The organism is Alloyangia pacifica (assembly GCF_900116195.1).
In the GTDB taxonomy this organism is placed as follows: Bacteria; Pseudomonadota; Alphaproteobacteria; order Rhodobacterales; family Rhodobacteraceae; genus Salipiger; species Salipiger pacificus.
Genome location: NZ_FOZW01000007.1, coordinates 282,050 through 336,840, shown reverse-complemented (window position 1 = coordinate 336,840; position 54,791 = coordinate 282,050). Strand labels below are relative to the sequence as shown.

55 protein-coding genes (2 of these 55 running past the window's edge) are annotated in these 54,791 nt (G+C 67.1%); 26 read left to right on the top strand and 29 right to left on the bottom strand.

Annotated features, from left to right (window positions below; translation table 11 throughout):
- Both BM397_RS16725 and BM397_RS16720 read right to left on the bottom strand, forming a co-directional pair.
- A protein-coding gene (locus BM397_RS16725) for a KpsE/RkpR family capsule polysaccharide export protein (RefSeq protein ID WP_092426170.1) crosses the window boundary here: on the bottom strand, positions 1-1,430 show its 5' portion. The gene continues 217 nt to the left of window position 1, outside the view; the window shows 1,430 of its 1,647 coding nt (coding positions 1-1,430); the start codon lies at positions 1,428-1,430; the stop codon falls past the left edge of the window.
- On the bottom strand, positions 1,408-2,067 hold the full coding sequence (locus BM397_RS16720; RefSeq protein WP_092426167.1) for an ABC transporter ATP-binding protein: 660 nt from the start codon (positions 2,065-2,067) through the stop codon (positions 1,408-1,410). Before BM397_RS16720 ends, BM397_RS16725 begins: the two co-directional genes overlap by 23 nt.
- A gap of 204 nt (positions 2,068-2,271) precedes the next feature.
- Here BM397_RS16720 and BM397_RS16715 point away from each other — a divergent pair, with 204 nt between their 5' ends.
- Positions 2,272-2,868: a uracil-DNA glycosylase family protein gene (locus BM397_RS16715; protein WP_092426165.1), complete on the top strand. Its 597-nt coding sequence runs from the start codon at positions 2,272-2,274 to the stop codon at positions 2,866-2,868.
- Positions 2,865-3,653 (top strand): SseB family protein, encoded by a 789-nt coding sequence (locus tag BM397_RS16710; RefSeq protein ID WP_092426163.1) that lies wholly within the window; start codon positions 2,865-2,867, stop codon positions 3,651-3,653. The genes BM397_RS16715 and BM397_RS16710 overlap by 4 nt, the downstream gene beginning before the upstream one ends.
- A gap of 10 nt (positions 3,654-3,663) precedes the next feature.
- Here the strand turns inward: BM397_RS16710 and BM397_RS16705 are convergent, their stop codons facing one another.
- The 7 genes from BM397_RS16705 to BM397_RS16675 all read right to left on the bottom strand — a co-directional run bounded on the left by BM397_RS16705 (position 3,664) and on the right by BM397_RS16675 (position 11,000).
- Positions 3,664-4,668 carry a P1 family peptidase gene (locus BM397_RS16705; RefSeq protein WP_092426160.1) on the bottom strand — a complete coding sequence of 335 codons (1,005 nt, stop codon included), beginning with the start codon at positions 4,666-4,668 and terminating at the stop codon, positions 3,664-3,666.
- A gap of 200 nt (positions 4,669-4,868) precedes the next feature.
- Positions 4,869-5,609 carry an SDR family oxidoreductase gene (locus BM397_RS16700; protein ID WP_092426158.1) on the bottom strand — a complete coding sequence of 247 codons (741 nt, stop codon included), beginning with the start codon at positions 5,607-5,609 and terminating at the stop codon, positions 4,869-4,871.
- 60 nt (positions 5,610-5,669) lie between these two features.
- The gene (locus BM397_RS16695; RefSeq protein WP_092426156.1) at positions 5,670-7,115 is read right to left on the bottom strand and encodes an aldehyde dehydrogenase family protein; all 1,446 of its coding nucleotides are present in this window, start codon (positions 7,113-7,115) and stop codon (positions 5,670-5,672) included.
- Positions 7,093-8,763: a dipeptide ABC transporter ATP-binding protein gene (locus tag BM397_RS16690; protein ID WP_092426154.1), complete on the bottom strand. Its 1,671-nt coding sequence runs from the start codon at positions 8,761-8,763 to the stop codon at positions 7,093-7,095. The genes BM397_RS16695 and BM397_RS16690 overlap by 23 nt, the downstream gene beginning before the upstream one ends.
- Positions 8,760-9,575, bottom strand: coding sequence for an ABC transporter permease (locus BM397_RS16685; protein WP_092426152.1), 816 nt, complete (start codon positions 9,573-9,575; stop codon positions 8,760-8,762). Before BM397_RS16685 ends, BM397_RS16690 begins: the two co-directional genes overlap by 4 nt.
- The gene (locus BM397_RS16680) at positions 9,572-10,516 is read right to left on the bottom strand and encodes an ABC transporter permease (protein WP_092426150.1); all 945 of its coding nucleotides are present in this window, start codon (positions 10,514-10,516) and stop codon (positions 9,572-9,574) included. Before BM397_RS16680 ends, BM397_RS16685 begins: the two co-directional genes overlap by 4 nt.
- A gap of 40 nt (positions 10,517-10,556) precedes the next feature.
- A complete protein-coding gene (locus BM397_RS16675) occupies positions 10,557-11,000 on the bottom strand; it encodes an NUDIX domain-containing protein (protein WP_092426148.1) in 444 nt (147 codons plus the stop codon).
- Positions 11,001-11,110: 110 nt separating this feature from the next.
- On the opposite strand from BM397_RS16675, the gene BM397_RS16670 reads away from it, so the two are divergent.
- Positions 11,111-12,250, top strand: a complete 1,140-nt coding sequence (locus BM397_RS16670; RefSeq protein ID WP_092426145.1) for an alpha-D-ribose 1-methylphosphonate 5-triphosphate diphosphatase — start codon at positions 11,111-11,113, stop codon at positions 12,248-12,250.
- A gap of 18 nt (positions 12,251-12,268) precedes the next feature.
- On the opposite strand, the gene BM397_RS16665 is transcribed toward BM397_RS16670, so the two are convergent.
- Both BM397_RS16665 and purE read right to left on the bottom strand, forming a co-directional pair.
- A complete protein-coding gene (locus tag BM397_RS16665; protein WP_092426143.1) occupies positions 12,269-13,342 on the bottom strand; it encodes a 5-(carboxyamino)imidazole ribonucleotide synthase in 1,074 nt (357 codons plus the stop codon).
- A 165-nt stretch (positions 13,343-13,507) separates the two neighbouring features.
- Positions 13,508-13,999 carry a 5-(carboxyamino)imidazole ribonucleotide mutase gene (purE, locus tag BM397_RS16660; RefSeq protein WP_092426141.1) on the bottom strand — a complete coding sequence of 164 codons (492 nt, stop codon included), beginning with the start codon at positions 13,997-13,999 and terminating at the stop codon, positions 13,508-13,510.
- Positions 14,000-14,221: 222 nt separating this feature from the next.
- Between purE and BM397_RS16655 the strand changes: the two genes are divergently transcribed.
- Entirely contained in the window at positions 14,222-15,151 is a 930-nt protein-coding gene (locus BM397_RS16655) for an L-lactate dehydrogenase (protein WP_092426138.1), read from the top strand.
- Positions 15,152-15,202: 51 nt separating this feature from the next.
- Here BM397_RS16655 and BM397_RS16650 read toward each other — a convergent pair whose 3' ends face one another.
- The 3 genes from BM397_RS16650 to BM397_RS16640 all read right to left on the bottom strand — a co-directional run bounded on the left by BM397_RS16650 (position 15,203) and on the right by BM397_RS16640 (position 18,276).
- Positions 15,203-15,703, bottom strand: coding sequence for a type III secretion system chaperone family protein (locus BM397_RS16650; protein WP_092426136.1), 501 nt, complete (start codon positions 15,701-15,703; stop codon positions 15,203-15,205).
- A 441-nt stretch (positions 15,704-16,144) separates the two neighbouring features.
- Positions 16,145-16,678, bottom strand: coding sequence for a DUF3859 domain-containing protein (locus BM397_RS16645; protein ID WP_092426134.1), 534 nt, complete (start codon positions 16,676-16,678; stop codon positions 16,145-16,147).
- On the bottom strand, positions 16,678-18,276 hold the full coding sequence (locus BM397_RS16640) for a phosphoenolpyruvate carboxykinase (RefSeq protein ID WP_092426132.1): 1,599 nt from the start codon (positions 18,274-18,276) through the stop codon (positions 16,678-16,680). The genes BM397_RS16645 and BM397_RS16640 overlap by 1 nt, the downstream gene beginning before the upstream one ends.
- Positions 18,277-18,658: 382 nt before the next feature.
- On the opposite strand from BM397_RS16640, the gene BM397_RS16635 reads away from it, so the two are divergent.
- The 7 genes from BM397_RS16635 to BM397_RS16605 are packed head-to-tail and all read left to right on the top strand — an operon-like array spanning position 18,659 to position 24,092.
- Complete coding sequence (locus tag BM397_RS16635; RefSeq protein ID WP_092426129.1) at positions 18,659-19,360, top strand: response regulator transcription factor; 702 nt, start codon at positions 18,659-18,661, stop codon at positions 19,358-19,360.
- A 3-nt stretch (positions 19,361-19,363) separates the two neighbouring features.
- Complete coding sequence (locus BM397_RS16630; RefSeq protein ID WP_092426127.1) at positions 19,364-21,082, top strand: sensor histidine kinase; 1,719 nt, start codon at positions 19,364-19,366, stop codon at positions 21,080-21,082.
- A 4-nt stretch (positions 21,083-21,086) separates the two neighbouring features.
- Positions 21,087-21,527 (top strand): HPr kinase/phosphorylase, encoded by a 441-nt coding sequence (locus BM397_RS16625; RefSeq protein WP_092426125.1) that lies wholly within the window; start codon positions 21,087-21,089, stop codon positions 21,525-21,527.
- On the top strand, positions 21,520-22,443 hold the full coding sequence (gene rapZ / locus BM397_RS16620) for an RNase adapter RapZ (RefSeq protein WP_092426123.1): 924 nt from the start codon (positions 21,520-21,522) through the stop codon (positions 22,441-22,443). Before BM397_RS16625 ends, rapZ begins: the two co-directional genes overlap by 8 nt.
- Positions 22,440-22,838, top strand: coding sequence for a PTS sugar transporter subunit IIA (locus tag BM397_RS16615; protein ID WP_092426120.1), 399 nt, complete (start codon positions 22,440-22,442; stop codon positions 22,836-22,838). Before rapZ ends, BM397_RS16615 begins: the two co-directional genes overlap by 4 nt.
- A 47-nt stretch (positions 22,839-22,885) precedes the next feature.
- Complete coding sequence (locus BM397_RS16610; protein ID WP_092426118.1) at positions 22,886-23,167, top strand: HPr family phosphocarrier protein; 282 nt, start codon at positions 22,886-22,888, stop codon at positions 23,165-23,167.
- A 49-nt stretch (positions 23,168-23,216) separates the two neighbouring features.
- The gene (locus BM397_RS16605) at positions 23,217-24,092 is read left to right on the top strand and encodes a lysophospholipid acyltransferase family protein (protein WP_092426116.1); all 876 of its coding nucleotides are present in this window, start codon (positions 23,217-23,219) and stop codon (positions 24,090-24,092) included.
- Between the two features lie 117 nt (positions 24,093-24,209).
- Here BM397_RS16605 and BM397_RS16600 read toward each other — a convergent pair whose 3' ends face one another.
- Positions 24,210-25,085 carry a 3-hydroxybutyryl-CoA dehydrogenase gene (locus BM397_RS16600; protein ID WP_092426114.1) on the bottom strand — a complete coding sequence of 292 codons (876 nt, stop codon included), beginning with the start codon at positions 25,083-25,085 and terminating at the stop codon, positions 24,210-24,212.
- 161 nt (positions 25,086-25,246) lie between these two features.
- Here BM397_RS16600 and BM397_RS16595 point away from each other — a divergent pair, with 161 nt between their 5' ends.
- The gene (locus BM397_RS16595; RefSeq protein ID WP_092426112.1) at positions 25,247-26,113 is read left to right on the top strand and encodes a DUF6473 family protein; all 867 of its coding nucleotides are present in this window, start codon (positions 25,247-25,249) and stop codon (positions 26,111-26,113) included.
- A gap of 75 nt (positions 26,114-26,188) precedes the next feature.
- Here the strand turns inward: BM397_RS16595 and BM397_RS29730 are convergent, their stop codons facing one another.
- From BM397_RS29730 to BM397_RS16555, 7 genes are all read right to left on the bottom strand, one after another.
- A complete protein-coding gene (locus BM397_RS29730) occupies positions 26,189-26,890 on the bottom strand; it encodes a phasin family protein (RefSeq protein WP_245696106.1) in 702 nt (233 codons plus the stop codon).
- Between the two features lie 94 nt (positions 26,891-26,984).
- Positions 26,985-28,349 carry an aminotransferase class III-fold pyridoxal phosphate-dependent enzyme gene (locus tag BM397_RS16580; protein ID WP_092426110.1) on the bottom strand — a complete coding sequence of 455 codons (1,365 nt, stop codon included), beginning with the start codon at positions 28,347-28,349 and terminating at the stop codon, positions 26,985-26,987.
- Between the two features lie 3 nt (positions 28,350-28,352).
- On the bottom strand, positions 28,353-29,114 hold the full coding sequence (locus BM397_RS16575; RefSeq protein WP_092426108.1) for a carbon-nitrogen hydrolase family protein: 762 nt from the start codon (positions 29,112-29,114) through the stop codon (positions 28,353-28,355).
- 17 nt (positions 29,115-29,131) lie between these two features.
- Complete coding sequence (locus tag BM397_RS16570; protein WP_092426106.1) at positions 29,132-30,157, bottom strand: extracellular solute-binding protein; 1,026 nt, start codon at positions 30,155-30,157, stop codon at positions 29,132-29,134.
- A gap of 44 nt (positions 30,158-30,201) precedes the next feature.
- Positions 30,202-31,011 carry an ABC transporter permease gene (locus BM397_RS16565; protein WP_092426104.1) on the bottom strand — a complete coding sequence of 270 codons (810 nt, stop codon included), beginning with the start codon at positions 31,009-31,011 and terminating at the stop codon, positions 30,202-30,204.
- Positions 31,011-31,928: an ABC transporter permease gene (locus BM397_RS16560; protein ID WP_092426101.1), complete on the bottom strand. Its 918-nt coding sequence runs from the start codon at positions 31,926-31,928 to the stop codon at positions 31,011-31,013. The genes BM397_RS16565 and BM397_RS16560 overlap by 1 nt, the downstream gene beginning before the upstream one ends.
- A complete protein-coding gene (locus BM397_RS16555; protein ID WP_092426099.1) occupies positions 31,928-33,013 on the bottom strand; it encodes an ABC transporter ATP-binding protein in 1,086 nt (361 codons plus the stop codon). The genes BM397_RS16560 and BM397_RS16555 overlap by 1 nt, the downstream gene beginning before the upstream one ends.
- A gap of 87 nt (positions 33,014-33,100) precedes the next feature.
- On the opposite strand from BM397_RS16555, the gene BM397_RS16550 reads away from it, so the two are divergent.
- Positions 33,101-33,892 carry a helix-turn-helix transcriptional regulator gene (locus BM397_RS16550; protein ID WP_092426097.1) on the top strand — a complete coding sequence of 264 codons (792 nt, stop codon included), beginning with the start codon at positions 33,101-33,103 and terminating at the stop codon, positions 33,890-33,892.
- A gap of 16 nt (positions 33,893-33,908) precedes the next feature.
- Here BM397_RS16550 and BM397_RS16545 read toward each other — a convergent pair whose 3' ends face one another.
- A complete protein-coding gene (locus BM397_RS16545; protein WP_092426095.1) occupies positions 33,909-34,526 on the bottom strand; it encodes a glutathione S-transferase family protein in 618 nt (205 codons plus the stop codon).
- Between the two features lie 210 nt (positions 34,527-34,736).
- Here BM397_RS16545 and BM397_RS16540 point away from each other — a divergent pair, with 210 nt between their 5' ends.
- Positions 34,737-35,891 (top strand): SRPBCC family protein, encoded by a 1,155-nt coding sequence (locus BM397_RS16540; RefSeq protein WP_092426093.1) that lies wholly within the window; start codon positions 34,737-34,739, stop codon positions 35,889-35,891.
- Positions 35,892-35,967: 76 nt separating this feature from the next.
- On the opposite strand, the gene BM397_RS16535 is transcribed toward BM397_RS16540, so the two are convergent.
- Together BM397_RS16535 and BM397_RS16530 are read right to left on the bottom strand one after the other, a co-directional pair.
- The gene (locus BM397_RS16535; RefSeq protein ID WP_092426090.1) at positions 35,968-36,279 is read right to left on the bottom strand and encodes a DUF1244 domain-containing protein; all 312 of its coding nucleotides are present in this window, start codon (positions 36,277-36,279) and stop codon (positions 35,968-35,970) included.
- A gap of 13 nt (positions 36,280-36,292) precedes the next feature.
- Positions 36,293-37,030 (bottom strand): N-formylglutamate amidohydrolase, encoded by a 738-nt coding sequence (locus tag BM397_RS16530; RefSeq protein WP_092426088.1) that lies wholly within the window; start codon positions 37,028-37,030, stop codon positions 36,293-36,295.
- 215 nt (positions 37,031-37,245) lie between these two features.
- Here BM397_RS16530 and pyk point away from each other — a divergent pair, with 215 nt between their 5' ends.
- The 6 genes from pyk to BM397_RS16500 all read left to right on the top strand — a co-directional run bounded on the left by pyk (position 37,246) and on the right by BM397_RS16500 (position 42,616).
- Complete coding sequence (pyk, locus tag BM397_RS16525) at positions 37,246-38,691, top strand: pyruvate kinase (protein WP_092426086.1); 1,446 nt, start codon at positions 37,246-37,248, stop codon at positions 38,689-38,691.
- Between the two features lie 92 nt (positions 38,692-38,783).
- Complete coding sequence (locus BM397_RS16520; RefSeq protein ID WP_176806705.1) at positions 38,784-40,103, top strand: methyl-accepting chemotaxis protein; 1,320 nt, start codon at positions 38,784-38,786, stop codon at positions 40,101-40,103.
- A gap of 273 nt (positions 40,104-40,376) precedes the next feature.
- Positions 40,377-40,577: a 50S ribosomal protein L35 gene (rpmI, locus tag BM397_RS16515; RefSeq protein ID WP_092426082.1), complete on the top strand. Its 201-nt coding sequence runs from the start codon at positions 40,377-40,379 to the stop codon at positions 40,575-40,577.
- A gap of 17 nt (positions 40,578-40,594) precedes the next feature.
- Positions 40,595-40,960 carry a 50S ribosomal protein L20 gene (gene rplT / locus BM397_RS16510; protein ID WP_066102884.1) on the top strand — a complete coding sequence of 122 codons (366 nt, stop codon included), beginning with the start codon at positions 40,595-40,597 and terminating at the stop codon, positions 40,958-40,960.
- Positions 40,961-41,175: 215 nt separating this feature from the next.
- Positions 41,176-42,246, top strand: a complete 1,071-nt coding sequence (gene pheS / locus BM397_RS16505; RefSeq protein WP_092426080.1) for a phenylalanine--tRNA ligase subunit alpha — start codon at positions 41,176-41,178, stop codon at positions 42,244-42,246.
- 82 nt (positions 42,247-42,328) lie between these two features.
- Entirely contained in the window at positions 42,329-42,616 is a 288-nt protein-coding gene (locus BM397_RS16500; RefSeq protein WP_092426247.1) for a YrhK family protein, read from the top strand.
- A 4-nt stretch (positions 42,617-42,620) separates the two neighbouring features.
- Here the strand turns inward: BM397_RS16500 and holA are convergent, their stop codons facing one another.
- From holA to leuS, 3 genes are read right to left on the bottom strand one after another with little or no spacing between them, the layout of a single operon-like run.
- Positions 42,621-43,649, bottom strand: coding sequence for a DNA polymerase III subunit delta (gene holA / locus BM397_RS16495; RefSeq protein ID WP_092426078.1), 1,029 nt, complete (start codon positions 43,647-43,649; stop codon positions 42,621-42,623).
- A 10-nt stretch (positions 43,650-43,659) separates the two neighbouring features.
- The gene (gene lptE, locus BM397_RS16490; RefSeq protein ID WP_092426076.1) at positions 43,660-44,157 is read right to left on the bottom strand and encodes an LPS assembly lipoprotein LptE; all 498 of its coding nucleotides are present in this window, start codon (positions 44,155-44,157) and stop codon (positions 43,660-43,662) included.
- Positions 44,144-46,714 carry a leucine--tRNA ligase gene (leuS, locus tag BM397_RS16485; RefSeq protein WP_092426073.1) on the bottom strand — a complete coding sequence of 857 codons (2,571 nt, stop codon included), beginning with the start codon at positions 46,712-46,714 and terminating at the stop codon, positions 44,144-44,146. Before leuS ends, lptE begins: the two co-directional genes overlap by 14 nt.
- A gap of 223 nt (positions 46,715-46,937) precedes the next feature.
- Here leuS and BM397_RS16480 point away from each other — a divergent pair, with 223 nt between their 5' ends.
- Positions 46,938-48,197, top strand: a complete 1,260-nt coding sequence (locus BM397_RS16480) for a glycosyltransferase family 4 protein (protein WP_092426070.1) — start codon at positions 46,938-46,940, stop codon at positions 48,195-48,197.
- Positions 48,198-48,292: 95 nt separating this feature from the next.
- Here the strand turns inward: BM397_RS16480 and BM397_RS16475 are convergent, their stop codons facing one another.
- Entirely contained in the window at positions 48,293-48,790 is a 498-nt protein-coding gene (locus BM397_RS16475; protein WP_092426068.1) for a DUF3576 domain-containing protein, read from the bottom strand.
- A gap of 290 nt (positions 48,791-49,080) precedes the next feature.
- On the opposite strand from BM397_RS16475, the gene BM397_RS16470 reads away from it, so the two are divergent.
- The 5 genes from BM397_RS16470 to BM397_RS16450 form a co-directional block, all read left to right on the top strand.
- The gene (locus tag BM397_RS16470; protein WP_092426065.1) at positions 49,081-50,085 is read left to right on the top strand and encodes a porin; all 1,005 of its coding nucleotides are present in this window, start codon (positions 49,081-49,083) and stop codon (positions 50,083-50,085) included.
- 109 nt (positions 50,086-50,194) lie between these two features.
- On the top strand, positions 50,195-51,661 hold the full coding sequence (locus BM397_RS16465; protein WP_092426063.1) for a sulfotransferase family protein: 1,467 nt from the start codon (positions 50,195-50,197) through the stop codon (positions 51,659-51,661).
- Entirely contained in the window at positions 51,652-52,305 is a 654-nt protein-coding gene (locus BM397_RS16460; RefSeq protein WP_092426061.1) for a YggS family pyridoxal phosphate-dependent enzyme, read from the top strand. The genes BM397_RS16465 and BM397_RS16460 overlap by 10 nt, the downstream gene beginning before the upstream one ends.
- Before the next feature lie 202 nt (positions 52,306-52,507).
- A complete protein-coding gene (gene pdxR, locus BM397_RS16455) occupies positions 52,508-53,977 on the top strand; it encodes a MocR-like pyridoxine biosynthesis transcription factor PdxR (protein ID WP_092426058.1) in 1,470 nt (489 codons plus the stop codon).
- Between the two features lie 11 nt (positions 53,978-53,988).
- Positions 53,989-54,791 carry the 5' portion of a bifunctional riboflavin kinase/FAD synthetase gene (locus BM397_RS16450; RefSeq protein WP_092426056.1) on the top strand. Its footprint extends 130 nt past the window's final position, so only the first 803 of its 933 coding nucleotides appear in the window; it begins with the start codon at positions 53,989-53,991; its stop codon lies off the right edge, out of view.

The following is a 54,791-nucleotide window of genomic DNA, read 5'->3' as shown; positions in this document are numbered from 1 at the left end:
AGGTCGCGGGTGGCGAGATCCGCCTGTGCGAGCTGGATCTGCACCGCCTTCTCGGCAAGGGAATCCTCTCCGGTGGTGGCGCTGGTCATCTCGGCGTTCAGGTCCTCCAGAAGCGCCTCGAGCCGCCGCACGTCGCCGCGCGCGCCCTCGACCCGGCTGCTGTTGGGCCGGGCGTTGTCGAGCAGCGCCTGCAGGGTCAGGCGCTTTTCCTGCAGCTGCACCTCGACGTTGCTGACCTGGGTGCGCAGCGAGGCGATGCGGCCCTCGGGGTCGATCACCGAGCCCTGCTGCTGCAGACGCACCAGCTTCTCCTGTGCGTTCTGACGCTCGACCTCCGCCTCTTCGAGGCCCACTTCGGCATCCGTCACCGCGTTCGAACGCTTGCGCAGCGACAGGTTGTCGACCCGTGTCTCGGCATAGCCGATCAGCGCCCGGCTGAAGCGCGCGGCGGTCTCGGGGTCGGCGGCCTGCACCTCCATCTTCACCACGCCCTCGGTGGGGTCGTAGCCGATCTCGATGTTGCGCTTGTAGATACCGTAGGCTTCTTCGTTCGAGGCACCCACGTCGAGCCTCTGCAGGGGGTCGATCCAATCCTGCTGGTAATGCGCCTTGAAGCCCTCGTCGCGGTCGAGCCGCAGCATCGCGTCCTTCGACATCAGGTAGCTCTGCACTGCGATCGCATCCTGATTGGTGGCGAACTGCGTGCCCGAGAACAGGCTGCCCATGGAGGAGGCGGAGTTCTCTGCCTTGAGGATCAGGAACTCGGACTTGGTGGCGTACATCGGCGTGGCCACCACGTAGAAATAGTAGCCCGCGAGGATCGTCGGCAGCATCACGAAGAAGGCCAGCCGGGTCAGCAGCATCATCTGCTTCTTGCGGCGGCGCTTGGCCAGCTCCTGCTGGATCCGGGTGATCTCCGCGGCGCGGCGCTCGGCCGGGCTGACGGTCTGGGTCGAGGGCAGCTGGGTCCTCGGCGCCACCGGCTGCGGCAGGCCCTTGCCCTCGGAATGCGGCACGGGCAGCCCGGCCTCGGGACCCTTCCCACCGCCATCGCCGGATCCACCCGCGCCGCTGGCGGTCTCGGGCACCACCAGCTCAAGCATCGAGCTGCGCTGGAACGGATCGATTCCCTGCGCCCGCAGCATGCGCACCGCGTCGTAATCAGAGGCCGGCTCGAAGCCGTGCTTCTGCGCCACCCGGCGGGCCAGCCGAAGCTGGCGACCGGTGAGCCCCTCGGCACGAATGGCGTCGAGATCGGTGCTCCCGGCTTTCGGGCTGGCGGCGGCTTCGGCGGCGGGCGGGGACGTGGGCGCTTCAACCGCGGCAGGGGCGGCGCGCAGCGGCACCTCCGCCTGCGGCGATGCGGGCGGGACCTGCCCCGGCTCAGGGCGGCGGATACGGAACTTCTTAGCCTTGGGTTTCGTAATCATAGAGCCGTTTCGCTTCTTCCAAGGTATCAAACTGGTGCAGCTTTCCGTCCATCAGGACCGCTGCCTTACTCGCAAACTTTTCCAGGATCGCCGGCTGGTGGGAGACGATCACGATCGTGGTGGTACGCAGTCGCTCGGCAAGGATTTCTCCGGCCTTGCGATTGAACTCGACGTCGGTCGAACTCGGCATCCCCTCGTCGATGAGGTAGATGTCGAAATCCAGTGCCAGCATCAGCGAGAAGGTGAACCGCGCCTTCATCCCCGACGAATAGGTGCCGATCGGCTGGTCGAAGTATTCGCCCAGCCCGCAGAGCCAGCGGCAGAAGGCCTCGACGTACTCGGGATCGAGGCCGTACATCCGCGCGATGAACCGGGCATTCTCCCGCGCGGAAATCTTCGACACCACGCCGCCCATGAAGCCCAGCGGGAAAGACACGCGCGAAGTCCGGCGAATTTCGCCCTCGTCGGGTTTTTCCAGCCCCGCCATCATGCGGATCAGGGTTGTCTTGCCGGTGCCGTTCGGGGCCAGGATGCCAATGCTCTCGCCGACCGTGACCTGGAAGGACACGCGATCAAGGATCACCTTACGGCGCTCCCCAGTCCAGAAGGACTTGCTGACCATATCGAACTCAATCATCACCCAACCCCCATACACAGGGCCAACATACTCCGGCCCCCGGGTTACGTGACGGTTATTTGGCGAATTAGGTTAGAATGTGACCAAAACTTGAAGAGAACCCCTTTTCATCGCCACACTTTACATTGCCAGAGGAAAGTCACTCCACGGCGAACCCGAATCTTTGAATGGCGGATCGATGCCCAAAGACCTAAGTCCCGTGCCATGTCCGAGCGTCTGACCACTCTCAAGGAAGAGATCACCGCCTGCCGCCTCTGCGCGGAGCGTTTCGCCGCCACCGCCACCCGGCACAGCCCGCGCCCGGTGGCGTGGTTCCGGCCCGGCGCGCGGCTGCTGATCGCCGGGCAGGCCCCGGGGATGCGGGTGCACAAGTCCGGCCGCCCCTTCGACGATCCTTCGGGCGACCGGCTGCGCGACTGGCTGGGCCTCTCCGAAGCCGAATTCTGGGACCAGAGCCGCGTCGCCATCGTGCCCATGGCCTTCTGCTTCCCGGGCTATGACGCCAAGGGGTCGGACCTGCCGCCGCCCCCTGTCTGCCGCGCAACCTGGCATGATCCGCTGTTCGCAGCGCTCGGCCCGCTGCCACTGCGGATCTACGTCGGCGGCCATGCGCATCGCTATCACCTCGGAACAAGGGCCGGCGTGACAGAAACCGTCGCCGCCTGGCGCGACCACCTTCCCCACGCTCTGCCCTTGCCCCACCCGTCCTGGCGCAATACGGGTTGGCTCAAACGCAATCCGTGGTTCGAGGCCGAGCTCCTGCCCGTCCTGCGCGCCCGTGTCCGCGAGGTCCTGACATGACGACAACACCGCTCGACGCCGCGCTCCGCGCGATGGAGGCCGCCCCCGAGGATGACAACGCCCGGCTGCGCTTCTACGAGCGTCTCGCCGATGGCGAGCTGTTCCTGCTGCTCACCCGCGAGATCGACGGCGACCAGATCGAGCCCGAACTCTTCGACCTTGGCGATGCCCGCTTCGTGCTGGTCTTCGACCGCGAGGAGCGGCTGTCGCAATTCGTTGGCCGCGCCGCACCCTATGCCGCGCTCTCGGGCCGCGCCGTGGCCAACATGCTGGCCGGACAAGGCATCGGCCTCGCGGTGAACATCGAGGTCTCCGAGGCCTCCACCCTGCTGCCCGCCGAGGCGGTGGACTGGCTGGCGGAAACCCTCGGTCACGGCCCTTCCGAAGGCGAGGCGCGCATCGAGGAAGTCACCAGGCCCGGTGGCCTGCCCGAGGCGCTGCTTTCGGCGCTGGACACCAAGCTCGCCACCGCCGCAGGCTTCGCCCGCTGCGCCTGGCTGGCTGGGGCCTCCTACGAGGGTGGCGGGCGCGGGCACATACTCGCCTTCGCTGGGGCCGTGCCGGGGGCCGAGGACGCGCTGGCCCGTGCCGTGAACGAGGCGTTGGTCTTCTCGGGTATCGAGGCGGGCGCGCTCGACGTGCTTTTCCTGCGTGACAGCGACCCGCTGGCGGCCTCGCTCACCCGCGTCGGCCTGCGCTTCGACCTGCCGGAGATCGAGGAACCCACGCGGGTCGAGCGCATCGCCCCCGGGTCCGACCCCGACAGCCCGCCGATCCTGCGCTGAGCGTGCGGCGCTAGCGCCCCAGCTCCTCGCGCAGAGTCGGCAGCGTGTCGTCCGGCGCGGGGGTTGCCTCCCAGACGCCGCGCGCGATGGCGCGCGCAAGGCAGAGGCTCGCCGCATGGCCAATCTGAGCCAGCTGCAGCTGCGGAGCGACAAGCGCCTTGCGGCCCGTCGAGCAAGCGAACACGAGGTCGCCGTCCATCGGCGAATGCGCCGGATGGATGGCCCGCCCGATCCCGTCTTGCGCCGCCACCGCAACGCGATGTGCCTGCGCCTTGTCGAGCTGCGCATCGGTGGCGACGATGGCGATCGTCGTGTTCCCAAGTGCCGCCATCGCCCCGGCCTTGCGGCTCTGCGGCATCTCGTGGAAGCCCGGCACCGGCTCCGGCCCGAGCCCGCCGAACTCCTCGCCAATCTCGAAGGGGGCCGACCAGAAGTGCCGCCCCGAGGGCGTGGTGACGCTGCCCATCGGGTTCACCGCCACCAGCGCGCCGACGGTGATGCCGCCCTCGAGCACCAGCGAGGCTGAGCCCAGCCCGCCCTTGTGCTGCGCCGTCTGCGCGCCGCAGCCCGCCCCGCGCGAGCCCAGCCTGAAGCTGCTCCCGGCATTGGCCAGCGCCTGTCGACCGAGCGCCGGATAGGGATTCACCCCCCAATGCTTGTCGCCGCCGTTGAGCAGGTCGAAGAGAATTGCCGCCGGAACGATGGGAACGCGGGCCGAGAAGACCTCGAAGCCCCGCCCTGCCTCATGCAGAGCGTCCATCACCCCCTGCGCCGCCGCCAGCCCGAAGGCGCTGCCGCCGGAAAGAACCAGCGCGTCCACTCCGGGTGCGGATTTGTCTGGGGCCAGCAGGTCGGTCTCGCGCGTGCCGGGCGCGCCACCCATCACCGAAACGGACGCCACCATCGGCGCGTCGGAGGTCACCACCGAAGCGCCGGACTTGAGCAGGGCGTCCTCGGCGTTGCCGACCCGCAGGCCGGGCACGTCGGTGATCAGGTTCAGGGGTCCGGGTCGCATGAATCCACTCCTTGCAGCCACTGGTAAACAATTTGCTGCACTGCGGCGAAAGAACAAGGGCGCCTGCTGTCGCAGGCGCCTTTGCGTATTTGACGAGCAATGAAAGGCGTGATGCCGCCGTCCTCAAGGCAAAAATCCGCGCGTGTCTCGCCGCTGAGACATATGTCTCGGAAAGGTCGCGTCTGTCTCGCCAGCCGGCCTCAGATGCAGCGCCCGCCGTCGACCTCCATGCACACGCCGGTGACCAGAGAGGCTTCGTCCGAACAGAGATAAAGCGCCGCGTTTGCCAGGTCCTCGGGGGTCGAGAAGCGGCCCATGGGAATGGTCGAGAGGAACTTGGCGCGCATCTCGGGCGTGTCCTCGCCCATGAAGCTCTTGAGCAGCGGCGTGTCCCCCGCCACCGGGTTGAGCGCGTTGACCCGCACGCCAAAGGGCGCCAGCTCGATCGCCATCGCCCGCGTCGCGGTGATCATCCAGCCCTTGGAGGCGTTGTACCAGTTCAGCTTCGGCCGCGGCGAGACCCCCGCCGTGGAGGCGACGTTGAGGATCGCCCCCGCGCCGCGCTCTTTCATGCCCGCAACCAGCGCACGGGCCGTTAGATAGACCGACTTGCAGTTGACCGCCCAGACCTTGTCGAAATCCGCTTCGCTGATGTCTTCCATGAAACCCGGCAGATGGGTGACCCCGGCGTTGTTCACCAGGATGTCGACCCGGCCCAGCTCGGCCCCGGCGCGCAGCGCCATCTCCTCGACCGAGGCGCCATCGGCGACGTTCACCTCATGCGCCACGCCGCCAAACTCGGACGCCACCTCCATGGCGCCCTCGATGTTGATGTCGGCGACCATCACCCGCGCGCCCTCTGCCGCGAAGCGCCGCGCGATGCCCGCACCAAAGCCCGAGCCCGCGCCGGTCACGATGGCGGTTTTCCCGTCCAGTCTCATTCCTGTCTCCTCCCTCAAATCCTCTGATGCGGCGCTCAGCCCTGTCCTACAACCGCAGCCTCAGCCGTGATGCGCCGCCACCGTCTTCAGCACCGAGAAGCCGTAGAGCGCCTCGAAGCCCTTCTCGCGTCCGTGGCCGGACTTGCCGACCCCGCCGAAGGGCAGCTCCACCCCACCCCCGGCGCCGTAGTTGTTCAGGAACACCTGCCCCGCCTTCAGCTTCTTCGCGAGCCGCATCTGCCGTGCGCCGTCGCGGGTCCAGACGCTGGCGACGAGCCCGTAGTCGGTGCCATTGGCGATGCGCAGCGCCTCGGCCTCATCCTCGAAGGGGATGACCACCTGCACCGGGCCGAAGATCTCGTCCTGCGCCAGCGCATGCTCCGCCGGGACCGGCCCGTAGAGGCAAGGGGCAACGTAATGCCCGCCCTCGGGCAGCCCCTCGGCAAGCCGCGCCCGCGCCAGCACCGGCAGGTCGGCGCCCTGCTCAAGGAAGCCTTCGACGCGGCGCTTCTGGGTGGCATTGATCAGCGGGCCGATGTCGTGATCCGCCATGGCAGGGCCGACGAGCTTGGCCTCGTAGGCGGCGGCCATGCGGGCCATTACCTCGTCCAGCACCTGCCGCTGCACCAGGATGCGCGAGGAGGCCGAGCAGGTCTGCCCGGCGTTCTGCAGACCGGCATTCACCAGGAACGGCAGCGCGGCGTCGAGATCGGCATCGGCGAAGACCAGCTGCGGAGATTTCCCGCCCAGCTCCAAGGTCACCGGGATGACGTTGTCCGCGGCGGCGCGCTGCACGGCGGCGCCGGTGGCGACCGAGCCGGTGAAGCTCATGTGCTGCACGCCGGGATGCGACGAGAGCGCCGCCCCCGCCTCGGACCCCAGCCCCGGCACCACGTTGAGCGCCCCCGCCGGGAGCCCCGCCTGCTGCGCCAGGTCGGCGAAATGCAGCGCCGTCAGGCAAGCATCCTCGGCCGGCTTCAACACGCAGGCATTGCCCATGGCGAGCGCCGCGCCGACCGAGCGGCCGATGATCTGCATCGGGTAGTTCCACGGCACGATATGGCCGGTGACCCCGTGCGGCTCGCGCAGGGTGTAGACGGTGTAGCCATCGAGGTAGGGAATGGTCTCGCCGTGAATCTTGTCGGCCGCGCCGCCGTAGAACTCGCAATAGCGCGCCAGAGCCACCGCATCGGCCCGCGCCTGAGTCAGCGGCTTGCCCACGTCCTGCGCCTCGATCCGGGCAAGCAGGTCGACGTTTTCCAGAACAAGCTGCCCGATCCGGGTGAGGATGCGCCCGCGTTCAAGCGCGGTCATCGCCCCCCACTCCCCATCAAGCGCCGCCTGCGCCGCGGCCACCGCCTCGTCGATCTCGGCCTTGCCACCGCGGGCGATGCGCCCGATCTCCTCGCCCGTGGACGGATCGCTCAGCGGCAGTGTGTCCGCAGTCTCGCACCATGTGCCGCCAATGAGCACGCGGGCGCTGTCAAAGGGGCTTCCCTCCGGCATCGTCATCTCCTCCCATCGCCAGCGCCGGAAGTTTCGGCGCCGCCTCCATGAGAGATTTGGTATACCAGTGCCGGGGATTGTCAAACACGTCGCTTGTGTCGCCGCGCTCGACGATTTCGCCGTCGCGCATCACCAGCAGCCGATCGGTGATGGAGCGTACCACCGAAAGATCGTGGCTGACGAAGAGGTAACTGAGGCCGCGCGTGCGCGACAACTCGGCCACCAGATCGAGGATCTGCGCCCGCACCCGCACGTCGAGCGCCGAGACCGCCTCGTCGAAGATCACCAGCTCCGGCTCGATGATCAGCGCGCGGGCGATGGCGATGCGCTGGCGCTGCCCGCCCGAGAAGGCGTGGATCGGGGCTTCCGCGTGCTCGGGCTTCAGCCCTACGGCGCTGAGCGCTCCGGCGATGGCGGCCTGCCGCGCGGCGCCCTTGGGCGGGTCCGGCAGCAGGTGGAAGGGCTCGGCGATGATCCGTCCGACGCTGTGGCGCGGGTTGAACGAGCCATAAGGGTCCTGGAACACCACCTGCACGCGGCGCCGGATCTCGGGGTCGGGCCTGCCGTGCGAGAGGATCGGCTTGCCGTCGAGGGAAATCTGCCCCGCCTGTAGCGGTTCGAGCCCGAGGATCGCCCGGCTCAGCGTCGACTTGCCGCAGCCCGACTCGCCCACGAGGCCGACCCGCTCGCCGCGGCGGATGTCAAAGCTGACGCCCTTCACAGCGCGGAACGCGCGGCGAGGTGCGAAGGGATGTTTGCGCGGCAGCGGGTAGTCGCGGACCGCCTCCCGCACGCTGAGCTGGGTCTCGCCGGGGCTGACCGGGACCAGCGGTGCCTGATGTCGCGAGGCCTCGAAGAGCTGTCGTGTATACTGGTGACGCTGCTCGGCCAGCACCTGCGCCGTGCGGCCCTGCTCGACGATGCGCCCGGCCTTCATCACCGCGATGCGATCGGCCATGCCCGCCACGACGGCGAGATCATGGGTGATCATCAGCATGGCCATCCCCTCCTCGCGCACCAGCCCGGTGAGCAGCTCGAGGATCTGCGCCTGCGTCGTCACGTCGAGCGCGGTTGTGGGCTCGTCGGCGATCAGCAGCTTGGGGCGCAGCGCGATGGCCATGGCGATGCCGACCCGCTGGCGCTGCCCGCCCGAAAGCTCATGCGGGTAGCGGGTGGGCGGGATGCGCTCGGGGTCGAGCCCGACACGGGCCATGACCTCGGCGGCCCGGGCGCGGGCGGCGTCTCGGCCCATCGCCCTGTGAACGAGGATCGTCTCCATCACCTGATCGCCGATGCGCTGCACCGGGTTGAGCGCGGTCATCGGCTCCTGGAAGACCATCCCCACCTCGCGCCCGCGCAGGGCGCAAAGGTCGCGCTCGGGCAGCGTCAGCAGGTCACGGCCCGAGAGCAGCAGCCTGCCGGAAGTCGCGGCCCCCTCGGGCAGCAGCCCTATGGCGGCCAGCGCGGTCATCGACTTGCCGGAGCCCGACTCTCCGGTGAGCGCAAGAATCTCGCCCTGCGCCAGCGTCAGGGAAACCTCCTGCAGGATGTCGGTGCCGCTGATGGAAAGGCTCAGGCGGTCCACCTGCAGTAGGGCCTGTGTGGCCCCCGGACCCCCGGGATATTCAGGCCTAGACGAAGGGATCATGCGCGGGAGGGCCTCAGGCGGGGGTCGAGATGGTCGCGCAGACCGTCCCCGAGCAGGTTGAGGCCGAGCACCGTCAACAGGATCGCCAGGCCGGGGACGATGGCAACATGCGGCGCAAGCGCCACCATGGTCTGCGCATCGGCCAGCATCCGGCCCCAGCTCGGCACCGGCGGCTGCGCGCCGAGACCGACGTAGGAAAGCCCCGCCTCGGCAAGGATACCGAGCGAGAACTGGATGGTGCCCTGAACGATCAGCAGGTTGGCGAGATTGGGCAGGATGTGCTCGACGCTGATGCGCGGCGCCCCCTTGCCGGCGACCCGGGCGGCGAGGATGAACTCACGGCGCCAGAAGCTGAGCGCCGCGCCGCGGGTCAGCCGGGCGAAGACCGGGATGTTGAAGATGCCGATGGCGAGGATCGCGTTGAGCGCGCCGGGGCCGAAGATCGCGGTGATCAGGATCGCGATAACCAGCGAGGGGAAGGCGAAGATCAGATCGTTGGTGCGCATCACCAGTTCGTCGAGCCAGCCGCCCTGCCGCGCGGCGGCGGCCAGCCCCAGCGGCACCCCGAGCCCCATGCCGAGGCCCACCGCCACCAGCGCCACCGCCAGCGAAGTGCGGGCGCCGGTCATCACCATGCTGAGCATGTCGCGCCCGAGGTGATCCGTGCCCAGCCAATGCGCCGCGGAGGGCGGCTGCAGGCGGGCGGCGATGTTCACCGCCTCGACGTCGCCCGGGGTCCAAGCGAAGGAGATGAGCGCGCCGAGGGTGAAGGTGAGGCTCAGTGTTGCGCCGAGGATCAGGGAGAGTTTCATCTCGCGCCCCTCAACCTCGGGTCGACCAGCGCATAAGCCATGTCGGTTAGGAAGTTCACCGCGATCACCGCGAAGACCAGCAACATGACCACCGACTCGACCACGATGAGATCCCGCTGGGTGATCGACTGGAAGATCAGCCTCCCCAGCCCGGGCAGGAAGAACACCTGCTCGATGATGATCGCCCCCGCCAGCAGGAAGGAGAACTGCAGCCCGAGGATGGTCAGCACTGGGATCAACGCGTTGCGCAGCCCGTGTCGCCAGAGCGCCTGCCGCCGCGACAGCCCCTTGGCACGGGCGGTGCGGATGAAATCCTCCGAGAGGATGTCGATCAGCGAGGACCGCATGACCCGGGCGAGGATCGCCGCCTGTGGCAGGGCCAGCGCCACCGCTGGCAGGGTCAGGGACTTCAGCGCCACGAGCGGCTGCTCCCAGCCGGGAAAACCGCCGGCGCTGAACCAGCGCAGTTTCAACGCGAAAAGCAACACCAGCAGCATGGCGAACCAGAAGTTGGGGATGGCGATGCCGAGCTGTGTTGCGCCGATCACCCCGGCGTCCCCGGCCCTGCCGCGGCGGGCGGCGGCATAGATGCCAGCGGGCAGCGCGATCAGCGTCGAGAGCCCCAGCGCGTAGAGCGCCAGCGGCAACGAGACGGCGATGCGCTCGGCGACCATCTCCGCGACCGGGGTGCGATAGGTGTAGGAGGTGCCGAAGTCACCGGACAGCATGCCTCCGAGCCAGCTCAGGTAGCGTTGCCATTTCGGCAGGTCGAGGCCGAGTTCGCTGCGCAGCGCCGCCACCGTATCGGGCTGGGCATTCATACCGAGCATGTAGCTGGCCGGATCGCCGGGGGCGACCTCGACCACCAGGAAGATGACCAGCGACGCCACCAGCAGGGAAACCGCCAGCGAGGTCAGACGTTTGAGCGCGTAGCCTAGCATGGGGGCACGTTAGGCGCGGCACGCGGCGCGGTCCAGACGCTCAATGCTGGATCAGCTCCAGAGGGTCGTAGCCGAAGCCCCGCCCCCAGGCCACATGCGGCAGGCTGTCGGGCTTGAAGCGCAGCCCCTCCATCTCGTCGCGGGTGACGAAGCGGCGCTCGGTGACCACACCCTCGGGGTCCTGCCAGCTGGCGTCGAGCTGGCCGGCCACGATGTGGCAGCGGAAGAAGATCTCGACCTGGTGAAAGCCGCTGGCGGGGTCGTGGAACTCGTTGACGAGACACGGCGGGCCGACCTTCACCGCGAGCCCGGTTTCCTCGCGCAGTTCGCGAGCGAGGTTGTCGGGCAGCGAGGCACCGGGTTCGACGCCGCCACCGGGGGCACACCAGAGGTCGCTCTTGCCGCCGGGCCAGGCGTTGACCAGCAGCAACCGGTCCTCGTGCAGCAGCACGGCGCGGGCGGCGAGGCGGGGGGACTTCGGCATGGGCTTCCCTTCGGGCGCGGTCTTTTGCCCCTTTCATAGGGTCGGGCGGGCGCGTATCTCAAGCGCCGACCCAACCCGGCCCCATTTTCCCTGCTCGAAAGCCCCTGCCCGTGCTCGACCTGACCCTTCAGAACGCCCCCATCCTGCGCCCCGAGGGCTGGAGCGACGCGCCGCTGTCCATCAGCGGCGGCTTCATCGGAAGCGGTGGCGGCAAGGCCGTCGACCTATCGGGCTTCGAAGTGCTCCCGGGGATCGTCGACGCCCATGGCGACGGCTTCGAGCGTCACATGGCACCGCGCCGCGGGGCGCTGCGCGAGCGCGCCTCCGGGGTACAGGCCTGCGCCGCCGAACTGGCGGCCTGCGGAATCACGACGGCGGCGCTGGCGCAGTTCTGGTCCTGGGAAGGCGGGATGCGCGGGCCGGAGTTCGCAAGGGAGGTCTTTGCCGCCGTCACCGAGGTCGCGCCGACCGTCACCGTCGACCTGCGCCTGCAACTGCGGCTCGAGACGCATTTCCTCGACGGCTTTGCCGGGGCGGCAGAGGCGGTAGAGCGCTGGGGCATCTCCTACGTGGTGTTCAACGACCACCTGCCGCACCAGCGCCTCGCAGAGGGGCGCAAGCCGCCGCGGCTCACCGGACAGGCGCTGAAGAGCGGTCGCAGTCCCGAGGCGCATCTGGCGCTGATGATGGGGCTGCACGAACGCGGCGACGAAGTCCCGGCGGCGCTGGACGGGCTCTGCGCGAGGCTGACGGAGCGCGGCGTGACCATGGGCAGCCACGACGACCGCACCGCCGGGGGCCGGGCCGCATGGCGCGCGCGCGGCGCGCAGGTGTCGGAATTCCCAGAGACGGTCGAGGCGGCACAGGCGGCCCGCGAGGCCGGCGATTTCATCGTGCTCGGCGCGCCAAACGTTGTGCGCGGGGCGAGCCATGCGGGCAATGTCTCGGCGCTGGAGCTGGTGGGGATGGGCCTCTGCGATGCGCTGGCCTCGGACTACCACTACCCCGCCCCGGCGCGCGCGGCTTGGCGCTGCGTGGAACTCGGCCTGCTGGAGGAGGTCGAAGCGTGGAGGCTGGTGTCTGAGGGGCCGGCAAAGCTCCTGGGGCTGACGGACCGGGGCCGGATCGAGGACGGGCTGCGCGCCGATCTCATCATCCGCGAGCAGGCATCGCGGCGCATCGTGGCCACCATCGCCGGCGGCGTTGTCGCCTACATGAGCGGCGAAGTGGCCGGGCGCTTCATTGGCTGAAGCGCCCCTTCACGACGGTCAGCCGCCGCGGACGATGCGGTTGACGTGGCCCATCTTGCGGCCCGGCTTGGCCTCGGCCTTGCCATAGAGGTGCAGCGCCGTGTCCGCCTCGCGCAGCAGCTCGGGGACCCGGTCCATGTCGTCGCCGATCAGGTTCTCCATCTGCACGTCCGAGTGCCGCCCGCCATCGCCCAGAGGCAGCCCTGCCACGGCGCGGATGTGCTGCTCGAACTGATCGACGCTGCAGCCGTTCTGCGTCCAGTGGCCCGAGTTGTGCACCCGCGGCGCGATCTCGTTGACCACCAGACCGTCAGCACAGACGAAGAGCTCCACGCCCATGACGCCGACGTAGTCGAGCGCGTTGAGGATGCGGCCCGCCAGCAGGATCGCGTCCTGCCGGTGCGCCGGGGTCAGCCGGGCGGGCACGGTGGTGGTGCGCAGGATGCCGTCGCGGTGGACGTTCTCGCCGGGATCGAAGCAGGCGACCTCGCCATCGACGCCGCGCGCCGCGATCACCGAGACCTCGTGAGAGAAGTCGACAAACCCCTCGAGCACCGCCGGGGCACCGTTCATCGCCTCGAAGGCATCGGCGGCATCGTCCTTCGACAGGATGCGCGCCTGGCCCTTGCCGTCGTAGCCGAAGCGGCGGGTCTTGAGGATGGCCGGCGCCCCGATCAGCTCGAGCGCGTTGTTGAGGTCCGCCTCGCTGTCGACGGCGGCGAAAGGCGCGGTGCGCAACCCGAGGTCCGACAGGAATTCCTTCTCGGTCATCCGGTCCTGGCTGACGCGCAGCGCCTCGCGGCCCGGACGGATCGGTCGCAGCGCCTGCAGCGTGTCGAGCGCCTCGGTGGGGATGTTCTCGAACTCGTAGGTCACCACGTCCACCGACTCGGCAAAGCGAGTGAGCGCCGCCTTGTCATCATAGGAGGCGGTGGTCACCGCGTGGGCGACGTGCCCCGCGGGCGGCTCGGCACCCGGCTCGAAGATATGCGTGCGGTAGCCGAGGCGGCTGGCGGCCACGGAGAGCATCCGTCCCAGCTGTCCGCCGCCGAGAATGCCGATGGTTGCACCTTGGGGAAGAGCGTCAGACATGGGGGTCTCCGTTTCTGGGGTCGCGTTTGGCCGCTTTTCCTGCGGATTGGCGCCGCTTGCAACACCCGTTTGCGCCGTGGCGGCACCGAAGGCGGTGCGCTTGCCACGGGTCGCGCGCCCCGGGGGCACCGCAGGCACCCCCAGGATCCGGTGTCGCCGCGGTGCTCAGTCCCGCACGGGTTCGTCGGGGATCGAGTCCGACAGTGCCTGCCGCCAGGCGTCGAGACGCTCGGCCAGCCCCTCGTCCTGCAGCGCGAGGATGCCCGCAGCCATCAGCCCGGCGTTGGCCGCGCCCGCAGCCCCGATCGCCATGGTCGCCACCGGAAAGCCGCGCGGCATCTGCAGGATGGAATAGAGGCTGTCGACTCCCGAGAGCGCCTTGGTCTGCACTGGCACGCCGATCACCGGCACACGGGTCTTCGACGCCATCATGCCCGGCAGGTGCGCCGCGCCGCCTGCACCGGCGATGATCACCTGCAGGCCGCGCCCGGCGGCCTCTTTGCCGTAGGTCCAGAGCCGGTCCGGCGTGCGGTGCGCCGAGACGATCTTGACCTCGTAGGCCACGCCCAGCTCGTCGAGCATCTGCGCCGCTTCCTGCATGGTGGGCCAGTCCGACTGGCTGCCCATGATGATGCCGACCTTCACCTGTTCCGTCATGTCCGGGCCTCTTTCGCCTGCTGGATCCGCCTTGTGAGGGCGGCACTATAGCGAGGGCACCCCCGGTGTCCATGGCGTGTCCATGTCACGACAGGCGAATGCGCGTGTGTCGTGCAATCGGCGAAGAACCTCGCCCTTCCGGCCACTTCCCTGCCCTGCGGGTTTGGTCCGAAGCCCGGCCCGTGCCATGGTACCGCCATCACCGGCGAGAGGGAGACCGGCATGAAAGTGGGAATCGTGGGCGCAGGCATGGTCGGTTCTGCAGCGGGCTACGCGATCGCCCTGCGCGGCGGCGCGAGCGAGATCGTCCTCGTGGACAAGAGCGAGGCACTGGCCCGGGCACAGGCCGAGGACATCGCCCATGCGGTGCCCTTCGCCCACCCCTGCCAGGTGCGCTCGGGCGGCTACGAGCGGCTCGAGGGGGCGGCGATCGTGATCCTTGCCGCTGGCGTGGCACAGAAGCCCGGAGAGAGCCGCCTGAGCCTGCTCTCGCGCAACGCCGAGGTCTTCGCCCAGGTGATCGAGGGCGTGCAGAAGGCGGCGCCTCAGGCGATGCTGCTGGTCGCCTCGAACCCGGTGGACGTGATGACCGAGGTGGCGCTGCGCGCCTCGGGCCTGCCCGCCGGGCAGGTCATCGGCTCGGGCACCATCCTCGACACCGCACGCTTCCGCTGGCTGCTGGGCGATCACCTCGGCATTGCGGCGCAATCGGTGCATGCCTACGTGCTGGGCGAGCATGGAGATTCAGAGGTGCTGGGCTGGGCCTCGGCCCGCGCCGGGGCGATTACCGTCGGCGAGTTCGCCGAGCAGGTCCACGCGCCGATCACCGAGGAAGTGCGGGCACGCATCGACGAGGCGGTGCGCCGCGCCGCCTATCGCATCATCGAGGGCAAGGGCGCGACATGGTACGGCATCGGCGCGGGCCTCGCGCGCATCGTGCAGGCGGTGCGCGACGATCAGCGGGCGGTGCTCTCGGTCTCTGTGGTGACGCCGCTGGTGGAGGGGGTCGAGGAGGTGGCGCTCAGCCTGCCCCGCGTGGTCGGCGCGGGCGGCGTCCTGACGACGCTGATCCCCGATCTCGACCCGTCCGAGGCGGCGGCACTGCGCGCCTCGGCGGAGATGCTGAAGGACACCGCGCTGGGTATCCGCTAAGGGCAAGCGCGGGCCGACCGGCCCGTCGCTGTCTTTGGTGAAGGACCGCGCTCAGGCGCGGCCGTAGGCTTCCGCCATGGCGATCTGCAGCGCCTCTTCGGCGCTCTTGCCCGCCCAGTTGATCAGCTGGAAGCACGGGTAGTAGCGCTCGGAGGTCATCACCGCCGCGCCAATCATCGTGTCGATCTGCTCGGGGCTGGCGACCTGGCCGCCTGCGAGCACGAGCCCGTAGCGGTAGACCATCAGCTTGGACTCTGCCCAGTAGCAGAAGGCGCCCGCCCAGCACTGGTCGTTGACCGCGTTGAGACCGGCATAGAGCTCGGGCAGCGAGTCCTTCGGCGGCTCCATCTCGAAACTGCAGATCATCCGCAGCGTCTCGTCGTAGGGGGACCATGCGAGGGTGATCGAATAGGTGCGCCACTGGCCCTCGACCGCCATGGCGATCTGGTCTTCGCCAACGCGGTCGAAATCCCAGTCATTGGTCTCGGCCAAGGTCTCGACGATGTCGATGGGGTGCAGCTCTTCGCTCAGAAAGTCTTCGGACAGTGCCATGCGCCACCTCTTATGGTTGTAGCTTTGGGGCTTGGCAGCGCCCCGCGTGCTAGGTGCCTGCTCGTAGAGATGTTGGGGGTAAACCCTCGTCTCTTACCATATATCGTGCCTGTGGCCCGCACCTTCTGTAAAGCGAAATGTTCGTGACGCACGCAATAAGTTGTGGAGTGATCTGTTATTTAATCAAGATGCAGATTCACCCGCTGTGGGCAACTCCGGGGAGTCCCGAGGGGGCCGGACTCAAGGTTCTGAGTCTTTTCAGAGGCCTGACTCCTGAAGGCGGGCTGTGGATGAAATCAGTGAAACGGGTGCGCAATCCGGGACAAATCCGATGCCAATTTCGCCGAGGATTCCTCGAGAAAATGCTGGGAAACACCCTGAGGATGCCGGAATGCCCATCAAGTACCGCTTAGGGTGTGCCCTGTCGCCACGGCAGGCGGCTCAGGACATCGGCGCCGGCCCATCGCAGGCCGCGAGCACCGGTCGGGCGGCATCGGCCGGAACCACGGTGAAATGCTGCTCGAGCAGCCGCTCGCCATTCGCTTCCAGAGCCATGGTCCAGGCGCCCTCGACCATCTCGTAGGCGTATTCGAAGGTGAAGAGGCTCACACTCGGCTCACCCGGCGCGGCGCCGGTCGTCCAGCTTTCCACCTCGACCGCGCGCGGTCCCATCGGCGGGTGGGTGACGACCACCTGCAGCGCCATGGGGTCGGCGGCCTGATCCAGCGTGAAACGGATGCCGAAGCTGATGCCGAGCGCGGCGGGCACCACCTCGGTCGCCACATCGACGCGGCGTCCGGGCGAGATCAGGTTGATCACCCCCTTCTCGGTCTCGGGCGCGGGACGCGCCCCCTCGGGCGTGACCTGGCAGATCACCCCGCGCTCGAGCAGCACCACGGGGGCTTCGGCAAAAGAAAGGCCGGACCCCGCAAGAGCGGGTCCGGCCAGCGTCATGAGGATCGCGAAAGCGCGCATCAGCCGATCGCGGCGGCTTTCACGTCATCGTCGATGTAGGGCACGTATTGCGCGAAGTTCTCGGCGAACATGTTCACCAGCTTGGCGGCCTGTGCATCGAAGGCGTCCTTGTCCGACCAGGTACGGCGCGGGTCGAGCAGCAGCTCGGGCACGCCCTCGACCGAGACCGGCACCTCGAAGCCGAAGTTCGGATCCTTGCGGAACTCGACCTTGGCGAGCGAGCCGTTCAGCGCCGAGTGCAGCAGCGAGCGGGTCGCCTTGATCGGCATGCGGTGGCCGGTGCCATAGGCGCCGCCGGTCCAGCCGGTGTTCACCAGCCAGCAGGTCGCACCGTGCTTGGCGATCTTGTCGCGCAGCAGGTTGCCGTAGACTTCCGGGCGCAGCGGCATGAAGGGCGCGCCGAAGCAGGTCGAGAAGGTCGGCTGCGGCTCGGTCACGCCACGCTCGGTGCCCGCCACCTTAGAGGTGAAGCCCGACAGGAAGTGGTACATCGCCTGCGCCGGGGTCAGCCGCGCGATCGGCGGCAGGACACCGAAGGCGTCGCAGGTCAGCATGATGATGTTCTTCGGGTGCCCGCCGAGCGCGGTGGACGACGCGTTCGAGATGTACTCGAGCGGGTAGGCGCAACGCATGTTGGCGGTCAGGCTGTCGTCCTCGAAGTCGAGTTCGAAGGTCTCTTCGTCGAAGACCATGTTCTCGATCACCGTGCCGAACTTCGAGGTGGTCGCGTAGATCTCGGGCTCCGCCTCGGCCGACAGGTTGATTGTCTTGGCGTAGCAGCCGCCCTCGAAGTTGAAGGTGCCACGGTCGGACCAGCCGTGCTCGTCGTCACCGATCAGCACGCGCTCGGGATCGGCCGAGAGCGTGGTCTTGCCGGTGCCCGACAGGCCGAAGAAGACAGCGGTGTCGACCGGGTTGTTCGGCGCGTGGTTGGCCGAGCAGTGCATCGCCATGATGCCCTTCAGCGGCAGCATGTAGTTGAGCAGGGTGAAGACCGACTTCTTGTTCTCGCCGGCATATTCGGTGCCGCCGATGAGGATGGTCTTCTTGTCGAAGTTCAGCGCGATGACGGTGTCGCTCCGGCAGTCGTGCTTCTTCGGGTCCGCCTTGAAGCTCGGACAGTTGATGATGGTGAAATCGGCGAGGAACTCGTCGAGCTGCTCGCGCTCGGGGCGGCGCAGCATGTGACGGATGAACAAGCCGTGCCAAGCCAGCTCGGTCACCATGCGCACCTTGATCGAATGCGCCGGGTCCGCGCCCCCCACGAGGTCCTGGACGTAGTAGTCCTTGCCCTTCATGTGCTCGAGCATGTCGGCATGCAGCGCGTCGAAGCCCTCGGGCGACATGGCGCGATTGTTTTCCCACCAGATGTTGTCTTCGACCGAGGGGGTCTTGACCACGTGCTTGTCCTGCGGCGAACGACCGGTGAACTTGCCGGTGGTGACGTAGAAGGCACCGCCCTTGCCCAGCGTGCCCTCGCCACGCTTCAGCGCGGCTTCGATCAACGCAGGCTCCATAAGATTGTAATAGACATTGCCCAGCCCTTCGATCCCCTGATCTTCAAGCCGGAATTGCGGGTTCACCCGTCCAAATGTCATCTGCCAAGCTCCTGTAGCCGCTAATCTGGGCGGCGGTAGTCATTGGGGCGGCATGGTGGCTGCCGTCCACCGGCAGCGCCCGCCACCGGTATCAGAGGCTTTAACATGTTGGGAACGGCCAAGAACAGAAGTCATCCAGCCAGTTAGCGCAACCAAAATGGCTTTAGCGTTAGCACCCGGTAAGGCTAGCGTTACCATCGGTCACCGTTTCTGCAACTTGCGCCAGCAGGGTGAGACATTTTAGCCATTCCTTACCTAATCTGCGCTGCAATTAAGTCGCAGCTCTGCACTGATTCGCGGTATGGGATTGTTGAACAATCAGAAACTTCGCATACTCGTCGGAAAAAGAAGGCATAACAGAGCAGTACAAGGATGAAGTGCTATGTCTAAAATCGCCCTGGTGGACGATGACAGGAACATCCTGACATCCGTGTCCATGACACTCGAGGCGGAAGGGTTCGAAGTCGAGACTTACAATGACGGGCAGTCTGCGCTGGATGCGTTCAGCAAGAAGATGCCCGACATGGCTGTTTTCGACATCAAGATGCCGCGCATGGACGGGATGGATCTGCTGCAGCGCGTGCGTCAGAAATCGCGCATGCCGGTGATCTTCCTCACGTCCAAGGACGACGAGATCGACGAGGTTCTCGGCCTGCGCATGGGCGCGGACGACTACGTCAAGAAGCCGTTCAGCCAGCGCCTGCTGGTCGAGCGCATCCGCGCGCTCCTGCGCCGTCAGGAAGCTCAGGCTGGTGAAGTCGTTGGGGATACCGAGGACACCAAGCTGATGACCCGCGGCTCGCTCACCATGGACCCGCTGCGCCATGCGGTCAGCTGGAAGGGCAAGGACGTCTCGCTCACCGTGACCGAATTCCTGCTGTTGCAGGCGCTCGCCCAACGGCCCGGCTTCGTGAAGTCGCGCGACCAGCTGATGGATGTCGCCTACGACGATCAGGTCTACGTCGACGACCGCACCATCGACAGCCACATCAAGCGCCTGCGCAAGAAGATGCGGACCGTGGACGAGGACTTCTCGGCCATCGAAACGCTCTATGGCATCGGGTATCGTTACAACGAAGAGTAAGCGATGGCCTTGGCCGAAAGGATCTCGATGCGCGACGAAGAGTCGGGCGACAGGCAGGACGCCGATGTTGTTCTCGGGGATGACTGGATCGCCCCGGACAGCACCGTAGAAAAGGAATTGCGGGACAGCCGTGCCCGGCGCTCCCTCTTTTCCCTCAACCGGTCCCCGCTGACGCGCAAGATCATCACGTTCAACCTCATCGCGTTGAACGTGCTGGCTGCGGGTATCCTGTGGCTGAATTCCTCGCGCGACACGCTCGCCCTGCAGCGCGCCGATGCGACGCTCGCCCAGGCAGAGCTGATCGCCGATGTCTTCGAGATGCAGCTGCCCGAGGGTGTGCCGGTCAGCCTCGGCTCGTCAGACGGCATCGACGTGGCCGCCACGATCGGAAGCCTCGAGCTGCGCCGGGGCACCAAGGTGATGATCTTCGACGCGGGCAGCTTCCTCGTCGGCGAAGCGGGCGGACCGCCCGCGCTGGCGACCGGCCCCGCCGCCGGGCGCGACACGATGATCTCCAACTTCCTCGACCAGCTCTGGCAGGGGATTTCCGGCCTCTTCTCCTACTTCCAGCAGCCCCCGGCGCTCGACCTTGAAGACCGGCTGCGCCAGCAGATCGAGGCGGGCGATCCCGCCACGGCGCGCGTCGAGGCCGGGACCGGCGAGGCAGGCGAGACACTGTTCACCGCCTTTTCCCCGATCCGCCAGGGCACCAACATCATCGGCAGCGTCGCACTCGTCGCCGCCGCGCCCGAGATCGACTCCGCGGTGAGCGCCGAGCGCGAACGCGTGCTGCAAATGTTCGTCATCGCGACGCTGGTCTCCATCGGCCTCAGCCTCGTGCTGGCTTCGACCATCGCCAACCCGATTTCCGATCTGGCCGATGCCGCCGAGATCGGCCGCGACCGCAACAAGTCGCAGGGCAATTCGCGCCGCATCCGCATCCCCGACCTGACCGCCCGCCCCGACGAGATCGGCCGTCTTTCGGGTGCTCTGCGCGGCATGGTCGCCGCGCTCTACGACCGGATCGACGCCAACGAGCAGTTTGCCGCGGACGTGGCGCATGAGATCAAGAACCCGCTGGCCAGCCTGCGCTCGGCGATCGGCAGCCTGCGCATCGTCAAGAAGGACGAACACCGCGACAAGCTGCTCAACGTGATCGAGCACGACGTGCGGCGCCTCGACCGGCTGGTCTCGGACATCTCCAACGCCTCGCGCCTCGACTCCGAGCTGGTCAAGGAAGAGGAACAGGAGTTCAACCTGCTGGAGATGCTCGGCAACCTTGGCCAGTTCCTCGGCGAGGACGCCCGCAAGAAGGGCATAGAGTTCATCACCGACCTGCCCGAGAAGCCGATCCGCATCAACGGGCTGGAGCCGCGCCTCGCGCAGGTCTTCGTCAACCTGATCACCAACGCCATCTCCTTCTGCGAGGACGGCGATGCGATCCGTGTCTGGGCCCGACGCCGCGACAACCGCGTGCTGGTGGTGGTCGAGGATACCGGCCCCGGCATCCCCGAGGAGGCGCTGCAGAAGATTTTCAAGCGCTTCTACTCGCAGCGTCCCGAGAACGACTTCGGCAACAATTCCGGCCTCGGCCTCGCCATCTCGAAGCAGATCGTCGAGGCGCATGGCGGGGTGATCTGGGCCGAGAACATCCGCCCGACCGAGGCGGACATCACCTCCGAGCCGCTCGGCGCGCGTTTCGTCGTCGGCCTGCCCGTCTGATCCCATGAGCCCTCCGCATCCGCTGATCCTCCACGCCACCGCGGTGGCGGTGGAGGGGCGCGCGCTGCTGATCCTCGGCGCATCCGGTGCGGGAAAGTCGGGGCTGGCGCTCGAGATGATGGCGCGTGGCGCGCGGCTGGTGGCGGATGATCGTGTTGTGCTGACCCACGAGGACGGCACGCTCTGGGCCACCCCCCCTGCCCCGCTCGCCGGACTTATCGAGGCACGCGGACTGGGCCTTCTGCGCGCCGAGCACTTGCCCCGCGCCGAGGTCTTCGCCGTGCTCGACCTCGACACGCCGGAGACCGACCGCATGCCGCCATGCCGAGAAATCATGCTGCAGTCGCAAAATCTCCCCTTGCTTCACAATGCCGCGCATCCCTATTTTCCCGCAGCGCTCGTTCAATATCTGAAGGGTGCAACAAGGGATCCGCAGCATGGATGACTCGCCGAAAGCACCCCAGCACGTGGTGCTGGTCACCGGCCCCTCGGGCGCCGGGCGCTCCACCGCGATCAACGCGCTGGAGGATTTCGGTTTTGAAGCCATCGACAATATCCCGCTGGGCCTGATCCCGCGCCTGCTCGAAGGCCCCACGCTGGACCGGCCGCTGGCGCTCGGCGTCGACATCCGCAACCGAGACTTCACCGTCGAGGGCCTGCTGGAGCTGCAGGCCGCGCTGACCTGTCAGCCGCAGATCAGCCCGCAGCTGCTCTATCTCGACGCCGCGCCGACGGTGCTGGCGCGGCGCTATTCCGAGACCCGCCGCCGCCACCCGCTCGCCCCCGACAGTGCCTACACCGAGGGCATCACCCGCGAGCTGGCGCTGCTCGAGCAGGCGCGTGCCGCCGCCGACATCCTGATCGACACCTCCGAGATGAGCCCGCACGAGCTGCGCGCCCAGCTCGCGATCTGGTTTGCCGGCGAACAGGCGCAGCAGCTCGCCGTTTCGGTCGAGAGTTTTTCCTACAAGCGGGGTCTGCCACAGGGGCTCGACATGGTCTTCGACTGCCGCTTCCTCGACAACCCGCATTGGGTGCCCGAGCTCCGCCCGCTCACAGGGCTCGACACGCCGGTGCAGACCCATGTCGAATCCGACCCGCGCTTCGCCCCATTCCTCCAAAAGGTGATCGATCTTGCCGTCTTTCTCCTCCCGGCATGCACCGACGAGGGCAAGGCGCATCTCTCTTTCGGCTTCGGCTGTACCGGCGGACAACATCGTTCCGTCACTGTGACCGAAACCGTCGCGCGTGCCCTTGCAGAGCAGGGCTGGCAGGTGTCAACTAGGCACCGGGAACTCGAACGCCGCGGCCTGGCCGCCAAGGGCGTGGCAACTGGACTGGACGAGAGGTCGCAGGCGTGATCGGCATCGTGATCGTGGCGCATGGTGGGCTGGCAAAGGAATACCTTTCGGCCGTTGAACATGTGGTCGGGGCTCAGCCCGGAATCATGGCGATCTCGATCGAAGCCGATCACGATCGCGGCAAGAAACAATCGGAGATCTGCGAAGCAGCGGACCGGGTCGACACCGGTGACGGCGTGGTGCTGGTCACCGATCTCTTCGGCGGCTCGCCGTCGAACCTGAGCCTGCTGGCCTGCCAGCCCGAGAACCGCCGCATCCTCTACGGGATGAACCTGCCGATGCTGATCAAGCTCGCGAAGACCCGGCAACTGCCCGTGCCCGACGCCGTGCGCGGCGCGCTCGAGGCCGGGCGGAAATACATTGACAGCCAGAACGTCAGGCCCGATCCGGTCTAGAGCCGTTTCAGGTGCCGCGCGATGGCCCCGCAACCAAGAGACTGAAGATGAGTGATACCTCTGTTCGCCGCGTGTTGAACATCGTCAACGAAAAGGGGCTGCATGCCCGCGCATCGGCCAAGCTGGTCGAGGTGGTCGAGGGGTTCGACGCCCACGCGGAAGTGTCCAAGGACGGGATGAGCGCCGGCGGCGACAGCATCATGGGGCTTTTGATGTTGGCAGCTTCCAAGGGAAGCTCTATTGAAGTCGAAACCTCCGGACCGGACGCCGCTGCGCTTGCCGACGCGCTGGAGGCGCTGGTTGCCAACCGCTTCGGCGAGGACAATTGACGGCACAACCGACGCCCCGGGTGGGTGCATGAAAAAGCAGGGTAGGCACATGCTTGACAGCCATGACGCCTCGGCCACGCAGGACCCCGCCCTGCCGACGCCCGCGGCGCCCTATGACAAGCGCAAACTCAGCTACGCCAACACCTTCACCAACCCGTGGAAGGCCAACACCATCCGTGCGCTGGAGTGGCTGACCGGAAAGATCCCGCTGATCCGACTGGTGCGCCGCTTCGAGCGCGCCGGTGTGCCCGAGGGGCAGGCGTTCTGGGCGCAGGCGCTGAAGATGATGCGGATCGAACTTCAGACCCCCGCCGAGCAGATCGCGCGCATCCCCAAGGAGGGGCCGGTGATCGTCGTCGCCAACCATCCGCACGGGCTGGTTGACGGAATGGTCCTCGCCGAGCTGATCGGCCGGGTGCGCACCGACTACAAGATCCTCACCCGCTCGCTGCTCACCGGTGTGCAGGAGATCGGTCAGTTCATGATCCCCGTACCCTTCCCGCACGAGGAGACGGCGCGCGAGCAGAGTCTCGAGATGCGCGCGACGGCCATGGATCATCTGAAGCGCGGCGGGGTGATCGCGCTGTTTCCCTCGGGCGTCGTGGCCTCCTCCGAGTCGATGTTCGGTGCCGCAATCGAAGCGGTGTGGAATCCGTTCACCGCGAAGATGATCCAGCGCTCCGGCGCCACCGTGGTGCCGATCTATTTCCCCGGACAGAACAGCCGCGCCTATCAGATCGCCAACCGCGTCTCGCCGACAGTGCGCCAGGGCTTGCTGATCCACGAGGTGATCCACGCCTGCGGCAAGCCGCAGCGCCCTGTGGTCGGCGCTCCGATCAGCCCCGAGGACGTGCGCGACTGGTCCGGCAACCAGCGCGAGTTCGTCGCCTGGCTGCGTGAAAGGACGCTGGCGCTGAAGGGGTAGGCTCCGCGCGAGTCGCTTCGCAGCGTAGAAGGAAAAAGAGGGGGCGCTGCCCCCTCTTGGCCGATGGCCAATTCACCCCCGGCGTATTTTCAAAGAGAAGAAGCGGCGGGCGGCGCCTCAGCGCGTCGGCACCGGCTCGTCGCCGCGGTAGTCGTAGAAGCCGCGCTTGGTCTTGCGACCGAGCCAGCCGGCCTCGACGTATTTGGTGAGCAGCGGGCAGGGACGGTACTTGGTATCCGCCAGCCCGTCGTGCAGCACGTTCATGATCGCGAGGCAGGTGTCGAGGCCGATGAAATCCGCCAGTTCCAGCGGGCCCATCGGGTGGTTCGCGCCGAGCTTCATCGCCATGTCGATCGACCGCACGTTGCCGACGCCCTCGTAGAGCGTGTAGACCGCCTCGTTGATCATCGGCACCAGGATACGGTTGACGATGAAGGCCGGGAAATCCTCGGCCGAGGCGGCGGTCTTGCCGAGGTTCTCGACCACCTTCAGGCAGGCCCGGTAGGTCGGCTCGTCGGTGGCGATGCCACGGATCAGCTCGACCAGCTGCATCACCGGCACCGGGTTCATGAAGTGGAACCCGAGGAATTTCTCGGGGCGGTCGGTGCGCGAGGCGAGCCGGGTGATCGAGATCGACGAGGTGTTCGAGGTCAGGATGGTGTGCGGCAGCAGGTGCGGCACCAGCCCCTCGAAGATCTTGGTCTTCACCGCTTCCTGCTCGGTGGCGGCCTCGATCACCAGGTCGGTATGGGCGATCTCGACGGTGTCGAGCGTGGTGGAAATCTTCGCCAGCGCGGTGTCGCGCGCCTCGGCGCTGATCTTCTCGCGGCTGACCTGCCGGTCGAGGTTGCGGGTGATCAGCTCGACCGCGGCGTCCAGCGACTCCTGGCTGACGTCCGACAGGCGCACCTCGTAGCCCGCAAGCGCCATGACATGGGCGATGCCATTGCCCATCTGGCCCGCGCCGATGACACCGATGCTCTTGATTTCCATGGACCCTACCCTGCTCTCATGCGCGGCAACCTTATGCCCCTGCCCGGGCCCGCCGCAAGCGGAAGCCCGGCAATTTTTGTGCGCATTTTCGCATTAGCGAATTGTTGGGGCGGGATGCCGATCCTGACGCCGGGTGAATGGGAATCAGATTGGGGGGCGTCATGTCCGTTGCCGGGTCCTTTCAGGGTGCTCTGGAATATTTTCCGTGCCGCTATGGCAAGTCGCGGTTGCTGTTCCGGGGGCCGAAACGGGCGCTGGACGGGCGCTACGTGGCCTTTCTGGGCGGCGCCGAAACCTTCGGACGCTTCGTGGAGTCGCCCTTTCCGGCACTGGTCGAACGGGCGCTGGTCGAACGGGCGCTGGACGACGCCGGGATCCCCCTGCCCTGCGTCAATCTCGGCGTGATCAATGCCGGTATCGATCTCTATATCGGCGATCCGGCGGTGCTGAACCTCGCCGCCCGTGCCGATCTCTGCGTGATCCAGGTGATGGGGGCGCAGAACATGTCGAACCGCTTCTACGGCGTGCATCCGCGGCGCAACGACCGCTTCCTGCGAGCCTCGGACCGGCTGCAGCAGCTCTTTCCAGAGGTGGACTTCACCGAGTTCCATTTCACCCTGCACATGCTGGGTCGGCTGCGCGAGATCTCCGAAGAGCGTTTCGCCGAGGTCACCGCCGAGCTGCGACTGGCCTGGGTGGCGCGGATGAAGCACCTTCTGACGCTGCTCGGCGGGCGTGCCGTGGTGCTCTGGGCCGCGGGTCACACGCCACCCGAGACCCATGTGAACGCCCTGTCCCCCGCACCGCTGTTCATCGAGCGCGGCATGATCGAGGCGCTGCGCCCGCGCGCCGCGGCGCTGCTCGACCGTCCGCTTTCCGCAGGCAGCCTGCAGGCGGGTACCGAGGGGATGATTTTTGCAGATTTCGAGGCCGCCGCCGCCGCAGAGGCGCTCAGCCCCGCCGCCCACGAAGAGATCGCCGCGGCGCTGACGCCGGCGCTTTCGGAGTTGCTCACGCGGGAAGAATGACGGAAGGCGCGGGCGCTGCGCCTCCAAGCCCCGCGCCCCGTCCGAGGTCCGGAAGGGCGCGGGCAGGAAACGGGATCAGCCGGGGATGACCGAGAGCTTGCCGCCCAGTTCGGCGAGTCGGCCCCAATGTGCACGGTAGTCCTCGCTGGCCTTCTGGAAGAAGGCGCTCTGGATGCGGATCAGCTCGGCAGGGCTCTTGCAGTGCAGGATACGGTGCTGGGTTGCCACGTCCTCGCGCACCCGCTCGGCGGTGAAGCTCTGCAACTCCGCGCCGATGTCCAGCATGGTGTCGACGATACCGGTCGCCGCATAGGGCTCGAGGTTCCAGCTCACCCGCAGGCTTTGCTCGGCAGGGGCCGACGGGCTGGCCACGGCCGCCTTGGCGGCGGGTTTCGGCGCGGCTGGTTTCGGCGCGGCGGATTTCGCTGCCGCAGGTTTCGCGGCCACCGGCTTGGGCGCGGCGGGCTTGGCTGCGGGTTTGCTCGATTCGGCAGGCTTGCGACGCGGCGCGGCACGCTGTTTCGGGGCCGGCTTCTCCGCCGCGGGAGCCGCCGGAGCCGCCGCCTCGACCGGCGCGGGGGCCGGCACCTTGGGCGCTTCGGGGGTCGGCGCGGGGGCCGCTTCGGTCACCTCAGGTGTCTCTTTTGCCACGGAAGTTGCCGCGGTGGACGGGCTCACCGCGGCGGATTTCGCGGGCGTCCGGCGGCGGGTGGCGGTGCCCCGCGACGAGGTCGACTGGCTACGCGTGGTGGTCTTGCGGGGGGTCGGCTTATCCATGTCTGGGCTCCTTCCAAGCAGGATAGTACTGCCCAACCCTTACCACAGGTCAGACGCGAGCGGGACGCTGCACGCCCCGCTCACGGTCAATTTGTCACAGGCTGCTCTGCAATGCAGCAATGCTCTCGCGCAGAATGTCCGCAACCCGGTCGATCATCGCGTCATCCATGATCAGCGTGGGCGACAGGATCAGGATATTGCCGAGCGGGCGCGCGATCAGCCCGCGCTTCTGCGCCTCGCGCGCGACGCGCAGGCCGATCAGCTCCTCGGGCGCGAAGGGTGCCTTGGTCGCCTTGTCCTTCACGAACTCGATGCCGATCATGAAGTGGCTGCCGCGCACCTCGCCGACGATGTCGAACTCTTCAAGTTGCCGCAGCAGCGCCTCGAAGCGCTTGCCCGAGGTGCGCACCCGCTCGGGGATCTGCTCCCGCTCCATCAGCGCGATATTGGCCAGCCCCGCGGCGGCGGCGGCCGGGTGGCCCGAGTAGGTCATGCCGTGGAAGAACATGCCGCCCGGGCCCGAGATCACCTCATGGATCTCGTCCGACATGATGGTGGCCGACAGCGGCTGGTAGCCCGAGGTGAGCCCCTTGGCGGTGTTGATGATATCGGGCTGCACCCCGAAGACATCCTTCGAGGCGAAGAAATGCCCGAGCCGGCCAAAGGCGGTCACCACCTCGTCGGTCACGTATTTGATGTCATGGGCGCGGCAGATCGCGGCCATCTCGGTGTGGTAGCCCTCGGGCGGGACGATGACGCCGCCGGCGCCCATGATCGGCTCTGCGATCATGCAGGCGATGGTCTCGGCTCCGTAATGCTGGATGGTGTCGAGCAGGTCCTGCTTCAGCACGCCGAGGAACTCCGCCTCGGTCATCTCGCCGCCCTCGCGCCAATGGTGCGGGCAGCGCAGGTGATGCACCAGCTCACCGGACTTGTCCCAGCCTTCGGAATAGCCCGGGGTGGTCATCGCCACCGCGAGGTTGGTCGAACCGTGGTATGCGCCATGGCGCGACAGGATGCGCTTCTTCTGCGGCTGTCCGAGACGGTTGTAATAGTGGTGCAGGATACGGATCGCGGTCTCGTTGGCGACCGAGCCGGAGTTTCCGAAATGCACCTTGTTGAGGGTGCCCGGCGCCAGCTCGGCCAGCTTCACGGCCAACGCAGCCGCCGCGGGGTGGGTGAAGTTGTAGAAGGTCGAGTAGAAGTCGAGCGTGTCGAGCTGCTCCTTGATCGCGTCGATGATCTCGGTGCGGCGGTGCCCGGCGTTGACACACCACAGCCCGCCGATGCCGTCGATCAGCTCGTTGCCCTCGCTGTCGCGCACCATGGCGCCCTCGGCGCTGACGATGACCGTGCGCGCACCCGACTGCTTGAGCGCATTGAGGTCGGCCCAGCTTTGGACGAGGTTGGTGTCGGCGGTGAGCACGCCATCGGTGGAAATGTCGAGATCGAGCGACATGGGTTAGACCTCCCTGTAGTCCTGGATTTGGGTGGAGCGGAGCTCGGGCGCGATGGGCGCGCCGACCTCGGCGATCAGCAGCGTCTCGCCGGTCCCGGCCTTCGCAATGAGACGGGCGTCGGGGGCGGCAATGACGGAATTCCCGCCAAAATCGAGACCGTCATCGGTGCCGCAGAAATTTGCGTAGGCAATGGTGACGTCCGACTCCGCCGCGCGGGCGGGGACGAAGACGTTGGAGACATGCTCGAAGCCCGCCGGATTGGCGGTGGGCACGAGGATCAATTCGGCGCCACGTGCAGCAAGCGCCTTCACGTGCGGCGCAAATTCCACGTCGTAGCAGATCAGCATCGCGGTCGTCAGACCCTCCAGCTCGAACAGGCAATAGGCATCGCCCGGAGCAAAGCTGGCCTTCTCCATCGGGCCGAAGAGCTGGATCTTGCGGTAATGGCCGACCTCGGCGCCGGTGGCGTCCCAGCAGGTGGCCGAGTTGTAGACCGTGTCGCCGTCGCGCTCGGCCCAGCCGAGGCAGAGGCCGCATCCGGCGTCACGCGCCATGGCCGAAAGACGCTGGCACCACGCCCCGCCGCGCGGCTGCGACAGGGTGCCGTGCAGGTCGGGCCGGTTGTAGCCCGGCAGGAAGAGCTCGGGCGCGATCAGCAGCCGCGCTCCTGCGGCTGCCGCCGCCTTGAGTTGCGTCTCGAGGCGGGAGAACCCCGCCTCGAGATCACCGCCGATCGGCGGACCCTGGTAGAGGGCAAGTTTCATCGTCACTTTTCAGGTGTTCACTTCTTCAGGTTGGTCCAAATCGCGTCGTACATCTCCTGCACGTCCTGCGCGCAGGCCTCGACGAAGACACCCTTGGCATCCGCGGGCGGGTTCGATTCCGGGGAATTGGCGACTTCGGGGTCGAGGAACTCCTCCACGCCCTTCACGCCGGCGGTGTATTGCGCGTAGTTGGTGACCGCGGCGGCATTCTCGGGCTCGAGCAGGAAGTCCATGAACTTCAGCGCATTGTCGCGGTTCGGCGCATCCTTCAGCAGCACCACGTTGTCCATCCAGACGATCATGCCTTCCTTGGGGAAGACGTATTCGATGGGCGCGCCCTCGGCGCGGGCCTTGGCCGAGAAGCCCGACCAGATCATGCCGGCGGCCGCATCGCCCGAGACCAGCACGTCCTTGGCCACGTCCGAGCCGAAGCTTGCCCAGTCGGGCTTGGCGTCCTGCACCAGCGCGTTGAGCTGCTTGAGCTGCTCGCGGTCCGAGCTGCACTGCGGGATGCCGAGGTAGAGCGAAGCCAGCGTCAGCGTCTCGCCCGAGGTGTCGAGCACGTTGATCTTCCCCTTCAGCTCCGCCGGCGGCTCGAAGATCAGCGAAAGGCTGTCGAGCGGGCCGTCGTAGACCTCCTTGTTCACCGAGAAGGAGGTCGAGCCCCACTGGTAGGGGATCGACGACTTGCGGCCCGGGTCGAAATCGACGTCCAGCCACTTGTCCTCGATATTGCCGAAGTTGCTCAGCTCGCTCGGCTCGAAGGTATCGAGCATGCCCTCGTCACCCATGATCTTGACCATGTAGTCGCCCGGCACCGCGAGGTCGTAGCTGCCCATCTTGCCCGCCTTCAGCGCGGCCAGCAGCGCCTCGTTGCTGTCGAAGGTGTCCATGGTCACCTCGACATCGTATTCGGCGGCGAACTTGTCGAGCAGCTCCTGCGGGATGTACTCGAACCAGTGGTAGAGCGAGAGCTTGCCCTCGGCGCTGGCGGCAGTGGCCAGCGACAGCGCCAGCACGGACGTGGTGAGGAAGGTCTTCATGTCAAAGTCTCCGCTGTTGGTCTGTTGGATGTTTTCTTTGGTTTTTATCGTTTGGTTTGCCCCGCCCGCCCGATGATCCAGGAGAGCGTGACGAAGACCACCGAGACCCCGAGAAGCAGGGTCGATATGGCCATGATGTTGGGCTTGATGCCCTGTTTGACCGATCCGAAGATCGCCGTGGGCAGGGTCTCGACCCCGGCGCCCTTGACGAAATTCGTGATCAGGAAATCGTCGAGCGAGATGATGAAGGCCAAGAGGAACCCCGAGAGGATCCCCGGCACCATCAGCGGCAGCAGCACCAGCCGGAACGCCTCCCAAGGGGTGGCGTAAAGGTCCATCGCCGCCTGCTCGTACATGTCCGGCACGCTCTGCATCCGCGCCGAGATCGGCAGGTAGGCGAAGGGGATGCAGAACACGATATGTGCGAGGAAGATGGTCAGCAGCCCGGTCTTGAAGCCGATGGTGATGAAGAACACCAGCGAGGCCACGGCGGTGACGATCTCGGGCACCATGAGCGGCAGGTTGATCAGCGCGAGGCTGGCGGTCTTGCCCCGGAAGCGCCCGGCCCGGTTCATCGCCACGGCGGCTGCGGTTGCGATCAGCGTGGCGCAGATCGCCGCGCCGATGGCGATGGTGAAGCTGTTGATCGCCGCGTCGCGAAACTTCGGGGCCTCGGGGCCGGTGAAGACATCCACGTACCACTTCAGCGAGAAGCCGCCCCAGCGGGTGATCGAGGTACTGTCATTGAAGCTGTAGATCGCCACGATCACCAGCGGCGCATAGAGCACGAAGAGGCAGAGCCAGGTGATCGCGCGAAAGCCGGTGAAGCGGCGCAGGTCGACGGGCTTGGCCATCACCGCTCCCCCTTCGTCTGCGCCCGCGCGTGCACCAGCAGCACGCCCATGACGATGGTCAGCAGGATCATCGAGGCCGCCGCGCCAAAGGGCCAGTTGCCCGCCGCGCCCTTGAACTGTTCCTCGATCAGCGAGCCGATCATGAAGGTCTTGGCCCCGCCCAAGAGGTCGGGCGCAAGAAACGCCCCCAGCGAGGGCACGAAAACCAGGATGCAGCCCGCCACGATCCCCGGCTTCACCACCGGCAGGATCACCAGCCGCAGCGTTGCCCAGCTGCTGGCATAGAGATCCGCCGCCGCCTCGGACATCGAGAAGTCGTAGCGCTCGACGGCGGCGTAGATCGGCAGCACCATGAATGGCAGGTAGCTGTAGAAGAGCCCCAGCTGCACCGCGAAATTGGTGTTTACCAGCGCCAGCGGCGTGTCGATCACCCCGAGCGCCAGCAGGAACTCGTTCAGCGGGCCGGTGTCGCGGATCAGGAATTTCATCGACACGGTGCGAATGAGCAGGTTCACCCAGTAGGGCACGGTGATCAGGAACAGCCAGACCGAGCGCGCCTTCACATCGCGCGTGGCGATGAACCATGCCGTCGGGAAGCCGATCAGCAGGCAGAGCACCGTGGCAAGCCCGGCCTGCCAGATCGAGCGCCAGAAGATGCCGATATAGGTCCACTCGATGCTCGGCGGCTCGTCCCCGAAGAGGCCGCGATCAAGGAAGAACTGGTCGTAGGCGGCCAGGGTGAACTCCCAGATCACCCCGCCCCGGAATTCCTTGGTCAGGAAGGAGTAGATCGCCATGATCGCCACCGGCATCACCAGGAAGACCCCGATGAACAGCCAGGCGGGCAGAAGCAGCTTCGGCCCGTTGCCCTTGTAGATCTCCGACTTGGAAGCGCCCCCCGGCGCGCCGCCGGCCATCAGTCCGACAGCAGGCGCGCCGCGCCCGCCTCGATCTCGAGCCCCAGCCGTGCGCCGCGCTCGGGGATCGCCCCCGCGCCGTTCTGCAGCCGCACCACCAGCGCCTCGCCGCTGCCGAGCCGCATGTGCAGCTGCGTGTCGGTGCCGAGGTAGACGTGATCCTCGACCGTCGCCTGCAACTGCCCCTGCCCCGAAATGGTAATGCCCAGCCGCTCGGGCCGCAGCGACAGGTGCCCCTGCCCCACACGCGCGCCCAGCGCCGCCGGGCAGCTCAGCCGCGCGCCTCCGGGCAGCAGGATCTCGGCCGCGCCATCCGCCACCCGGCTCACGGTCACATCAAGCAGGTTGGTCTCGCCGATGAAGTCGGCCACGAAGCGGTTGCTCGGTGCCTCATAGATCTCACGCGGGGTGCCGATCTGCTGCACGTGGCCCGCCGACATCACCGCGATGCGGTCGGACATGGTCAGCGCCTCTTCCTGATCGTGGGTGACGAACACAAAGGCGATGCCGGTCTCGCGCTGGATCGCTTTGAGCTCCGAGCGCACCGCCTGCCGCAGTTTCAGGTCGAGCGCCGAGAGCGGCTCGTCGAGCAGCAGCACCTTGGGCCGAGGTGCCAGTGCACGGGCCAGCGCGACGCGCTGCTGCTGCCCACCCGAGAGCTGCCCCGGGCGGCGCTCGGCGAATTGACCGAGCTGCACCAGATCGAGCACCTGTTTGGCCCGTGCCTCTGCATCCGCGGCGCTCCAGCCCAGCCGCAGCAGGCCGAAGCTGGTGTTCTGCGAGACGGTCATATGCGGGAACAGCGCATATTGCTGGAAGACGGTGTTCACCTCGCGCTTGTGCGGCGGCAGCGGCGCGATGTCCTGCCCGTGGAGGCGGATCGCACCCTCCGAGACATCCTCGAAGCCGGCGATGCAGCGCAGCAGCGTGGTCTTGCCGCAGCCCGAGGGGCCGAGCAGGGTGAAGAACTCGCCGTCGCCGATCTGCATCGACACGCCGTGCAGCGCGGTGACGAAGCCGTAGCGCTTCACCACGTTGTCGATCTCGACCGCATTCGCCGTCAAAGGAGCCGCGTTATCCGCCATCGAATCCCCTTGCCCTATACCCCCGGTTTCTCGAAGGTCAGGCTATAAACCGGCGAAACGGGGGGTATATACCCCCAAAGAGGTATGATGGAACGTCCCGAAGGCAGCGCCGAGGACCATCTGGGCAGGGCGATCACCGCGCTTGGCAGCGAAGATTTCGCCGCCGCGCTCTACGAGTGGCTGAGCCACAGCTACGACATCGACAACACCACCATGCTGGCTTACTTCCAGGCCCGAAAGCCGCAGGTCCTGTTCACCCAGTCGCGCGAGCCGAAGGTGCATGAAAGACTGGAAGAAGACTATCTTTCAGGAGCTTACCTTCTGGACCCCTTCCATGATCTGCACGTGCGGAGGGTCCCCGCCGGGCTCTACCGGCTGCGCGATATCGCGCCCGATGCCTTCCTGCGGAACGAGTATTTCGCGGCCTACTACCGGCGCACCACGCTGATCGACGAGATCGCCTATGTGGCCAATCCGGCCGAGGGGGTATCCGTGCATGTCTGCCTCGGACGCGACGCCTCGTCCGCGCGCAGCTTTTCGCAACGTGACGTGGAGTTTGCACAGAAAATAGCCCCGATTGCCTGCGCATTGTGCGAAAAGCAATGGGGCGGCCTGTCGTCCTCCGGCGACTATACCGACGCGGCGCTCACCGAAAGGTTGATCCACGCGCTGCTGGACGAGCATCGGATCAGCCTCAGCCCGCGGCAGGCCGAGGTGGCGCTGCTGATCCTGCGGGGCCATTCGACCGTGTCGATCGCCTTGCGGCTCGACCTCAGCCCGCAGACGGTGAAGGTCTTTCGCAAGCAGCTCTACCGCAAATGCGGCATCTCCTCGCAGGGCGAGCTCTTCTCGCTGATCCTGCCGCTGCTTGCGGACTGACCCTCCCCAGCAGAGCTCAAGAGGGGAACCAGTCGTCCCCGCGGGGACGCATCTGCGGCAGCGCCCGCATGCGCCCGACCCAGCCCGCCATCGCCTCCGAAGGCGCGACGCCGGCCTTGTCGAGCCATTGCACGTAGCCCCAGATCGCGCAGTCGCCGATCCCCGGCGCATCGCCATGAAAGAACGGCTCCGCGCCGAGCAGCCGGTCGAAATTATCGCGGTCGGCCTCGTAACGTCCGGTGAGCCAGTCGATCGCGCCCTCGGGGAACAGCTCGCCGCCGGGCCGTCGGGATTCGATGAGTTGCGGCAGGCACATGCCGATGCGGTTCGCCTCCCACATCAGCAGCTCGGCGCCGCGGCGGATCCCGGCAGGGCTCTCGCCGCCCAGCACCTGCCAGCGCTGCGCGATCTCCAGCAGAATGGCCCCGGATTGCGTCATCGTCTCGCCGTCAATCACCAGCGCGGGCACCTGCGCCAGCGGGCTGGCTGCAAGGAAATCGGCAGGGCGGGTCTCGGGAGCGGACCAGATGTCGACGAAGACGGTCTCATGCGCGATCCCGGCCAGCGCGAGGGCCAGCGCCACCTTGCAGGCGTGGCCACTGTCGGGGTGTCCGTAGAGGGTGATCTTCGTCATGAGCGCTGTCCTTGCTTGTTCGCCGATAGGAAATGCCGTCCCCGCGGGGACGGTCAAACGGTGTTTCGTGCGCCCCCCGATCACGGCCCGTGATGGCACGCTGGAGGGGGCACGCCGGTTTGACTTGACGGGCGCGCGTTTTGCGGGCTCGGTGCGCGCCGTCGACGAATGGTTTCTAAACGGCTCCCCGGGGCCGCATCGGAGCACAGAATGACCCTCCACGATCCCGCCGCTGAATTGCGCGCCAATGTCGCCGTGCCCTTCGAGGAAGCCCGGGCCATGCCAGTCTCGGTCTACACCTCCGACGACTTTCTGGCGCTGGAGCAGGAGCACGTCTTTGCCAAGAGCTGGCTCTGCGCCGGGCGGGCGGACGCCCTGAAGGCGCCGGGCGATTTCCTGACGATGGAGATTTCGGGAGAGCCGATCATCGTCCTGCGCGACCGGGACGGCGCGCTGCGCGCGCTGTCGAACGTCTGCCGCCACCGCATGTCGGTGCTGCTGGAGGGACGCGGCAACGCCCGCACGATCACCTGCCCCTACCACGCCTGGAGCTACAACCTCGACGGCTCCCTGCGCGGGGCTCCGGCGATGGACCTGAACAGGGGCTTCTGCAAGGAACAGACCCGGCTGCCCGCCGTGCGCTGCGTGGACTGGAAGGGCTGGATCATGGTCACGCTCGACCCCGACTTGCCCGAGCCCGGCGAGACGCTGCGCGAGGTCGACGACCTGGTCGGCTACCTGCCCATGGAGGACTACGTCGAGACCTTCCGAGAGGAGCACCGGTGGAACACCAACTGGAAGATCCTCGCCGAGAATTTCATGGAAAGCTACCACCTGCCCATGTGCCACGGTGGCACCATCGGCGGCGCGGTGGACCTGAAAAAGATGACCTGCCCCGAGGGGTTTGAAGGGTTCAACTACCACCACATCCTGAAGGACGACTCGATCGCCCTGTCGATCGCCCACCCCGGCAACACCACGCTGCAGGGCGAGGAGCGCTACCGCACCTGGCTTCTGTCGGTCTACCCCTCGCTGCTGATCACCCTGACGCCGGGCTATTTCTGGTACCTGTGCCTGACGCCGGACGGGCCCGGCCACGTGAAGATCCTCTTCGGCGGCGGGCTGCATCCGGACTTCATCGCAGACCCGGAGGCGGCGGCGCATTTCGACGCCCTGAAGGGCCTGCTCGACGCGGTGAACGACGAGGACCGGGGTTGTACCGAGCGGGTGTGGAAGGGCATGCAGTCACGCTTTGCCGCCCCCGGAGCGCTGTCGCACCTCGAGCGGCCGAACTACGAGTTCGCGCGGTGGATCGCCGGGAAGATCCCGACGCATACCTCCGTGCCTGTCCCGGCGGAGCGCTGAGCCGGAGCGGGTGGGACCGGGGGTTTCACACCCCCGGGCCCCCGTGGGATATTTTCATCTAGACGAAGGGCAGAGCTTAGCCCTTATTGGTGACGTTCTCGGCGAAGGCCTTCTCAAAAGCGGCCTTCTGCTCGGGCGTGGCCACGTCCTGCTGCGCACGCCAATCGTCGTAGGGCATGCCGTAGAAGATCTCGCGAGCCTCGGCCTTGCCCATCTCGATGCCGCGCTCGTTCGCGGCTTCCTCGTACCAGCGCGACAGGCAGTTGCGGCAGAAGCCGGCGAGGTTCATCAGGTCGATGTTCTGAACGTCGGGGCGGTCTTCCATCAGGTGCTGGCGCAGCCGGCGGAAGGCGGCGGCCTCAAGCTCGATGCGGGTCTTGTCGTCCATGGTCTCTCTCCTCTCAGTCGGGGGCGCGGGCAAGCGCGGTCTTCAACAGCGGTGCGAGGCGGCGGCCCCAGTCTTCCTGCGCCTGCGGCTCGGCGATCAGGTCATTGCGCAGCTCGATCAACGTGTTGTGGCGGCCGTGCAACAGAGCATGCTGGTGCACCGAGTCGCCCGGCAGGTGGCCCGGGTAGGGTTGGTTGCGTCCCACCACCAGATCGGGCTGCTGCGCCAGCAATTCAAGCAGCGCGTCAGACAGGCGGGCATCCCAGGCGTGCAGGATGCCGAGGTGCCAGGGCCGCGGCAGGCGGCCGCGCAGCTGCGGCGTGAAGGAATGCACCGAGACCAGCGCCGCATCGGGGCGGGTTTCGAACAGCCCGGCCACGGCGTCGTGATACGGGCGCCAATAGGCCTCGATCCGGCGGGCGCGCTCCTCGGGCCCGGCATGGCGGTTTCCGGGGATCACCGAGCCGTCGTAGAGCCGCATCAGCAGCGTCGGGTCGTCCTCGCCGCGGTTGGGATCGATCACGAGGCGCGAGAAATCCGACCAGACCAGCGGGCTGTCGAGGGCCTCGGCCAGCGCGCGAGCGGTGCCGAGCGCGCCTATATCATAGGCAATGTGGCGGGCCATGTCGGCCTCCGGCAGGCCGAGGGTTCCCCCGAGCGCGTCCGGCACGCTATTGGTCGCGTGATCGCAGGTGACGACGAACCTGCCTTTCCGATCGGCGCCTTCGATGTGATAGGAGGTATGGGTCATGATCGCTTTGCACTTTGCCGTCATCTCTGGCGTGCCATGTCTAGATCAGTTGCGTCGGGAAGGGAATTCGACAATAAAAGGCGCAGCTGTTAGCGATAACCTAACCGATACGGGTGGTAGATGGTTTAACTTTGAACCACTACGCTCCGTGAGAATACGCTGCTCCACAGCAAGGCGGTCCGACGCGGCCGCGGCAGGAGGTCGAGGAGTTCCAGATGAGACGTTTGCGCAAAGTGAAGATCGTGGCCACGCTTGGCCCGGCGAGCAACACCTACGAGATGATCCGCACGCTGCACGAGGCGGGGGCGGACGTGTTCCGCCTGAACATGAGCCACGGCAGCCACGAGGATATCACCAAGCTGCACCGCGCCATCCGGCAGGTGGAGAAAGACCTCGACAGCCCGATCGCCATTCTCGCCGACCTTCAGGGGCCGAAGCTGCGTGTGGGCGAGTTCGCCAACGGTTCGGAGGAACTGGAGTGGGGCGAGCCCTTCCGCTTCGATCTCGATGACACGCCGGGGACCGACAAGCGCGTCTGCCTCCCCCACCCCGAGATTTTCCAGGCGCTCGGCGTCGGCGCGCACCTGCTGGTGAACGACGGCAAGATCCGCATGCGGGTCGAGGAATGCGGTGAGGATTTCGCCAATTGCATCGTCGAGGCGGGCGGCACGATCTCGAATCGCAAGGGCGTCAACGTGCCCGACGTGGTGCTGCCGCTGGCGGCACTCTCGGAGAAGGACAGGGCCGACCTGGAATTCGCCGCCGCGCTCGGCGTCGACTGGCTGGCGCTGAGCTTCGTGCAGCGCCCCGAGGACGTGGAAGAGGCGCGCAAGCTCTGTGACGGCCGCGCCGCGATCCTGTCGAAGATCGAGAAGCCCTCGGCGGTGAAGGCCTTCGACGAGATCCTCGCGGTCTCGGACGGCATCATGGTGGCGCGCGGCGATCTGGGCGTGGAACTGCCGGTGCAGGCGGTGCCGCCGATCCAGAAGCGGCTGATCCGCAAGTGCCGCGCCGCCGGCAAGCCGGTGATCGTCGCCACGCAGATGCTCGAATCGATGATCGAGAGCCCGATGCCCACCCGCGCCGAGGTCTCGGACGTGGCGACGGCGATCTACGAAGGAGCCGATGCGGTGATGCTCTCGGCCGAATCCGCCGCCGGGCAGTACCCGGTCGAGGCGGTGACGACGATGAACAACGTCGCCATCAGCGTCGAGAAGGATCCGACCTTCACCGAGGTCATGGAGAACTCGCGCAACATCCAGCGCAACACCGTGGCCGACGGCATCGTCGCGGCAGCGCGGGAGATCGCCGAGACCGCCAACGTGAAGGCGATCTGCTGCTTCACCTCCTCGGGCACCACCGCCGCGCTGGTGGCGCGCGAGCGTCCGCGGGTGCCGATCATCGCCATGACCTCGCTGCGCGGCACGGCGCGGCGGCTGTCGCTGACCTGGGGCACCAACTGCGTGATGACCGGCGAACTTGAGCGCTTCAAGCAGGCGGTGGTCAACGCCGCACGCGCCGCACGGGCGCAGGGCTATGCCGGAACCGAGGACAACATCATCGTGACCGCCGGCGTGCCCTTCAACATGTCGGGCACCACCAATATCCTGCGCGTCGCCCCCTGCGACGAGCGGCTGATCTACTCGACCGACCCCGAGTAAGACCTCTGCCGCGCCCGCCCATTGGCCGGGCGCGGCTTAACTCCGGATTAGTCCACGCCTCATAGAGTGCGATGGGCAGATCTGGAGGCCCCATGCACCCCGCGATTTCCGAAAGCTGGACGGACGAGCAAAGGCGTCAGGGTGCGGCATTGCTCGCGGTCCTCGCGCCGGGGTTCGAGCCAATGATCCGCGGCGTCTATGCTGCCGCCCTGAACATCTCCCCCACCGCAGTGCCCGCCGAAACGGTGGAGATCGAGCGGCAAAAGTTCGACTTCATCCTCCGCGGCGACTTCTCGCCCGCCTACGAGGCGGTTCAGGCCCGCATCGCGCGCAACCTCATCGAGGCGGGGCTCGACTACCCGGCCTATATGATCGGCTACGCCCACTACCAGGCCGGGATCCTCGGGCTGGTTCTGGCCAGCGCCGCGACCCTGCCGGTTCCGCTGTCGAGCGCCACCGCCCTGGTGCAGCTGGCGACGATGGGCGATGCCGCGGTCACGCTCGACCACTTTTTTGCCGCGCAGGAATCCCGCGCCACGCAGGAGCGCGAGGCGCTGATGAACCGGCTGTTCGACGGCATCGGCGGCGACACCGGCGCGCTGGCTTCCATGGCCGCCGAATTGCGCCTGACCTTCGACAGCCTGTCGGAGCGGACGATGACCCAGGCCGCATCGCTGGAGGAAAACACCGCCTCGCTCAGCGAATTGACCGAAACCGTGGCCGACACGGCGCGCAACGCCCGCGCCTCCGCGCGGTCCGCCGAACAGGCCGACGAACGCGCCCGCGCTGCCCAGGACGAGGTGCGCCGCACCCGGGATGCCATCGCCGATGTCGAGGAAAGCACCGGCAACGTGCGCAACTTCATCAACGTGATCGACAAGATTGCCCTGCAAACAAAGCTGCTGGCGCTCAACGCCTCGGTGGAGGCGGCCCGCGCCGGGACCTACGGGCGCGGCTTCGGCGTGGTGGCCACCGAGGTCCGCGCCCTGGCCGAGCAGACCACCGATGCCGCGGGCGCGGTTGCCGCAGCGATCCAGGACATTGTCGCGCGGGTGCAGACCATTTCCGGACGCTCGGAACGCATGGACATAAGCCTCGAGGAGCTTGTCTCGGAGATGAAGGCGATGGTCGCCGGCTTTGCCCGGATCGAACAGGCGACCGGTGAGCAGAGCGACGCGGTCGGCCAGGTCGGCGCAGTGCAGCAGCAGCTCGACGCGATCACCCAGGACAATTCCGCCGCGGTGAACCGCGCCGCCGACCACGTCCGCGCCCTTCAGTCCCGCGTCGACGCGATCAACGCGAAGATAGCCGAATTCCAGACCGAAACCCGGGTGGGTGCCGGCGACCGGGCGGCCCGCCTGCCGCCGGCGTCGCGTGCCGGGGCCGGCGCTGCCGGTCAGGCCGCGGCCTGACCGCCCTGCTCGAGAGCGCAAGCAGACGGCGCCGACTGAAAGCTCCGCCTGAAGGGGCTGCCCGCCCCTTCAGGCTGAAATTCCCGGCTGACCATCCTGGCGGCTGAGTTGGCGCATAAACGAGCAGACCACACCGCTTGGGGGCCTCCTCCTCTCTGCGCGATTCACGCTTGCATTGGTGCCTTTCGCCGCCTATGGAGGCGCCTCTAACCGCGCGGCCGGCTTCTGCGGCATGCCGAGTCGCGCTGAACGCACTTCGTTAAGGAGACGAAAATGCCCAAGATGAAGACAAAGTCGAGCGCCAAGAAGCGCTTCAAGGTCACCGCGACCGGCAAGATCGTCGCTGGTCAGGCCGGCAAGCGCCACGGCATGATCAAGCGCACCACGAAATTCATCCGCGACGCGCGCGGCACGACCACGCTGTCGGCTCCCGACGCGAAAATCGTCAAGGGCTACATGCCCTACGACCGCTGATATAGGAGAGCTGAACAATGGCACGAGTCAAAGGTGGTGTCGTCACCCACGCCCGTCACAAGAAGGTCATCAAGGCAGCCAAAGGTTACTACGGCCGTCGCAAGAACACCTTCAAGGTTGCAGCCCAGGCCGTCGACAAGGCCAACCAGTACGCGACCCGCGACCGCAAGAACCGCAAGCGCAACTTCCGCGCCCTGTGGATCCAGCGGATCAACGCGGCAGTGCGCGCACATGACGAGGCTCTGACCTACTCGAAGTTCATCAACGGCCTGAACCTGGCTGGCATCGAAGTTGACCGTAAGGTGCTGGCGGACCTCGCCGTGCACGAGCCGGAAGCCTTCAACGCCATCGTCGACCAGGCGAAAGGCGCGCTGGCTGCCTGATCTGGCGCCAGACGCAGACTTCAGGAAACGCCGCTCCCCCGGGGGCGGCGTTTTCGTTTGCGGCTGAGCCGCAGGGGGCGCCGCCCCCGCCGCGCGGGCGCGGCTCCCCCGGGATATTTTCGACAAGTGGAAGCGGCAGGCGGCCCCCGCCCTTGCGCGCCGGACCCGCAGCCGGTACTGCACGATCCCGAAGAGATGCTCGGAAGAGGCCCGGAATGGACGACCTGCGCGACAAGTATATCGACCTGATTGGCAAGGCGGCGGATGAGTCCGCGCTTGAGGATCTGCGGGTGCAGGCCGTCGGCAAGAAGGGCGAGATCAGCCTGCAGATGCGCGAGTTGGGCAAGATGAGCCCCGAGGAGCGCCAGCTCATGGGGCCGAAGCTCAACGCGCTGAAGGACGAGATCAACGCCGCGCTGGGTGCCAAGAAGGCGGCGCTGGCCGATGCGGCGCTGAACGAGCGGCTGCAGGCGGAATGGCTCGACGTGACCCTGCCCGGCCGCAACCGCCGGCTTGGCAGCATCCACCCGGTCAGCCAGGTCTGGGAGGAATGCACCGCGATCTTCGCCGACATGGGCTTCGCCGTCGCCGAGGGCCCGCAGGTCGAGACCGACTGGTACAACTTCGACGCGCTGAATATCCCCGGCCACCACCCGGCCCGCGCCGAGATGGACACCTTCTACATGCACCGCGACGAGGGCGACAACCGCCCGCCCCACGTGCTGCGCACCCACACCTCCCCGGTGCAGATCCGCTCGATGGAAGCCGGAGGCGCGCCCACGCGGATCATCTGCCCGGGCCGCGTCTACCGCGCCGATTACGACCAGACCCACACGCCGATGTTCCACCAGGTCGAGGGGCTTGCCATCGACAAGGACATCTCGATGGCCAACCTCAAGTGGGTGCTGGAGGAGTTCTTCTCGGCTTACTTCGGCCGTTCGGTGAAGACCCGCTTCCGCGCCTCGCACTTCCCGTTCACCGAGCCCTCGGCCGAGGTGGACATCCAGTGCCAGTGGAAGGACGGCTCGGTCACCGTGGGCGAGGGCGACGACTGGCTGGAAGTCCTCGGTTCGGGCATGGTGCACCCCAAGGTGCTGCAGGCCGGCGGGATCGATCCGAACGAATGGCAGGGCTTTGCCTTCGGCATGGGCATCGACCGGATCGCCATGCTGAAATACGGCATTCCCGACCTGCGCGCCTTCTTCGATTCGGACCTGCGCTGGCTGCGCCATTACGGCTTTGCCTCGCTCGACATGCCGACGCTGCATGGTGGCCTGTCGCGCTGAGGCGCGTTGCGAGATGATTTCGGGGCCCGGTGCATCAGCGCCGGGCCTTTTCCTTTTCGGGCCGCGCGCCATCTTCTGCCGCATGAAGCTCTTCGATCACCGCAACCGTGAGCGCAACGCGGACACGCGGCGCGTCTACGCGCTTTTCGAGATCGCCCATACGGCGGTGGATTTTGGCGCCGCGCTCTGTTTCACCCTCGGCTCCGTGCTGTTTTTCTGGAAGCAGTATGAGACCCCCGCCATCTGGCTGTTCACCATCGGCTCGGTGCTCTTCATGGTGAAGCCGTCGCTGCGGCTGGCGCGCGAAATCAAGCTCTGGCGGATGGGCAAGATCGACCGGCTCGCAGAGCGCGAGCAGAAGGACAGCTGAGAGGCTAGCGCCGCGAGGCGAGCCAGGCGAGACGGACGAAGTTGCGCTCCACCAGCGCCATGGCAGGCGCGCGGGCGCCGGCGGAGCGGATCGAGAGGTCGGTCTCCATCAGCATCCCCAGCGCATCCTCCAGCCGGTCGGCATTCCAGCCCGAGGCCTGGCGCAGCATGCGGTCGCGGCGCGGGCCGAAGAGCGGCGGGCGCAGCCGCTGCACCCCGGCCTGCGGGCCGCCCTGCGCCGAAGCCAGCGCGTAGAGCACGCGGAAGTGGCGCAGGGCCATGATCAGCAGCGTCACCGGCGCCACCCCCTGCCCTTCGAGCCGCTGCATCAGCGGGCCGATCTCGGGCGAGCGGCCCTCTGCCACCACGTTGAGGATGTCGTCGAGTTCGGCCTCGATCGAGGCAGGCGCGCAGGCGGTAACCTCCTCGGGGGTGAGCGGCGCGGAATCGTCGAGTTTGTAGAGCGCGAGCTTCTCTAGGACCTGCCGGAAGTCCCCAGGCTCGAGCGCTCGTGCGAGGTGGTCCAGGGCGTCGAAGGCGGCGCGATCAACCTGCGTGAGCCCGGCCTTGTTCAGTGCCGCCTCGATCTCCTCGCGCCCCGGTGGGTCGGAGTAGATGCCAATGGCCAGCGCCTCGGGGGCGGCCTCGAAGAGCTTGCGCAGGGCGGATTTGGCGGTGAGCTGACCGGCGGTGACGATGATCTGCGCATCGCCGGGGCGCCAGTCTGTCAGCGCCGCGCCCATGGTCTTGGCGAGACCGTCGCTGGCCTCCTCGACGAAGACCACGCGCGGGCCGGGAAAGAAGCCCTGCGCCTTCACCGCGTCGAGCAGCATTGCCGGGTCCTTGCGCAGATCGGCGCCGCCCATGCGGGTCAGGCGCATTTCCGCTTCGGCCTCGGGCCCGACGAGGGCGGTGATGATCTCCTGCCGCCGGTGCGCCACGCGCATGGCGTCCTCGCCGTAGAGCAGCACGCCCGAACGCGAGGGATCGGGCTTGCGGAAGAAGGCCTGTGCGTCGCGCCCGCCGAGTTTCATGAGACCCGCGTCACTCCGGCAGATCCGCCGCGACCAGCAGCAGGCGGTCGATCACACGGTCGGCCAGCATGATCATCAGCCGCTCCTCGGCGTCGCGCTCGGCGGCCTGCGTGGAGACGGTGGACCCGGTGGTGGAGTAGCCGGTGAAGGAAGAGGTGCCGCCGGACGTCAGCGCATTGCCTGTTGCCGTGTCGCGCAGCGTGAAGGTGGCCGTCCCGATCACCCGGATGCGGGTGGTGTTACCATCGGCAAGCGAGCCATGACCCGAGATCGCAGTACTCAGCGTGGTGTCGAGCCGGTAGGGCGCTCCGGGCGCGGCGCGGCCGAGGCGTTCCTCGATACGCCGGGTGTAGAGATAGGCGTCGGGCGTGTCGGGATCGGCAAAGGCGATCTGGCCGAGCAGCTTCTGCCCGCCCCCCTGCGGCCCGTAGGCCGGGGTGAAGCCACAGCCCGCGAGCGCCAGGGCGCCGCAGGCTGCAAGCAGGGTTCTTCGATCAAGCGACCACATTGACGATCCGGCCAGGCACAACGATGAGCTTCTTCGGGGCGGCCCCTTCGAGAGTCCGCACTACAGCTTCGTGCGCAAGGACGAGTTTTTCAATCTCTTCCTTGGCCATGTCCTTGGGAACGGTGAGTTCTCCGCGGCGCTTGCCGTTCACCTGGATCGGCAGGGTGACGCTGTCCTCGACCAGCATCGCCTCGTCGGCCTTGGGCCACACGGCGTTTGCGATGAGGCCCTCGCCGCCCAGCAGCTGCCAGATCTCCTCCGACAGGTGCGGGGTCATCGGCGACATGAGCTGCGCGAGGACCCTGGCCGCCTCCTTCTTGGCCACGGCGCCCGCCTGCGATTTGCCGAGCACGCCGGTGAAGGCGTAGAGCTTGGCGATGGCCGCGTTGAAGCCGAAGCTCTCGACGCCCATGGTCACGTCGTGGATCGCCTTGTGCATCTCGCGCAGCAGGGCCTTGTCGTCGGCGCTTTCAGGCGCGTCCGACTCGGCGATTTCTGCGGCGATGCGGTAGACCCGCGCGAGGTGCTTGGACGCTGCCTCGGCGCCCGAGGCCGTCCATTCCACGTCCCGCTCCGGCGGGCTGTCCGACAGCACGAACCAACGCGCGGTGTCGGCGCCGTACTGGCCGATGATCGCCACCGGGTCGACCACGTTGTTCTTCGACTTCGACATCTTGGCCGAGGGGATGATCTCGACCTCGGTGCCATCCTCGAGATAGCCCTTACCGTCCTTCAGCTCGACTGCTTCGGGATAGTGGTAGACCGGGCGACCGTCGGCATTGCGAGTCTGGTAGATCGCGTGGGTCACCATGCCCTGCGTGAAGAGCGCGTTGAACGGCTCCTTGCTCTTTTCGGGCAGGTGGCCGGTGAGCTGCATCGCCCGGGCGAAGAAACGCGAGTAGAGCAGGTGCAGGATCGCGTGCTCGATGCCGCCGATGTACTGGTCGACGTTCATCCAGTACTCGGCCTCGGCCATGTCGATCGGCGTGTCGGCGCGCGGCGAGGTGAAGCGGGCGAAGTACCAGCTCGAATCGACGAAAGTGTCCATCGTGTCGGTCTCACGCCGAGCCGGCGCACCGCAGGACGGGCAGGAACAGGCACGCCACGAGGGGTGACGGTCGAGCGGGTTGCCGGGCACCGAGAAGTCGATTGCCTTGCCGTCCTCGTCGTAGGGCAGGCTGATCGGCAGGTTTTCCTTCTTCTCGGGCACCACGCCGCAGGCCTCGCAATGGACCACGGGAATCGGGCAGCCCCAGTAGCGCTGACGCGACAGGCCCCAGTCGCGGAGGCGGTACTTGGTCACGCCCTCGCCGATGCCGTTCTTCTCGCAGAAGTCGACGGCGGCGTTGACGCCCTCCTCGCCGGTCTGCACTTCGGCCCCGGCGACGAGACGCGTGTAGCGCACCTTCTCGGTCTTGGCGGGGACGAAAGGCTCGGCCTGGATGTCGATCTCGCCCTCGAGCGGGACGAAGGTCTCGACGATCGGCAGGCCGTACTTGCTGCAGAAGTCGTGGTCGCGCTGGTCGTGGCCCGGGCAGCCGAAGATCGCGCCGGTTCCGTAGTCCATGAGGATGAAGTTGGCGATATAGACCGGCAGCTCCCAGCTCGGGTCGAACGGGTGACGCACCTTGAGGCCGGTGTCGAAGCCGCGCTTCTCGGCCTTTTCCAACTCCTCTTCCGAGGTGCCCATGCGGCGGCACTCGGCGACGAAGGCGGCGAGCTCGGGGTTGCCCTGCTCCAGCTCCTTGGCGAGCGGGTGGTCGGGTGAAATGCCGACGAAGGACGCGCCGTGCAGCGTGTCGGGACGGGTGGTGTAGCACTCGATCTTGTTGAAGCCCTCGGGGCCATTGAGCATGTCGAAGGAGAACTGCAGCCCGCGCGAGCGGCCGATCCAGTTCGCCTGCATCAGCTTTACCTTGGCGGGCCAGTCATCGAGCGTGTCGAGCGCGTCGAGCAGCTCGCCCGAGAAGTCCGAGATCTTGAAGAACCACTGGGTGAGCTCCTTGCGCTCGACCAGCGCGCCCGAGCGCCAGCCGCGGCCGTTCTCCACCTGCTCGTTGGCGAGCACGGTCATGTCGACCGGATCCCAGTTCACCACGGCGTTCTTGCGGTAGACGAGGCCCTCTTCCAGCATATCGAGGAACAGCGCCTGCTGCTGGCCGTAGTATTCCGGATCGCAGGTGGCGAACATGCGCGACCAGTCGAGCCCGAAGCCCAGCGGCTTCATCTGCTCCACCATCGTGTCGATGTTGGAATAGGTCCAGTCCTTGGGGTGACCGCCCGAGGCCATGGCGGCGTTCTCGGCCGGCATGCCGAAGGCGTCGAAGCCCATCGGGTGCAGCACGTTGAAGCCGTTCTGCTTCTTGTAGCGGGCAATCACGTCGCCCATCGTGTAGTTCCGCACGTGGCCGATGTGGATGCGGCCCGACGGATAGGGGAACATCTCGAGCACGTAGTACTTCGGCTTGTCGGCCGAGCGGGTGGCCTTGAAGGTCAGGGCGTCTTCCCAGGCGGCCTGCCATTTTGGCTCGATCGTGGCGGGGTCGTAGCGCGACATAATCTCTTGTCCCTCGGAGCGGATGGGTCGATGCGGATAGGTCAAGGCGGGTGATAGGGCAGGCCCCGCCGGACGTCCAGTACCGGGGCCCGTCGGGCGGACCCGGTTGGCGACATTTCAGCAACCTCTGCATGGCAAATTTCGGCCGCAAGCGGTTTCCTAATAGGCAGGGGACGGCACGCGTGGAACAATCTGGGCGGACAGAAAGCTTTTACCGTTGATCATGAAAATACTTTGCATCCACCAGAATTTCCCCGGCCAATACAAGCATGTCGCGCCCGAACTCGTGCGGCTCGGCCATGAGGTCACCGCGCTCACCCCGAAGGTCAAGGAACCGACGCACTGGAATGGTGTCCGCGTCCTGCCCTATGAGATCCGCGGCAGCAGCACCAGGGACATCCACCCCTACCTGACCGACTTCGAGACCAAGATCCTGCGCGGCTCGAGTTGCTGCAACGCCGCGCTCGCGCTTAGGAAGAATGGCTACGAGCCCGACGTGATTCTGGCGCATCACGGCTGGGGCGAAAGCCTGTTCCTCAAGGATGTTTGGCCGCGCGCCCGTCTCGGCCTTTATTGCGAGCTCTACCATCGCACCACGCCGGACTTCGTCACCTTCGACCCGGAATTCTCGTCCAAGACCACGATCGGCGACGCGCAGCGCCTGCGAATGAAGAACCTCAACAACCGCCTGCACGAGGAAGTCATGGACGCGGGCATCAGCCCGACCCGGTTCCAGGCGAGCACCTTTCCCGGGAATTGGCAGGACCGGCTGACGATCGCGCATGACGGCATCGACACCGAGCTTGTCCGGCCCAACCCGGAGGCGCGGCTCGAACTGGGGAACGGCCGCGTGCTGACCCGCGACGACGAGGTGATCACCTTCATCAATCGCAACCTCGAGCCCTACCGCGGCTACCACGTGTTCATGCGCGCCCTGCCCGAGATCCTGCGCCGGCGCCCCGATGCGCAGATCACCCTGATCGGCGGCGACGACGTGAGCTACGGGGCCAAGCCGCCGGACGGCAAGAGCTGGAAGCAGATCTTCATCGACGAGGTGCGGGGCGAGATTCCGGACGCGGACTGGGCGCGGGTACATTTCCTCGGCCGCGTGCCCTACGAGCGATTCCTGTCGATGATGCAGGTGAGCCGCGTGCACGTCTATCTCACCTACCCCTTCGTGCTGAGCTGGTCGCTGCTCGAGGCGATGAGCGCCGGCTGCGCCATCCTCGCCAGCGATACGGCCCCGGTGCGCGAGGCGCTGACCGAGGACGAGACCGGCTGGATGGTGGATTTCTTCGACCGCGCCGCGCTGGTCGACCGGCTCTGCACCCTGCTCGACGCGCCCGAGACACGGGCCCGGCTGGGCAGCGCCGCGCGCGCGCATGTCCGGGCCAACTACGATCTGCGCAGCCACTGCCTTCCGAGGCACATCGACTGGGTCAACCGCCTCGCCGCACTGGAGCCGCGTCAGCCAAGGGACTGACAACGGCGGGGCTGCCGATCGCAGCGTGCCCAGATCGCGAAACACAAAGGGCCCGGGCAACTGCCCGGGCCCTTTGTATCTCTCGGACGCCCAGATCAGATCTTGCTGTCGACCGCCCGGAGCTGCCGGGCGCGGGTCAGGATCGCATCCTCCACCGCGTGCACCGCCGACGCACTGGCAGGGCCCGAGCGAGTCATCAGGGCGACATTCAGCGAGCGCGCGTCCAGCGCCGGGTCGGACACGAGGATCGTGGCGCGATAGGCGGTACCGCCGCCCGGGGGCGTGCCGTATCCGGTGGTGATAACCCCGGTGAACGGATCGACGCTTTCCACCGGCAGGAAGTCCAGCACCTGCAGCGAAGCGTTCCAGATGTACTTGTTCACAGCCCCGACGCGACCGGCATCCGGCTTTGCCTTGAAAATGTCCCAGATGGTCGACTCGGGCGCGCCCTCGGCGCCGTAAATTTCAGCGGCCGCGATCTCATCGGCCGACCGGGTCTGAACTGGCTGCCGCGTTTCGCTCTGCCCGCATGCCGCCAAGACCAGCGCCCCTGCGAGCAGCACAAAGCCCTTTGCAAACCGCTTATATTCCATGAAACCCAAGCTCCTGCCCGTCCGCGTCTTTGCTCCTGCATACTCGGCGGCACCGCGTATCACAAGCCGTCAATCCCGCCGTCCGGACGCGCGCCCGGAGCCGCCGGAACGCAGCGGCATCGACTTGAAACCCCCGTGATATTTTTGTGGCAATTGGGCATCACTGGTTCGCTTCGTGGGTGCCTGCCCTAGCGACGGGTTGCCAGAACGTCCGGGCCGAGCGCATAGAAGTGCCCATCAAGGCCGGGCTATCCGGATTGGTACGTGCCTTAGAACACATGAGGGATACAATGAAAAAGATTCTGTTTGCTTCCACCGCGCTGGTTGCAACCGCAGGCGTCGCCGCGGCAGAAGTCACGCTCACCGGTATGGCCGAGATGGGTGTTTACGCCGGCTACGAAAATGAAACCCAGTTCTTCACCGACATCGACGTCACCTTCACCATGTCGGGTGAAGCAGACAACGGCCTCGTCTTCGGTGCCAACGTCGACCTCGACGAGTCGGACGGTGATCCGTCGGGTGCCTTCGGCCCGGCGACCCAGGGCGGCGAAGCCATCTTCGTGTCCTACGGCGGCCTGACCCTGACCATGGGTGACACCGACGGTGCTCTCGACGCTCGCGTCCCGGAACTGGCGCTCGCCGGCGGTTCGCTGGCCGACGATGAAACGTCGCACCTCGGCTTCAACCACTCGGACGGCATCAGCGACCTCGACGACATCGAAGGCACCGTGGGCCTCAGCCTCGACGGCTTCGGCGACGGCCAGATCGCTCGCGTCGACTACGCGATCAGCGATTTCACCATCTCGGCATCGGCAGAACAAATCGATGACGGCAACGAAGTCGAAGACATCGGCGACACCATCTGGGCCCTCGGTGTGTCCTGGAACGGCGAGCTCGCAGCGATCGACATGACCGCCGGCCTCGGCTACCAGACCGTGTCCGACGCAGCTTCGGTGACCTCGGTCGCAGTGACCGGTGGCTTCGCCAACGGCCTGTCGCTGGGCGCAACCTACTCGAACATGGACATCGATGGTGTGGACGACGATCTGCAGCACTACGGTGTCGGCTTCGGCTACGAGATGAACGCGCTGGCGATCGGCGTGAACTGGGGCCAGTACGACCTGGGCGACGACGAGCTGTCCGGCTGGGGTGTCGCAGCTTCCTACGACCTCGGTGGCGGTCTCGAAGCCCGCTTCGGCTACGGCTGGTCGGATGTGGACTTCACCAACGCAGACGACGAGTCGGTTAGCGAAGACGACAACACCTGGTCGCTCGGCCTGCGCATGAACTTCTAATCTCACCCGAGATTGGAACGATCAGGGAAGAGCGGGCTTCGGCCCGCTCTTTTCTTTTGCCCGCTCACCGGGCAAAACGGCGGCATCCGCCCCAAGCACAGGCCCCCCCATGCTCCCCCTTTCAGCCGCGCGTAAGGCGGCGCTCCTGAAATCGGTCCGCCCCGCCCTCGCACAGGGTCGCCTCGGCACGGCCCGCGCCGCGCTCGAGCAGGTTCTGGCGACCGAACCCGCGCGCGCCGATCTCGCGCTGCAGCTGTCGCAGATCTGCTACGAACAGGGCGACCGCGACGCCTGCCTGCGTCATCTCGACCACGCTCTCGAGCTTGCACCGACCGACCCCAAGCTGCTGGCCACCGCCATCCAGCGCTACCGCGCGCTCGGCCGCTCCGACGCCGCACTGGCCGCGCTCGACCGGCAGATCGCGGCCGACCCCAGGGACATCAAGCCCCGCGCCGACAAGGCGCACTACCTGCAGCTCCTGGGGCGGTTCGACGAGGCCGAGACGCTGTTCCGCGCGCTGATCAAGCGGCACCCGAACGAGACCGAGCTCTACCGCATCTTCCTCGCCACCAAGAAGCTGACCGCGGGCGATCCGTTGCTGCGCGCCATGGAAAAGCTCTGGGGGAAACGCGACCTGCCCGACCGCCAGCGCATGCACCTCGGCTTTGCCCTGTCCAAGGCGATGGAAGAGACCGGCCAGACCGGCAAGGTCTTCGCCTATCTCACCCGTGCCAACGCCCTGCAGCGCAAGGCTGCGCCCTTCGATAACGCCGCCCAGGCCCGCGAGTTCGCCACCGTGCGCAAGGCGCAGGCGGGGCTCGCACCGGCTTCGGCCAGTGCCCCCGCGCTGCGTCCGATCTTCGTCACCGGCATGCCGCGTTCCGGCACGACGCTGGTCGAGCGCATCCTCGGCGCACACCCCGAGGTGAGCGCGGGCGGCGAACTCGGCCACGCGCTGAAGCTCTCCTACGGCTACTTCGGTGCCGGCGAGCTGATGCGCCCGATCGCCGCCGAACCGCCGGCCCGGGTGCAGGCCTTCGCCGATCACTACATGCGTCTCGCGGCGCGCGACACCGGCCGGACCAGCGGCGCCTTCACGGACAAGTCAATCCTCTGCCACCTGATCTTCGGCCTGCTGGATCACGCCCTGCCCGGCGCAAAGATCATCGTGGTGCATCGCGATCCGCGCGACATCGCCCTGTCGATCTACAAGAACCATTTCGCGCTTGGCACCCATCGCTACGCCTGCGACCTTGCCGAGATCGCCACCTCGATCAAGCGCTTCCGCGGCAACGTCGCGCATTGGAAGACGGCGCTGCCCGGCCGCATCCACGAGATCCGCTACGAGGCGCTGGTGGACGATCCCGAACCCCAGTCTCGCGCGCTTGTCGCCGCGGCGGGGCTCGACTGGGACCCCGCCTGCCTCAACTCGCATGAGGCGCAGGGCGCGGTGAAGACGCTCAGCGTCAGCCAGGCGCGGCAGCCGATCTACCGCGGCTCGGCACAGGCATGGAAGAAATACGAAACCGAACTGGCGCCGTTTATCGAGGCCTGGGGAGAGGAATCATGGGACTGATCGACATCAAGGCGCGCATCGCCAAGGCCGAGAAACTTGCCGGCCGCGCCCCCGGCTCGGCACAGCTGATCGCAGTCAGCAAGGTGCAGCCTAACGCGCGGGTCGAAGCCGTGCTCGAAGCAGGGCACCGACTCTTCGGCGAGAACAAGGTGCAGGAGGCCGCCGGCAAGTGGCCCGCCTTCCAGGAGCGTTTTCCCGACGCCGAGGTCCACCTCATCGGCCCGCTGCAGAGCAACAAGGCGCGGCAGGCGATGCAGCTCTTCTCGGCGATCCACTCGGTCGACCGGCCCAAGCTCGCGACCACGCTGGCGCGGCTGGCGCAGGAGCTGGGCCAGTGCCCCGATCTCTTCGTGCAAGTCAACACCGGCGAGGAAGAGCAGAAGGCCGGCATCCTGCCCGCCGAGGCCGACGCCTTCATCAAGGAGGTGCGCGATCTCGACCTGCCGCTCAAGGGGCTGATGTGCATCCCGCCGGTGGACGAGACCCCGAGCCTGCACTTCGCACTGCTCGGCAAGATCGCCGCGCGCAACGGGCTCGAGGGGCTGTCGATGGGCATGAGTTCGGATTTCGAAGAGGCCATCGCCCTCGGCGCCACCCATGTGCGGGTCGGTTCGGCGATCTTCGGCGAACGCGACTACTCCTGAGCCCCTGCCCCGGCGCCGCGCGCGCGGCGCCGCACGGCCTGCCTCCGGCGGGGATATTTGGAACATGTGGAAGCGACGGACACTCCCGGCTTCCACATGGTAGAAATATCCCGGGGGGTGAGGCGCGCAGCGCCGAGGGGGGCAGCGCCCCCCTTTCTTCCTTCTCCCTTCCCCTCTCCGACGCGCGCTATAGAGTGCCCCGATGGCAATCCCGGTCGAGACCTTCTTCCTGCGCCCCGGCGATCAGGGCACGCTGCAGGCGCGGATCCAGCAGATGGTGGCCGAGGGCGTGCTCTCCGGCCGGTTCCGGCGCGGCGAGAAGATGCCCTCGACGCGGCGGCTGGCGGCGCATCTCGGGGTCAGCCGGATCACCGTCTCGCTGGCCTATACCGAGCTGCAGGCCTCCGACTACCTCAGCTCCCGCGATCGCTCGGGCTACTACATCTCCGAGGGCGCGCCGGAGCCGCCGGATTTCCCCGAGACGCCGCGCGCCGAGCGGGTCGACTGGCAACGCGCCATGGGGCGGCGCTTCGCGGCGGGCGCGGTCCCCGAGCGGCCCGCCGACTGGGCCAGCTATCGCTATCCCTTCATCTACGGGCAGGCCGATCCGAAACTCTTCGACCATGCCAACTGGCGGCTCTGCGCGGTGCAGGCGCTGGGGGCGCGGGACTTCGGCGCGCTGACTCAGGACTATTACGACCGGGACGACCCGCAGCTGGTCGAATTCCTAATCCGTCAGACCCTGCCCCGGCGCGGCATCCAGGCCCGGCCCGAGGAAGTGCTCATCACCCTCGGCGCGCAGAACGCGCTCTGGCTTGCGAGTCAGATCCTCCTGTCTCCGGGCAGGCGGGCCGCGGTGGAGGATCCCTGCTACCCGGCGCTGCGCGTGCTGCTCGGCCAGACCGGCTGCGCGCTCTCGGCCGTCGCGGTCGACGCGCAGGGGCTGCCGCCCGAGGCGGTCCCGGACGGCACAGACGTAATCTTCACCACGCCCAGCCACCAGTGCCCTAGTGGCGCCACCCTGCCGCTGGCGCGGCGGCGCGCGCTGCTCGAGCGGGCGCGGGCGCTCGAGGCGGTGATCGTCGAGGACGACTACGAGTTCGAGATGGCCTACCTGCAGCCCCCAACCCCGGCGCTGAAGAGCCTCGATGGCGACGGGCGGGTGGTCTATGTCGGCAGCTTCTCCAAGTCCCTGTTTCCCGGGCTGCGGCTCGGCTACCTCGTCGGGGCCGCGCCCTTCATCCGCGAGGCCCGCGCTCTGCGCGCCTCGGTGCTGCGCCACCCGCCGGGGCACATCCAGCGCACCGCTGCCCATTTTCTGAGCCTCGGTCATTATGACAGCCTCGTGCGGCGAATCGGCCGCGCGCTGGGGGAGCGGCGGCAGGTGATGGAAGCTGCAATCAGGGACACCGGGCTCGAGGTCGCAGGCGTTGCCGCCCATGGGGGCTCGTCCTTCTGGATGCGGGCCCCCGAGGGGATCGATACCGCCGAGCTTTCCAGCGATTTGCAGCGCGACGGCGTGCTGATCGAGCCCGGCGCGCCCTTCTTCCTGCGGCCCGATGCGCCGCGGAATTTCTACCGCCTGGGCTACAGTTCGATCCCCTCGGAGCGCATCGCCGAGGGCGTCGGGCGCATCGCACAGGCGCTTGCACGTCCCCGCAGTCAGAGCTAGGGCTTTGCCCCATGCGGACCATCCGGGATTACCAGTCAACAGAGCCTCGTGACCGGGGCGCCAGCGTCGCCATCGGCAATTTCGATGGCGTGCACATCGGTCATCGCGCGGTGATCGAGCTGGCCCGGGCGAAGGGCGACGGTGCCCCCTTCGGGGTTCTGACCTTCGAGCCGCACCCACGCGAATTCTTCGCCCCGGGCGCGCCGCCGTTTCGGCTGATGTCGGCCAAGGCCCGCGCCTCGCGGCTGGAGAAGCTTGGGGTCGAGCGGCTCTACGAGCTGCCCTTCGACGCCGCGCTCGCGGCGCTGACGCCCGAGCAGTTCGCCCGCGACGTGCTGCTGGAGGGACTCGGCCTGAGCCACGTGGTTGTCGGCGCGGATTTCTGCTTCGGCAAGGGCCGCGCGGGCACCGTGCAGGACCTGCAGCGCTTCGGCGAGGAGATGGGCTTTGGTGTCACCGTGGCCGATCTGCTGGGCACAGGGGGCCGCGAGATCAGCTCCACCGCCATCCGCCGCGCGCTGACCGAGGGCGACCCGCGCGCCGCGCAGGCGCAGCTCGGCCACTGGCACCGCATCGAGGGCGAGGTGATCGGCGGCCACCAGCTGGGCCGCAAGCTCGGCTATCCGACCGCCAACATGAGTATCGACGGTCTGCACCCGCCGCGCTTTGGCGTCTACGCCGTGCTGGTGGACGTGCTGACCGGCCCGCACAGGGGCAGCTACCACGGTGTCGCTTCGCTCGGCGTGCGTCCGATGTTCGGCGAGAACAGCGCCAATCTGGAAACCTTCGTCTTCGACTTTTCCGGCGATCTCTA

Bases quoted from the DNA above. Each gene is read 5' to 3' on its own strand.
- BM397_RS16720 (WP_092426167.1), bottom strand. From the start codon at position 2,067: ATGATTGAGTTCGATATGGTCAGCAAGTCCTTCTGGACTGGGGAGCGC.
- BM397_RS16715 (WP_092426165.1), top strand. From the start codon at position 2,272: ATGTCCGAGCGTCTGACCACTCTCAAGGAAGAGATCACCGCCTGCCGC.
- BM397_RS16710 (WP_092426163.1), top strand. From the start codon at position 2,865: ATGACGACAACACCGCTCGACGCCGCGCTCCGCGCGATGGAGGCCGCC.
- BM397_RS16705 (WP_092426160.1), bottom strand. From the start codon at position 4,668: ATGCGACCCGGACCCCTGAACCTGATCACCGACGTGCCCGGCCTGCGG.
- BM397_RS16700 (WP_092426158.1), bottom strand. From the start codon at position 5,609: ATGAGACTGGACGGGAAAACCGCCATCGTGACCGGCGCGGGCTCGGGC.
- BM397_RS16695 (WP_092426156.1), bottom strand. From the start codon at position 7,115: ATGCCGGAGGGAAGCCCCTTTGACAGCGCCCGCGTGCTCATTGGCGGC.
- BM397_RS16690 (WP_092426154.1), bottom strand. From the start codon at position 8,763: ATGATCCCTTCGTCTAGGCCTGAATATCCCGGGGGTCCGGGGGCCACA.
- BM397_RS16685 (WP_092426152.1), bottom strand. From the start codon at position 9,575: ATGAAACTCTCCCTGATCCTCGGCGCAACACTGAGCCTCACCTTCACC.
- BM397_RS16680 (WP_092426150.1), bottom strand. From the start codon at position 10,516: ATGCTAGGCTACGCGCTCAAACGTCTGACCTCGCTGGCGGTTTCCCTG.
- BM397_RS16675 (WP_092426148.1), bottom strand. From the start codon at position 11,000: ATGCCGAAGTCCCCCCGCCTCGCCGCCCGCGCCGTGCTGCTGCACGAG.
- BM397_RS16665 (WP_092426143.1), bottom strand. From the start codon at position 13,342: ATGTCTGACGCTCTTCCCCAAGGTGCAACCATCGGCATTCTCGGCGGC.
- purE (WP_092426141.1), bottom strand. From the start codon at position 13,999: ATGACGGAACAGGTGAAGGTCGGCATCATCATGGGCAGCCAGTCGGAC.
- BM397_RS16655 (WP_092426138.1), top strand. From the start codon at position 14,222: ATGAAAGTGGGAATCGTGGGCGCAGGCATGGTCGGTTCTGCAGCGGGC.
- BM397_RS16650 (WP_092426136.1), bottom strand. From the start codon at position 15,703: ATGGCACTGTCCGAAGACTTTCTGAGCGAAGAGCTGCACCCCATCGAC.
- BM397_RS16645 (WP_092426134.1), bottom strand. From the start codon at position 16,678: ATGCGCGCTTTCGCGATCCTCATGACGCTGGCCGGACCCGCTCTTGCG.
- BM397_RS16640 (WP_092426132.1), bottom strand. From the start codon at position 18,276: ATGACATTTGGACGGGTGAACCCGCAATTCCGGCTTGAAGATCAGGGG.
- BM397_RS16635 (WP_092426129.1), top strand. From the start codon at position 18,659: ATGTCTAAAATCGCCCTGGTGGACGATGACAGGAACATCCTGACATCC.
- BM397_RS16630 (WP_092426127.1), top strand. From the start codon at position 19,364: ATGGCCTTGGCCGAAAGGATCTCGATGCGCGACGAAGAGTCGGGCGAC.
- BM397_RS16625 (WP_092426125.1), top strand. From the start codon at position 21,087: ATGAGCCCTCCGCATCCGCTGATCCTCCACGCCACCGCGGTGGCGGTG.
- rapZ (WP_092426123.1), top strand. From the start codon at position 21,520: ATGGATGACTCGCCGAAAGCACCCCAGCACGTGGTGCTGGTCACCGGC.
- BM397_RS16610 (WP_092426118.1), top strand. From the start codon at position 22,886: ATGAGTGATACCTCTGTTCGCCGCGTGTTGAACATCGTCAACGAAAAG.
- BM397_RS16605 (WP_092426116.1), top strand. From the start codon at position 23,217: ATGCTTGACAGCCATGACGCCTCGGCCACGCAGGACCCCGCCCTGCCG.
- BM397_RS16600 (WP_092426114.1), bottom strand. From the start codon at position 25,085: ATGGAAATCAAGAGCATCGGTGTCATCGGCGCGGGCCAGATGGGCAAT.
- BM397_RS16595 (WP_092426112.1), top strand. From the start codon at position 25,247: ATGTCCGTTGCCGGGTCCTTTCAGGGTGCTCTGGAATATTTTCCGTGC.
- BM397_RS29730 (WP_245696106.1), bottom strand. From the start codon at position 26,890: ATGGATAAGCCGACCCCCCGCAAGACCACCACGCGTAGCCAGTCGACC.
- BM397_RS16580 (WP_092426110.1), bottom strand. From the start codon at position 28,349: ATGTCGCTCGATCTCGACATTTCCACCGATGGCGTGCTCACCGCCGAC.
- BM397_RS16575 (WP_092426108.1), bottom strand. From the start codon at position 29,114: ATGAAACTTGCCCTCTACCAGGGTCCGCCGATCGGCGGTGATCTCGAG.
- BM397_RS16570 (WP_092426106.1), bottom strand. From the start codon at position 30,157: ATGAAGACCTTCCTCACCACGTCCGTGCTGGCGCTGTCGCTGGCCACT.
- BM397_RS16565 (WP_092426104.1), bottom strand. From the start codon at position 31,011: ATGGCCAAGCCCGTCGACCTGCGCCGCTTCACCGGCTTTCGCGCGATC.
- BM397_RS16560 (WP_092426101.1), bottom strand. From the start codon at position 31,928: ATGGCCGGCGGCGCGCCGGGGGGCGCTTCCAAGTCGGAGATCTACAAG.
- BM397_RS16555 (WP_092426099.1), bottom strand. From the start codon at position 33,013: ATGGCGGATAACGCGGCTCCTTTGACGGCGAATGCGGTCGAGATCGAC.
- BM397_RS16550 (WP_092426097.1), top strand. From the start codon at position 33,101: ATGGAACGTCCCGAAGGCAGCGCCGAGGACCATCTGGGCAGGGCGATC.
- BM397_RS16545 (WP_092426095.1), bottom strand. From the start codon at position 34,526: ATGACGAAGATCACCCTCTACGGACACCCCGACAGTGGCCACGCCTGC.
- BM397_RS16540 (WP_092426093.1), top strand. From the start codon at position 34,737: ATGACCCTCCACGATCCCGCCGCTGAATTGCGCGCCAATGTCGCCGTG.
- BM397_RS16535 (WP_092426090.1), bottom strand. From the start codon at position 36,279: ATGGACGACAAGACCCGCATCGAGCTTGAGGCCGCCGCCTTCCGCCGG.
- BM397_RS16530 (WP_092426088.1), bottom strand. From the start codon at position 37,030: ATGACCCATACCTCCTATCACATCGAAGGCGCCGATCGGAAAGGCAGG.
- pyk (WP_092426086.1), top strand. From the start codon at position 37,246: ATGAGACGTTTGCGCAAAGTGAAGATCGTGGCCACGCTTGGCCCGGCG.
- BM397_RS16520 (WP_176806705.1), top strand. From the start codon at position 38,784: ATGCACCCCGCGATTTCCGAAAGCTGGACGGACGAGCAAAGGCGTCAG.
- rpmI (WP_092426082.1), top strand. From the start codon at position 40,377: ATGCCCAAGATGAAGACAAAGTCGAGCGCCAAGAAGCGCTTCAAGGTC.
- rplT (WP_066102884.1), top strand. From the start codon at position 40,595: ATGGCACGAGTCAAAGGTGGTGTCGTCACCCACGCCCGTCACAAGAAG.
- pheS (WP_092426080.1), top strand. From the start codon at position 41,176: ATGGACGACCTGCGCGACAAGTATATCGACCTGATTGGCAAGGCGGCG.
- BM397_RS16500 (WP_092426247.1), top strand. From the start codon at position 42,329: ATGAAGCTCTTCGATCACCGCAACCGTGAGCGCAACGCGGACACGCGG.
- holA (WP_092426078.1), bottom strand. From the start codon at position 43,649: ATGAAACTCGGCGGGCGCGACGCACAGGCCTTCTTCCGCAAGCCCGAT.
- lptE (WP_092426076.1), bottom strand. From the start codon at position 44,157: ATGTGGTCGCTTGATCGAAGAACCCTGCTTGCAGCCTGCGGCGCCCTG.
- leuS (WP_092426073.1), bottom strand. From the start codon at position 46,714: ATGTCGCGCTACGACCCCGCCACGATCGAGCCAAAATGGCAGGCCGCC.
- BM397_RS16480 (WP_092426070.1), top strand. From the start codon at position 46,938: ATGAAAATACTTTGCATCCACCAGAATTTCCCCGGCCAATACAAGCAT.
- BM397_RS16475 (WP_092426068.1), bottom strand. From the start codon at position 48,790: ATGGAATATAAGCGGTTTGCAAAGGGCTTTGTGCTGCTCGCAGGGGCG.
- BM397_RS16470 (WP_092426065.1), top strand. From the start codon at position 49,081: ATGAAAAAGATTCTGTTTGCTTCCACCGCGCTGGTTGCAACCGCAGGC.
- BM397_RS16465 (WP_092426063.1), top strand. From the start codon at position 50,195: ATGCTCCCCCTTTCAGCCGCGCGTAAGGCGGCGCTCCTGAAATCGGTC.
- BM397_RS16460 (WP_092426061.1), top strand. From the start codon at position 51,652: ATGGGACTGATCGACATCAAGGCGCGCATCGCCAAGGCCGAGAAACTT.
- pdxR (WP_092426058.1), top strand. From the start codon at position 52,508: ATGGCAATCCCGGTCGAGACCTTCTTCCTGCGCCCCGGCGATCAGGGC.